The following is a 57671-nucleotide window of genomic DNA, read 5'->3' on the forward strand; positions in this document are numbered from 1 at the left end:
CATCGAGAGCTTTAAGAGCACGCTGGATGAAATCCGGGAAGCCGATTTGCTGCTGCACGTGGTGGATATCTCGCATCCCGGCTTCGAGGAGCAGATTCAGGTAGTGAACGACACGCTGGCCGACATCGGCGCGGCCGACAAGCCCACGCTGCTGGTATTCAACAAAATCGACCAGTATCGGCCCGACGATGCCGAACAGGACCCCTTCGGCGAAGTGCAGGAGGTGGAGGACGACGGCACCGCCCCGCGCCCGCCATTGGCGCAGCTGCAAGCCACCTACATGGCCAAGCTGCACGACCCGGTAGTGTTCGTGTCGGCCCAGGACCGTACTAACCTGGACGAGCTGCGCGAGCTGCTGGGCAAGCGCGTGGCGGCCCTGCACCAGCAGCGCTACCCCTACCAAGCCAACAACTGGGCCAGCGAATAGCACGACCAGTCCAGCGGCGTTATCAAATTGTTGCCGGGCCAGGCGGGCATGAACGTTACGTGAATATTATCGTAAGGGCGAAGGTCGGGCTTATCAGGCCCGGCCTTTTTCGTTATGAACCAGGTGCGTTTTCTTGGGTTGGGTGGTTTGCTGCTGCTAGGTTTGGGCCGGGCCGCCGCGCAGGATATTCCCGTGTACCCGCCGCCCGCGCCGCTCGATACGGCCGGCGTGCGCTCCGATGCCCAGACCTTTGCCAACTCGCAGGTGGTGGGCATGGGGCCAAGCAAGGGCCTGATTGTGAAATACGAGCGGATTCCAGGCAATTTCAGCCTGAAAAGCACGGCAGTGGGCGGAGGCGCTGATTACAACACGCAAGTCAGTAAAAACGCAAATCTTGTCATCAAGGCTTATGCGCCGCTGCTCAACCACCCGCACCTCAAGCTTATTCTGGGCCTGAATTACGACCGGCAGGAGTTCCAGTTCAGCACGCCCGCCACCACCGACCAGTACGGCCTTTACAGCAATATTGAGAACAAGGGCCTGAGCATTATCGGGGCGCAGCTGGCCGTGATTCGGCCCGTGGATGCGGTGCACTGGTACCTTTTCCGCACCAAAACCGAGCTCAACGGCGACTACAATTCCGACGAGCTCAGCGTGAGCGACTACCTCAAAGTCACTTCCGAATTTATTTACGGCTGGAAGCGCAGCCCCACCTTTGCCTGGGGCCTGGGGGTGCAGCTGGGCTACACGCTGGGCCGCCAAAGCATCTATCCTGTCCTGGTGTACAACCGCACGTTCAGCCCGCGCTGGGGCGTGGAGGCGCTGTTTCCGGCCCGGGTGCTGGTGCGGCGCAACCTCTCGCCCTCTTCGCTGCTGTTTGCCGGCTACGAGGTGGCCAGCAACAACTACAACCTCAAGCTGCGCACCCCTTTCCCAGCGCCCAACAACCCCAAGGTCACCTCGCTGGAGCTGCGCCAGATTGATTTGAAATTCCGCCTGCGCTACGAGCGGGAGCTATTGTCCTTCCTCTGGACGGGCATCGAGGCCGGCTACCGCTACAACTACCAGTTCAACGCTTTCGACCGCACCAATAACACCCGCGACCGCCTCATCGACAGTCAGCTCGGCGGCACGCCCTACGCCAGCCTCGACCTGTTCATCGTGCCGCCCCGGAAGCTGCTGCAGAAAGCCGAACGCAGCCGGAAATAAGGAAAAGGCCGCTTTTACTCTCCACCTGCACTAATTCTATTTCCTCTTACGCCTGGCTTTTGACGCGGTGTAAAGCCGTTTCACCCCTATCTGATAACACCTTCTTCCTCAACCACTCCCGCACGGGCTCGTCGTACAACTTCAGGCACGCATATGCCAGTGCCACAGCCGCCAGATAGACCAGTGCCGCTACGGGCAAGCCCGCACGCAAGGGCACTTTATGGGCGGCGACCCAGGCCGTGTAGGTGTAGATGAGCGGATAGTGCGTGATGTAAATCGGGTACGAAATATCGCCCAGGAAGCGGCACAGCCGCTGGGCCGCCCCCGGGAGCACCGCCCCGCTCGCCCCGAAGAAGATGATGCCGGGAAAGACGAAAATGATGCAGAGCGCATCGTAGAGCCCGTTTTGCCAGAGGTGCGCGGGGCTGCCGATGCGGGGCATGGCCAGCACCGCCACCACCGCCAGGCTGCACCACCAAAAGGCATGCCGTACCGCCCGCAGCCGCGCCAGCCGGAACAGCAGCAGCCCTGCAAAAAACGGGTACATCATGCGGGCGAAGCCGATGTGCAACTGCTCGGACTCCAGCGACCAGCCCCCGATGACGTCGCCCTGGGGACTAGTGAGGCCCAGGTGTAACAGCGCCCCCGCCGATAGCACCACCAAGATGCCCAACGCCACGGTGGAGAAACGGCGCACCACGGTTGCGTAGAGCACGTTAGCTACGTATTCGAAGAATAGCGACCAGCCCGGCCCGTTGAGCGGATAGGTTTCGTGCCAGCCTCGGACATCGAGGGACGGCGGCACCGGCACCATGAAACACCCAATAAGCATGACCAGCAGCATCTTCCATACCGGCGTCTGGCCGATGAGGGGGAACAGCGCCGATTCCTGGAAGTAGAAGAACCCCGCCCCAATCAGCATGCCCAGCACCACCATGGGTTGAAGCCGTACCAGCCGCCGCTTGAAAAAACTGCCCACCGTCATGTTGCCCCACCGGTCGTCGTAGGCGTAGCCAATCACGAACCCGGACAGCAGAAAAAAGAAATCCACCGCCAGGTAGCCGTGGTTAATCACCTGGTCGAAGTGGCTGGTGGCGTGGGCTTCGCACAGGTGGAAGGCTACCACCGTGAGCGCAGCCACGCCCCGCAGGCCGTCGAGAATGGGGTAATGGGGCTTGGTGGGTAGCGGGGCAGGCTGCATGCGGACGCGGGTTAGGCCGGAGGGGAGCACAAATCTATTGAAGATTTTAACTGATGCTCAGCAGGATATTCTCGACTAGGCATCGAATTACTCCCCGCTTTTCCACTGCCACCGCCGCTTATTTTTTGGCCAAGCGGCGCTTCTGGCCCTTCAGCCACGCATAGGTGGCCTCCTGAGCCCGCAGGGGCTTCTCGCCCTCCCCAGCGGGGATGAATGCATTCTCAAAGTCGCGGGCCTTCACGTTGTCGTGGCGCTGGAAATCGAGCAGCTGGCGCACTTCGGCGCGCAGCTCATCATTCAGAATGGGGAAGGCCACTTCCACGCGCCGGTCGAGGTTGCGGGTCATCCAGTCGGCGGAGGACACGTAGACTTTTTCCTCGCCGCCGTGGCCGAAAACATAGACGCGGCTGTGCTCCAGAAACCGGTCGACAATGCCGCGCTGGCTGATGTTTTCACTGAAGCCGGGCTGGCCCGGCACCAGCCGGCCAATGCCGCGCACGATGAGCTCGACGCGCACGCCGGCGTGGCTAGCCTCGTAGAGCCTGGCAATCATGGCCTCGTCCTCCACGGCATTCACTTTGAGAATGATGTAGGCGTCGTGGCCTTTCTTGGCCTGCTTGATTTCGTAGTCAATCAAGGCGTTGAGGCCGGGGCGCAAGCCGAAGGGCGCTACCAGCAACTGGTGCAGCTCGGGCACGGTGGTTTGGTCGCGCAGGTACTCAAACACGGCGGCCGACTCCTGGGTCAGCCGCTCATCGGCCGTGAACAGGCCGTGGTCGGTGTAGAGGTCGGCGGTGCTCTCGTTGAAGTTGCCGGTGCTGAAATAACCGTAGCGGCGCGTGGTTTCGTCGGCCTCGCGTCGGGTTATCAGCAGGAGCTTGCTGTGCACCTTGAACTCGGGCGGGGTGAAGATGACGTGCGCCCCGGCCCGCTTCAGCTTATCGGCCCAGAAGAGGTTGGATTCCTCATCAAACCGCGCTTTCAGCTCCACCACCACTGTCACTTGCTTGCCGTTTTTGGCGGCTTTCAGCAGGGCCTTTACCACGGCGCTTTTGCTGGCCACGCGGTAGAGCGTGATGCTGATGCCGGATACGCGCGGGTCGGCGGCGGCTTCGCGCAGCAGGCGCGTCACGTAGTCGAACGACTGGTAGGGCGGGTGCAACAGGTGGTCACGCTGGGCGATGGCCGCCAGCAGGCTGCCCGTGCGCGGCAGCGTGGGGTGCGGCAGCGCGGGCCGGGCCGGGTAGTGAAAATCGGCCTCGCCAAAATCGGGAAAGCCGAAGAAGTCGCGGAAGTTGTGGTAGCGGCTGCCCTCCACCAGTTCCTCATCGGTGATGCCGGTTTTCTGCTTGATGGCGCGCAGGACCTCCGCCGGCATGGTGGGGTCGAAGAGCATACGGGCCGGAAAGCCGGTGGCGCGCTTGGCTAGGCTGCTGCGGATTTTCTCCATCAGGTCGCCCGACACTTCTTCCTCGATGTCCAGCTCGGCATCGCGCGAGAGTTTCACGGCATTTACCTCCACCTGCTCATAAGCCGGAAACAAGCTGGCCGCGCCCACCCGGATTACGTCGTCCAGAAACAGCACGTACCGCTCCTCGCCTTCGTCGGGCAGGCGCACGAAGCGGCCGCCGTGGCGCTTGGTGGGCAGCTCCATTATCAGCACCCGCTCGTCGGCGTGCTTGCTTTTGGCTTTGCCGGTGGCAGCGGTTGGCTGGCTCAGGAAGAAGGTGAGGTAGACGGCCTGGTCCTTGAGAAAGAGGTGGTGCAGGGTGTCGTCAAGCGCCACGGGCGAGAGCAGGTCGCGCACGTTTTTTTCGAAGTAGCGGGCCGTCCACTCGCGCTGCTTATCGGAGAGTTCGGCCTCGCTCAGCAGGTGAATGTGGTGGCGGTTGAGCTCGGGCAGTAGCTGCCCGCGAAACGTGGCCCCAAACTCCTCCTGCTGCCGCGTCACTTCGGCCAGCACTGCCTTCAGCTGCCGCTTGGGGCTTTCACCCAGCCGGGCGCGGGTTTTCTTTTTCAGCTTGGTCAGTCGCCGCAGCGTAGCCACGCGCACCTTAAAAAACTCATCGAGGTTGCTGCTGAAAATGGCCAAGAACTTGAGGCGCTCCAGCAGCGGCACGGCATTACTCTGGGCTTCTTGCAGCACGCGGGCGTTGAAACGCAGCCAGCTCAGGTCGCGGGAAAGGGTTTTCATGGGTGGTTTTGTCATTGCGAGTTAAGCGCGGCGAAACGCGGCAATCCGTCCTGTCAATACAGACACTTCTTTTAGCGACCAGCTTACTTCGTTGAGTTTCGCCCTTTACGGCTGTCTTCACAAAAAGGCTTGTCGTGGAAGAAAATGCCTGGTGTTGACAGGACGGATTGCTTCGCCACGCTCGCAATGGAAGGCGGGCCCTGCCTACTCCGCGTTGCGCGGGTAGTCGTAGAAATAAAACTCGGCGTTCACCTTGCTTATTTCCGCCCACTGCTCGCACTCAAAGCGCAGGCACACCACGGCGGCGGTGGGCATCTCGTTGAGACTGGAGGGCGACAGCGCATTGGCGGTTTCGGTGATGGTGGGGTTGTGGCCCACCACCAGAGCCGAGGCCGCCGAATCGGGCAGGTCCTTGATGATGGCGAGAAAATCGTCCACATCGGCCCCGTAGATGCCGGATTCGACCACGATTTTATCGTGCGGGTATTGCATTTCGCGGGCCACCAGCACGGCCGTGCTCATGGCGCGCACGGCGGGCGAGCTCACAATCACGTCGGGGCAGATGCGGCGCTTAGCCAGGGCCTGGCCCATCAGGGGGGCATCGTCGCGGCCGCGGTCGTTGAGGGGGCGCTCCTGGTCGCTGAGCTCATCGAAGCTCCAGCTGGATTTGGCGTGGCGAAGGAGATAGAGGGTTTTCATGGGGGCGAAGCTAACGGGCTTTTGCTTACCCGGCAGGTTAGGAAAAGGTTATGCAGGTTGTTCAGGCAGCCGCAACCAAAAAGCCCCGCCACCAAACCGGCGACGGGGCTTTTTTCTGACTTTTCGATTATTCCACAATCAGCTTTTTCACCACCATTCCCATTTCCGTTGTCAGGCGCAGGGAGTAGATTCCGGGCGCCACGTTGGGCAGCGGCAAAACCTGAGCAGCCAAGCCGGCGGGCAGCACCCGCTGTTGCATCGTCCGGCCCAGAGCATCAACCAACGCGGCCGTTACCGGCTGGTGGCTCAGGCTGAGCGGCAGCTCGATGGCTACCTGATTTTTTGCCGGGTTGGGATACAACGCCACTTGCTGCGCCAGAGCCGCTGAGGCAACAGCCAGCGCCGACCGGGCCGCGAACACCAGCTCGAAGCGCGTGGTGTTGAGCGCGGCGGCATTAGTCACGGTGAATTGATAAATGGGTTGCTGCGTGAGGTCGGTGAGGGTGCCGAGCTGCACGTCGCGCAGGTACACGGCGGCGGTGCTCAGGTTCAGCAGCTGGGTGGCGGTGAGGGTGTAGGTGCCGGCCTGCGGCACGCCCACGGCCAGCGGCACCACGCGCTGAGCGGTGCCCAGAATGGGCTGTCCGTCGATGCTGAGGTTGTGGCCGGCCAGGCCAGTGGAGAGGTTGAGGCCGGAAGGGTTAGACAGCTTTCCAGCATCGTAAGCGGCATCGAAGCCGCTGGTGGCGCCGTTTTCGAAATACACGGTGGCCTCATCCACCAGCGGGCGGCCGACGCCTTGCAATGTGAGCTGCGCCAGAGGCCGAGTTTCGGCCGTGGCGCGCTGGAAGGTGGTGGCGCTGGGCGCAGTCAGGCGCTGGCCGTTGCGGAAGGTGAGGCTGGCCGACGACTGGCCGGCCGCCACGCGGGCAAAAAACGCCTGCCCCACCGGCAGCACCGGGTTGCCGATGTTATTGACGTAGCTGCGGTACTGCCCCGCGTACTGCGCGCTGCTACCAAACACGTAGATGGCATCTTCCAGGCCCGGGCGGTCGGCGGGTGCCACCCGCGAGTAGTCGAGCGGGGCCGGGTACGGGTTGCCCAGCAGCTGCCAGCCGCCGTCGGGGTAGCTGGTGCGGTTGCTGGGCAGGGCCAACTGCTGGTCGCCGCTGGTGAGCGTACCCTGGAAATCGACCGGTTCGCCGGCCCCAATATTCACGGTGTAGCCCCGGCCCACGGCCAGCGCATCGGTCAGCGCGGCCGGCGAGAACCAGCCTTTATCGAAGCTGCTCATGGTATTGGTGAGGGCCAGGCGGCTGTCGTCGTAGCCGAACACGGTTGGGAACGGCCGCACGCTGCCGGGCGCGGCGGCCGAGTTGTAAGCCGGGTTCACTACCGGCACAAAGCTGCCACCGCTGGCCGTGGTGGCCAGGTCGGCCACGGTGGTGTTGCTCACCGGCGCGGAATACTGGCGGTAGCCCAGCCCGGCATTGCCGCTCGGGTCGATGGCGCGCTGCACCGTGGCAGTGCCCAGCACCGCGCCGCCGCTGTTCACCACCAGCCCGTCGGTGGCCACGCCATTGCTCACGCTGGAAATCAGCGTCAGGGCCTGGCCGTTGGTGGTGAGGTTGCCTTGCAGCGTGAGCACGCCTCGAAAGCGGGCAGCGCTGCCCAGCGCGGCCCCGGCCGGCCCCACGCTTAGGTTCTGGACGGTGAGGACGCTACTGCCGCCCAGCGTCTGGCTGGCCGAGCCACTGGTGGCCAAGGTGCCGCCGGAGGCCGCAAAAGTGCCGTTGTTAATCAGGCTGCCCGTCAGGCTGAGCGTGCCGCCGCTCTGGCCGATGGTCGTTTCGGCGTTGATGGTGAGGTTGCGGGCCGTGGCCGTGCCGGTGCTCAGCAGCGGGTAGCGGCCGGTGGCGTTGGTTGGAATAAAAGCATCGGTGGTAGCCGTGGGCACGCCGCCGGTCCAGTTGGCGGCATCAAACCAATCAGTGCTTACCGCGCCGGTCCATAGCGTGGCAAACTCGTAGGCCCCCAGGTCGGGCGCGGCGCCGCTGTAGGGAAAGCCCACGTCGATGCCAGCGTCAATCAGGTCGCTGCCGGAGGCCAGGCGCAGCGTGGCGATGACCGGCAGGCTGCCGTCGGCCTGGCGCGGCGACCGCAGCAGGGTGGTGTCCAGGCTCACGAAGTCGCTGGGGTCCACCGTCACGGCGGGGTTCAGGAAGGTATTGTGGTCGGTAGTGTTGGCCCCGGGCGTGGCGTCGTAGTTGTTCAGGTCGCGGGTAGCGGCGTTGGTGGAGCGGGGCAGCAGGCTGATGTTGTTGCGCAGCGTGTGGTGGTAGCCGGGCACTTCGGTCTGGAAATCGGTGGCATTCCGGGCCTTGCGGTTCAGCATGTCGAAGTTCACGGCGTTGTTATAAGCCGTGTTGTTGAGCCAGGTGCTGCCCTCCAAATGGTGGTTGGAGTAGAAGCCGTTCGACTTGTTGCGCACCGACACGCAAAACCGGACGGTGTTGCTGGGCACCGGCGACGGAATGCCCGTCAGGGCCGTCGAGCCGTAGCCGCCCGCCTTGAAGCCGTTGCCATCGCCCCGGCTCACAAAGTTCTGGGTATAGCCGTTATAAAATGCCCAGCAGTTCTCAAACGTGGTGGCGGTGTAGGCCGAAATGCAGTCGTAGCCGTCGTCGCTGTTTTGCCAGGCGCGGCACCCGCGAAACACGTTGCCGGTGTAATCAATGCGGTTGGGGTGGCAGCCAAAGCCGTCCACGTTGCCGCCGTTGGCGGTGCCGGTCGAGTTGGGCACGTTGATGTTGTCGTTGTTGCGGTAGGCATCGCAGTTCAGAATGAGGTTGTTCGGGCCCCGGGTCAGGTAGAAGCCGATGGCCTGCCCGTCGTGCATGCTCAGCCGCTCATAAATGTTGTTGCCGCCCGCGCCGCTCTGCGAGAAGCAGATGGACAGCGTGTTGGTGGTGCTGGTAACCCGGGGCACCCGCACGCCCACCACTTCCAGCCCCCGCAGGTGGATGTACGAACCCGTCACCTCAAACGCGCTGACGCGGTACGGGGCCAGCACGTTGGTGGGGTTGGTGACGGTATTGGTGTTGGTGACGTTGGGGTCGACGCTGGCGTAGTTAAACACCGGCCGCTCGCCCGGATACGCCCAGTAGTTGATGCGGCCGGCCGTGGCCGAGCCACTTTTGCTCAGCAGCGTAATGTAGATGTAAGAACCGCTGGCAGCCGTGGAATGCCCCGAGATGTTCGCGTTACTCATCAGGTAAGTGCCGCCGCGCACCCACACCGTGTCGCCGGCCGACACCACCGTTTGGGCCTGCTGAATGGTGAGGAAGGGTTGTTGAATGGTGCCGCTGTTGGCGTCGTTGCCGGTGGGGGCCACGTAGTATTTAGCGGAAAATGCCGGGCCACAGCTCAGGGCCAGCAGGAGGGCAAGAAAGTAATGTTTGAACATAGAATTGGGATGGGAAGTGATGATGGGTTGAACTTACCGGCCTCCTTTGCCCATACTCTCCTGCACTGTTCTGACTGCCCATCAATCACTTCTGCGGCAGGGCCTGCAACCGAAGCAGGCGAAGCCCAGCGTACCTTTTACCGGCTCCTTTTCCAGCTTGCCCGTGCCTTCCCGGCCGGCTCCGGCCCGGCCGGGACCACTGCCTGATGCCTGGCACCCTGCCCTCACCTGCTTCCATACTTCCCTCCTACCTCCGCCGCTTCCAGAAGCTCCGCGTAGCCGCCAGCAAGGCGAAGTACCCTACAAGCCCGCACGGCTGCTAGCCGTGCTTGAAGGCATCGCCTACAGCTCCAATTTGGCCCAGGCGCAGGTCCAAATCACTGAGACGACGACGTATAATAGTGCCTTCACGGCGCGGCGGGCGGTACTGTAGCTGTCCGTAGTCAGAATCGTCATGCTGCCTGAAGCCGAAACATGACGTTCTTATAAACCCCAAACGCAAAAAAGCCCCGGCCAATTGGTCGGGGCTTCTTTGCGTTTGAAAGAATAGCTCAGAAAGGGTAAAACAGCTTATTGCAGCACCACTTTGCGGGTGAGCACCTCGCCCCCGGCCTGCACGCGTAGGGTGTAGAGGCCGGCGGCCAGGCCTGTGGTGGGCAGGGTTTGGGCGGGGGCAGCGGCTAGCGGCTGGCGCTGCACCACCTGGCCCAGGGCATTCAGCAATTCTACAGTGCCGAGGCCCAGCGGACGGGCCAGCTGCAGCGTGAGGCTGCCGGTGGCGCTTGGGTTCGGGAACACGGCCAGGGCGGTGCTGTTGGTCTGGGCGCGGGTGCCCAGCAGGGCCGTGGCCGCGATGGTGAAGCTGCCCGTGGCGTCGGCGCTGTTATAGCCGCTCACGGCCACGTAGTATCGCGTGCCCGCTACCAGGTTTGGCACCGCGATGGTCTGGGTGGTGCCAGCCCCGCCGCCCGCGCAAAACACTTCATTGAACGGCCCGGCCGAGCAACTGGCGCTGGTGAAGACGCGCAGGCCACCGGCCGCCGCACCCGCGAGAGTAATAGTGGTGCTGGTGCCGCTGGGCACGAAGGTGAACCAAACATCTTTGGGCAGTGGGCCACCCACGCAGCTGGGCGTGTTGATGCCGGTCTGGATGCTGGTGCTGGCTCCGCTGTTGGAAGCCGCGAGGGGGCTGGCGCTCAGGGCCAGGGCGGTGCAGGGCTCGTCGTTGGCGGGCGTGGGCTGGGTGAAGGTGATGGTTTGGGTGTTATTGGCGGCGTTGCCGTCGGGCTGGCCGTTGGGCAGGCTGCCGGTTACGGTGAGGGTATTGGTGCCGCTGGGGGCCACCACGCCCGTAGTAAAGGTGAGCTGACGGGTGGCGTTGGGGGCCACGCTCAGGCCGGTGAATGTCTGGCTGACGGGCGTGCCGCCGTTCAGGGCGTAGCTCAGCGTAACGCTGGCCAGCACCGACATGCCGCCGTTGCGGATGGTGACCGTGACGGGGTTGCTGGTGGGCAGGGCCGGCGAAGTTGGCGCGTCGATGCTCAGCACGGCCACATCGTTGGCCATCGGGGCAAACTCGTATGCGCCCGGGTCGGGCGGGCTGCTGCGCAGGGCGTTGGTGAAGTCGCGGGGCACGCGGGCCAGCGTGGTGCCGGCCCCGTCGAGGGCCACGGCGGTGGGCTGGAGGTTGCCGGCCGAGGCAGCCGTGAACTGCGGATTGGCCTGCACGCTGTTCTGGTCGTAAGCGGCGCTGTTGGCGGTGCGCCAGTCGGCCAGGGTGGCGTAGCCCACCGTGCCGAAGCGACCGGTGGAGTAGAGTGTTCCGGTGCCCACGTACAGGTCGTTGTAGTTCGAGACGATGGTGGAAGTCGTGGTCACGAAGTACAGGGCGTACTTGATGCCCGTGCCGCCGGTGCGCGTCACGCTCACGATGTTGTTGCGGAAATCGATGCCCGTGGCCAGTGTGGTCTGGTAGAAGCCGTAGGTGGTCTGCGTAGTACCCACGGCCGCCTGGTTGTCCAGCGAAACCGTGTTGTGGTAGTAGCGAGCGTAGTCCGAACTGGCGTTATAGAAGCCGTACTCCGTGCCCGCGCCGTTGAAGTTGTAGACGAGGTTGTTTACCACGTCGTTTTCGGTACCCGTGGTGCCGTCGCTGGACGTGAGGTAAATGCCATAGCTGGTGCCGGTATCGGCCGTATTGCCCGTGAAGCTGTCGTGCAGGCGGTTGCGCTCCACAGCCGTGCCCACCACGCCCACTAGGTACGCGCCGTAGTAGGAGCTCACATCGGAGCGGGTGGTGCGGTGAACGTTATTGGCCAGCAGGCGGGCGCCAGCGTGGCTTTCCACATCGAGGCCGTAGGTGTAGAAGTCCCGGATTTCGTTGTTGGTGATGCGCAGGCCGGTGTTGCGAGCTGTCGTGCTGGCGCCGGTCACAATCACGCCATAGTAGCCGCCGCTAATGGTGTTATTCTCGATGCGCAGGTTGTTGGCATTGCCCGCCGAGCTGGCCGAGGTCAGTGTGCCGCTGGCTGCGATGCCGGCGTTGGCCGTGCTGGACGTGGCCGTGCCTGAGGCCATCACCACGGAGTTACTCACGCGGTTGTTGTTGGCCTGCGCCACCAAGTGCACGCCAATGCCGTAGGTGGTGCCGCCCGACACGTCGATGGTCAGGTTGTTCAGCGTCACGTAGTCGGTGCCGTTCAGCAACACGGCCGCCGGCTGGGCGCTGGTGGCGGTGTAGCTCAGGGTTTGCTTGCTGCTGCCCCCGTCCACCACGATGGTGTCGGTGGCGCTTACGCCCGTCACGGCATTCAGGGCAAACTGTTCGTTGTATGGGCCATTTAGCACGTTGATGCGTACCGAACCCGTGATGCCGGCATTCAGCGCCAGCGCCGCATCGGTGAAGCTGGTGAAGTTGGTGCCGCCCGTGGGCAGGTTTTTGTTGATGGTGAACGTGCCGGCAATGGCCGTGTACAGCGTCACCGACTGGCTGTTGTTGCCGGGGTTGCTATCCGTCTGGCCGTTGGGCAGGCTGGCCGTCACGGCCAGGGCATTGGCACCTACTACTAGCGTGCCTTGGGTAGTAAAGCTCAGCGCCGTGGTCGCGCCCGAGGCCAGCGGGGTGGCCAGCGTGAAGGTTTGGCCCACGGCCGCCGCGCCGTTCAGCACGTACTCCAGCCGCACGGAAGTCAGCGGGTCCACACCGTTGTTGCGGATGGTAACCGTGACGGTGCGCGCGCCGGCCGTAACGGGCGCGGTGGGCGCGTCGATGCTCACCAGGGCCACATCGGCCGCCGGGGGCGTGAACTCAAATGCTCCCAAGTCGGGCGCGGTGGTGCTGCGCAGCGCCGTTGTAAAATCAGCCGGAACGCGGGTGAGCGGCGTGGCCGCGCCGTTGGGGGCGGCGGCTGTCGGACGCAGGTTGCCGGTAGTGGCGGCCACAAACTGCGGATTGGCCTGCACGCTGTTCTGGTCGTAGACGCCGCTGTTGGCGGTGCGCCAGTTGGCCAGCGTAACGTAGTCGATGCTGCTGAAACGGCCCGTAAAGTAAGTCGCGCCGGTGCCCACGTACAGGTCATTGTAGTTCGAAGTGATGGCCGAAGTGCCAGTGATGAAGTCCAGCGCGTATTTGAGGCCCGTGCCGCCGGTACGCGTCACACTCACGATGTTGTTGCGAAAATCGATGCCTATTGCCTGCGTGGTCTGGTAGAAGCCGTAGGTGTTTTGTGTGGCGCCCGTGGCCGCCTGGTTGTCCAGCGAAATCGTGTTGTAGTAGTAGCGGGCGTAGTCCGAACCGCTGTTGTAAATGCCGTACTCCGTGCCCGACCCGTTGAAATTGTAGATGAGGTTGTTTACCGCGTCGTTCTCATTGCCGGCCGTGGCGTCGTTGGTCGTGTAGTATAGGCCATAGGCGGCGGCGGTGCTGGCCGTGCTGCCCGTGAACGGGTCGTGAATGCGGTTGCGCTCCACGGCCGTGCTCACGTCGCCGGTCAGGTACACGCCATAAAACGTGCTCAGCGACACGGTGCGGGTGGTGCGGTGGATGTTGTTGCCGGTCAGTCGCGCGCCACTCGAGTTTTCTACATCCAGCCCGTAGAGGTAGAAATCGCGGATTTCGTTGTTGGTGATGCGGGTGCCCACGGCGCGGTTGGTGGTACTGGCCCCGGTCAGAATCACGCCGAAGTAGCCGCCGCTGAGCACGTTGTTTTCAATGCGCAGGTTGTTGGCATCGCCCACCGACGTGGCCGAGGTCAGTGTGCCGCTGGCCGCAATGGCCGCGTTGGCCGTGCTAGACGTGGCCGTGCCCGAGGCCATCACCACGGAGTTGCTCACGCGGTTGTTGTTGGCCTGCGCCACCAAGTGCACGCCAATGCCGTAGGTGGCGCCGCCCGACACGTCGATGGTCAGGTTGTTCAGCGTCACGTAGTCGGTGCCGTTCAGCAACACGGCCGCCGGCTGGGCGCTGGTGGCGGTGTAGCTCAGGGTTTGCTTGCTGCTGCCCCCGTCCACCACGATGGTGTCGGTGGCGCTTACGCCCGTCACGGCATTCAGGGCAAACTGTTCGTTGTATGGGCCATTTAGCACGTTGATGCGTACCGAGGCCGAAATGCCGGAGGTGTTCAGCGCTGTGGCAGCGTCCGTGAAGCTGGCGAAGTTAGTGCCCGCCGTGGGCAAGTTTTTATTGATGGTGTAGGTACCGGCCAGCTGTGCAAAAGCCGCGGGACCAGTCAGCAGCAATAGCAGCGCCGCCAGCCCACTGACCAGCCGCCGTCGGCGGCCCTGAGCAATCTGGGCCAAGTCCGGCAATAGAGTATTTGTGTTCATAAGCGAAAAGGGAAGAGTGTAAAAAGAGTTAATATGTTGATATGGAATTTTATGATTTCCACAAAACACGTTACCATAATTACAACCTTTTTATCAAATACGTAATTATCAGCACCTTTAATTCTATTTTAATATTTTTCCGGGTTGATTGTTTGTGACTACTTTTTTCAATTTCACATTGGTCAAAAAGAAACTTTCATGAATTTTTGATGAGTTTTCAATGAATGTGTTAATGGAAACAAAATTTGGTTGTCTCTGAAAAAGGTCCGTCTACCCGTGCCTGCCCATCGCCTCCACCTATTTTTGAGTCATCCGGGTGGCTGTATTTACCCCGCGCTACGGAGCGTACAAACCTGCCACCTCTTCGCGGCTACTCCGTAGCGTGGAGTGATTACGCTTGCTGGTCAACAGTTAAGTCGGGCCCTGAAAGCAAAAAAGCCCCGACCAACTGGCCGGGGCTTCTTGTTTTCAGTAGCTCGGAAAGGCTATTGCTATTCTTTCACGAAGCGCTGGTGCGAGGTCTTGCTGCCGTCGCTCACGCTCAGCGTGTAGATGCCGGTGCGCAGCGAGGCCACGTTCAACTGACCGTCTACGAAGGACAGACCTTTGATTTCGCTGCCGCGCACGTCGTACACGCGCACCGTGAAGGCCTGCTCGGGGTCCATGTTCAGCGGGCGGGCAATGGTCAGCACGCTGGTGGCCGGGTTGGGGTACAGCGTGTACTGGTCGGCCAGGCCGGTGGTGCCGCTGGTGCGGGCCGTAGTGCCGTCGAGGCGGGCGCCGCCGGTGATGCTCACGGTGTAGTCCTCGGTTTCGCCGTAGCTGTAGCTGCCGCAGCTGGTGGTGGCGCTGTTGTCGCTCAGCACCACGCGCATGCGGGTGTTGCCGCTCTTGGCCGTGGTGGGCACCGTGAAGGAGCCCGTGCGGGTGGCCGCGCTGGTGCTGGCGGCGGCATTCACCACCAGTTCACCGGCATCGGTGAACACGCCGTTCTGGTTGTAGTCGATGTACACTTTCACGTACTCCGAGTAGGCCGAGCCCGTGAAGCCCGCCGAGAAGCTGATGGTCTGGGCCGAACCGGCCGCGAGGCTGGTGCTGCTGGCCGTGCCGTTGTAGTAGCCGGCATCGGCGCCCGACGTGCGGCTAATGCTGCCCAGGGCTACGTAGTCGATGTACTCATACGAAACGCTGGTGCCTTTGCTGGCGCAGTAGGTAACGGTGGGAGGAGGCGTAGTGCCGCCCGAAGGAGCCACGCCGCCCTGCGAGGTGAGCAGGCCCACGCGGGCCCCGCCGGTGGCAAACAGCGCGTTCATGCGCTGGCTCTGGCCGGTCGAGAACATGAACATGGCCGCATCGTCCACGTAGTCCATGTAGTTCATGAACATGTCGCCGTTCGGGCCGTTCGAGCACGACACGTGCGGGAACACGGGCTTGCCGTAGTTTTCCGAAGCCTGGTTGGGCGTATCGGCCACATTGTCGGTGCCGGTGCAGGCGCCGTTGTCATCGCCCCAGATGTGGTTCAGGTTCAGCCAGTGGCCTACCTCGTGGCTGGCGGTGCGGCCCAGGTTGTAGGGCGAGGTCACGGTGCCGGTGCGGCCGAAATACACGGGCGAAATCACGACGCCGTCGGTAGCGGCCGCGCCGCCGGGAAACTGGGCGTAGCCCAGGATGCCGCCGCCAATGGTGCCCACCCACAGGTTGAGGTACTTGCTGGCGTCCCAGGCGTTGAGGCCGCCCGTGCTGGTGCTCTTGATTTTATCGGCAGTGCCCCAGCTGGTGGTGGTGCTGCTTTTGCGCTCGATGCCCGTGGTGGCGAGGCCCGCGGGGGTGCGCTTGGCCAGCACAAACTGGATGCCTACGTCGGCCACCTGGCCGGCAAAGGCGCTGGGGGTTTTGGTGTAGTCGGCGTTCAGCTTGTGGTAGTCCTCGTTCAGCACGTCAATCTGCGACTGAATCTGGGCATCGGAAATGTTCTCAGCAGTCGTGCTATACAGCACGTGCACCACCACCGGAATGGTCACCGTGACGGCAGCCGTGGCATTAGTCGCTTGGTTGCTTTTGGCAAACTGCACGGCTTGGTTGTTGATGGCGGCCATGCGCTGGGCCAGGCCGGGGTCGGCGGCCAGCTGCTGCTGGAGCACTTCAACCGAGGCACAGGTACGGTGGGGGGCGGGTGCCTGCGCACTGGCCGAATTAGAATTGAGCGCAAGACCCAAAAGGCTCAGCGCGGCAGCGTAAACATTTGCTTTCATTCAAATGGGGGTTTGGTGGTGAAAATGGTTTTTGGACCGGCAAGCTATTGAAAATATTGCAACGTTTTTACTCAAATACTGGATTTGATAACAATATTTTTAAGATTTTACACTTTTTGTATATTAATTTGATAATTATGATGAAAATTCTCTCATTTCTCTCCTGCCGCGCTTACTTTTTCTAACCGCAGCACTGATAGTCTGCTAATTGGGCAGACCGGCAAACGCCAAAAACAACGACGCCCTGCCCAAAGGGCAAGGCGTCGCGCATGCAAAAACCGGTAATGGCTACTCCTTCTCGAAGCGCTGGCGGCTTACCTCAGCTCCGGCACCGATAGTGACGTAGTACAAACCCTTGGGCAGGTCGCTCACGCGCACTTGGCCCCGACTATCGTAGCGTGCCTGGGTCATTTCATGGCCGGTGAAGTCGAATACGCGCACGACATACCGGGCAGCATCGGCACCCACAGGCAGGTCCAGCGTCAGCACGTCGGAAGCGGGGTTAGGATAGAAGGAAACGGGCGAAGACGTGGCCAGCGCGCGCGGCGCGGTGCCGCCCAGCGAAGTGAGCAAGCCCACGCGGGCGCCACCAGCGGCAAACAGCGCGTTCATGCGCTGGCTCTGGCCGGTCGAGAACATGTACATGCAGGCGTCGTCCACGTAGTCCATGTAGTTCATGCTCATGTCGCCCGAGTTAGAGCACGACACGTGCGGGAAGGCCGGGCAGCCGTAGTTTTCGGCGCCCTGGTTGGGGGTATCAGCCACTTGGTCGGAGCCGGTGCAGGCGCCCGAGTCATCGCCCCAGATGTGGCGCAGGTTTAGCCAGTGGCCTACTTCGTGGGTGGCGGTGCGGCCCAGGTCGTAGCTGCTGGTGTAGGTGCCGGCCGCGTACTTGGCGCGGCTGCCGAAGGCCGAGTACAGAATCACGACGCCATCGGTGCTGGCCGAGCCGCCGGGGAACTGGGCGTAGCCCAGCAGGCCCTGGCCCAGGTTGCAGGCCCACAGGTTGAGGTACTTGGTGGCATCCCAGGCATCATCGCCGCCGCGCTTGGAGTTTTTCACGGCATCGTTGGTGCTCCACGAGGCGGTTTTGGTGGCTTTGTGGATGATGCCCGTGGTAGCCGCGCCGGTGGGGGTACGCTTGGCCAGCACAAACTGCACGTTGGCATTGGCCACCAGGCCGGCGTAGATGCCGGGCGTTTTGGTGTAATCGGCGTTCAGCTTCTGGTAGTCTTCGTTCAGCACGTCAATCTGCGACTGCACCTGGGCGTCGGAGATGTTCTGGGCGGCCGTGTTGTAGAGCACGTGCACCACCACCGGGATGATGACCGTGCCGGCCGTGCTGCGCTGCAGGGCCGGGTTGGCCAGCAACTGCTGGGTCTGGGCTTCGATTTTGGCCATGCGCTGGGCCTGCGCGGGGTCGGCGGCGAGCTGGGCGGCCAGCACCTCCATGGTGCCGCAGGCGCGGCGCGTGATGGGGTTGGTAGTTTCCATGCCGGTAACCGGCGCGAGGCGCTGGGCATTCTGGGCCAGGGCGGGGGCGGCGCTGCCCAGAAGGGCCAGCGCAGAAAAGTAAAGTTTGTTCATGTAAGAGTTGGGCAATAGGGTAAGAAATGGTTGAACCGGGATACTAACTTATGAAAAAAAGGTTGCGTTTTCACACTTTTATTGTCAAATTATTTATCAATTAACCCAACCGTAATAAAAAATGGCAATGAAAACAGGAATCCTGTCTCCATTGCCATTTTGGTTATTTGCCGGATTTGTGAGGCCCGGTTCCTGCTTAAAAGAGGAAATCGAACCCAACGAACACCAGCTTCTCCTCCCCCACCGAATAGGTGGCGTTGATGATGGCGGCCTTGAGAATGTCGACGTAAACGCCGCCACCAAAACCGCTGTGAAAAGCATTGAGGCCGGTGTAGGTGCCAGTGTCGTTGTCGGAATACACCCGGCCGATGTCGGCCAGACCCATCACGCCAAACTTGCCGGGGAATAGGTAGGCGTTGAAGGAAAACAGCTCCAGGCGTGGCTCGAAGTTGGCGTAGATGGCCGTGCGGCCCGCGAAGCGCGTGCGGCGGTAGCCGCGCAGGTTGGTGGTGCCGCCCAGCGTGTTGGCCTGGTAGAAGCGGTAGTCGCCGTAGTTGTGCTGGTAACCGATGCGGCCGGCATACGTCAGGTGGAAAGGGAAATTGGGCGTGAGGTAGGCCCGCACCTCCGAGCTGAAGCGCCCGAAGCTCAGGCTTTCCTGGTTTAGCTGCCAGTTGTACTGGTACTCGTTGTACCAGCGCAGGCCGATGCGGGGGTTTTTGGCCGACGAGCTGGCGTCGAGGTTCAGGTATACCAAGCCGCCGAGGTACTGGTTGGTCTGAAAATCGGAGGAACGCACGCCGAAGCGACGGTTCTCGTAGGTAGTGACGCCGTTTTTGTTGGTCAGGCTGTCTTTGATGACGGAGCCAATGGGGTCCTTCTCGATGCGGAACTGGTCGTACTGCGGCCCGATGCCGAATTTGAGGAAGCTGAACAGCCGGCGCTCGAAGGTGGGCGCGATGGTGAAGCGGTCGAAGCGCACGCGGTAGGCGCTGTTCACGGTGCGGTTAGTGACCACGCCGCGGGTTTCGTCCTCGGTGGCCAGGTTGGCCGTGTTATTGCCAATGCCGAAGAAGTTGTACAGCAGTTGCGGGCCGTAGAACTGGGCCGCGATGTGCAAATCGGTCTTTTTGAAAATGCGGGTGAAATGGCCCGTGTACCGAATGTTATAAGCATCGCGGGCGGGCGCGAAATTGGCCGCGATGGTCTGCTCCCAGGAGTACGGCTCGCGGCGGAAGCCGTAGTGGCGGTAGGTGACGCCGCCGCCCAGCAGAATGCCGTCGTCGATGTTGTAGCCAAAATACAGGGCCGGCCCCACGTAGTCGAGGCGGTAGTCTTTCAGGTCGAAGCGGTGCGGGTAGTCGTAGCGGCTTACCTCGTAGCCGGGCTCCAGGCGCTTACGGGCTTCGGAGCTGGCGTTGATGACGTTGCCGGTGTCGGCGTCGTAAATCTGGGTTTTGTGGAGCAGGCCGCCCACGTGGTCGCGGGTGGTGATGGAGTCGCGGCCCGTGCCGGCTATGATGCGCAGCTTCACGCCGCGGTTCACGTCGCCCTTCACGTCGTACACGTCCTTGCCGCTGATGCCGTAGAGGCGCACCTCGTCGGTCACGGCATCATCAAAGGTGCGGTCGTAGAGGATTTTGGTCAGCTTGCCGTCCTTGTTAATCTTCTGCATCACCACGTGGGTTTTGCGATTATCCAAGCGCTCTACGGTGAACTTCTCGTTCTTTTTCGAGCCGCGCACTTCCACTATTTCGGCCAGCACGTCGGCGTAGTCGCCCGCCAGCTTGGGCAGCAGGTCGCGGCGGCTTTTCAGCTTGGCGATGATTTCCTTGCCGTGCAGGTCATAAATCTGCTTGGGCCACTTCTCCAGAAATGCCTTCTCAATCACCTCGTCGGTGAGGTGGGTTTTCATGTACTCGGCTTCCTTTATCCAGTCCTCGCGGGTCACGGCGCTCATAAACACCCGGTCGTTGCTCATGCCGGTCTGGTTCAGGCCCCGGAAGTCGGCGTAGTCGTAGCCGAAGTTCTGGAAGTTGCGGATGGCGAACTTGCGCGAAATCAGGTAGGGCAGCACGCCATCGCCCTTGAAGAAGGCAATGTCGCGGTCCTCGGGCACGGCCGTGAAGGTGCGGTCGCCTTCCTTGTCTTTGGTTTCGCTCCAGCGCCATTGGTCCTCGTGGCGGTCCCAGTCGCCAATCCACATATCGAAGAGGCGCGAGCGGGCGAAGGCTTTTTGGTTTACCTGGTTATCGTTGTCGTCGAGCAGGCGGCTGAGCATCTTTTCGGTGCCCACCAGGTTTTTGGCGAAGCCAAGGCTGGCCACGTTGTCCTGGTTGTCTTTGGAGTCTTCTTCCAGGGCAGCGGGCAGGTTGGCAAACTGCGCGTAGTACTGTCCCAGCAGCGGGTCCTGCGGAATGTAAACGGGCGTGGGATTGGTGTGCAGAATGCCGGCCGCGGTGCCCAACGGCGGCAGCACAAACGACGCATACGGGTGCTGAGCCGAAATCTGGTCCTGCAGTACGGCCTTGGCCAAGCCGGTGCGCAGCTGCTCGGGCAGCACGGCGGCGGGGTCTTTGTCGATGCCGCGCAGGGTGAAGTTGTGGCCTTCCTCGTTGCGCACCTTCAGCGAAGCGGTTTGCTTGCCGCCGCCGGTTTTGTAGGGCATCAGGCCGCCCTTGTCGTTGGCCAGGTCCAGGGTGCGAAATTTCACGGGCGTGGCCCACTCCTTGCGGTAATGTTCGCCCAGCAGCCAGTTGTGGAAGCCGCCGTGCTTGTTGTAGTTCGGGTTGATGGCCACCGTCACCGAGCTGTCGCGGAAATCGGGGCGCTTGGTCGGAATCGGGGCTTTGGCAATGGCGGCGGCCTCTTTTTCCTTCTTCTTTTCCTTGTCCTTTTTCTTTTGCTTGATGGCGTCCTCGGTCTGGGGCAGCTTCTTGCCGGTGGGCAGGCCGTTGGTGGTAGTCAGGGCCGTTTCGGAGATGGGCTGAGCGGGCGCGGTGGCAATGGCCCCGGTGGTTTTGGCATACATCGGCGTGCGGAACACGCGGCGGGCCGTCTGGCCGTTGCCTTCCGGAATGAAGTATTCGGTCCACACCTGGCCGTCGTCGTAGTAGTTCACCACGGCAAAGCCCTTCTCCTTGTCCGAGAAAATGGCCCCGCCGCCGTCGCCGGGCTTCACGTGCTGGGTTTTGCAGCCCGAGCCGCTAACGATGAAGTGCGTGCTGCCTTCGGTGTAGTACTGCAGGTTGTGCTCGTGCCCGGCGGCGTACACCACGTTGGGGTATTTGGCAAAAATATCGAGCAGGCCCTTGCGGTAAGCCTGGTACATGGGGTGCGGAATGTCCTGGCTGATGCCGCCGTACTTGCGCGCAAAGGGATAAATGGAGCCAATGATGGGCAGCGGCACAAACGCGTATTTGAGCACGATGCTGAGCGGGAAAATGTGGTCGGCCAGCGTGAAATAGCCGCCGTGAATGCCGTCAGAGAACAGCGGGTGGTGGGCAAACACCATGATGTGCTTGTCCTTGTTGCGGGCGATGATTTCCTCCAGCGCCGCAAATACATCGTCGTTGTTATCGGCGCCGCAGCTGCCGTTCAGGCCAAAGGGGCGGTTGGTGGGCGGGGTCAGAAACCACTGCGAATTGAGGGCAAGGAGCACCAGGTCGTCCTGCACGCGCACCTCAAACGGACCGGGGCAGCCGTCGCGCGGCAAAAAGAAATCGCCGGTGTAGGCAAACGCTGTCGAATCCTTGCGCATGTACTGCTCCACGAAGGCCTGCTCGCGGTTCACTTGGGCCAAGCCTCCAGCGGCGCCCTGAATCCAATCGTGGTTGCCGGGCGTCATGTACTTCTCGCCGGTGTAGCCCCGGAAAATGTCGAGCTGAGCGGTGAGGCGCTCTTCGGCATTTTTGCGGTCGTAGGCGCCTTCTTCGGGCATACCGAAGTTGTACACGTTGTCGCCCAGGAAGATGGTGGTGCTGTTTTTGCCGGCCTGCATGATGCGCTGGCGCAGGTAGTTCAGGCTGGGCTCGCCGCCCTTGGCCTTCGGAATGGGGTTGCCCACGTCGCCAATCAGGAACACGCGGTAGCGGATGCGGCTGGAATCGGGCGGAATGTTCTTCTGCCAGTTCACGCCGGCACGGCGGTAGTTGGGCCGGCTGACGTGCGGATTCTGGTCCGACTCGCCGGGCGAAGGCATCTCCCGTTGGGTCCCGCGGGGCTCCTTCGGCTCTTTGGGAGTTTTGAGCGCGGCTTGTTGCGCGGTGGCGACCAGCGGCAGGCAGCAGGCAAGCAGAAAAGTGAGGCGGCGAAGTAAGTGCATGAAATGAATTTACGAGGCGAAAAATGGGGTACGCCACCGGACCCAAACAAATACAGGAATAACGCGCCCGCCCGGCTGAGGGCCGGCGCTGTAGCGCCCGTTACGCAAAGCACGGCGGTGCGGTTTGGCCCAGTTTTTAACTTCCGGCCCGCGCTTCGCGTTGAAAGCCGGCGGACCCGCCCAATGCGCCGGCCGTAGCTTCGCGTACCATGAAAGAAATTACCCCCGAAACCGCTGAATCATCGGCCGCGCCCGCGCCAACGGCGCAGGTAGAAAAGCCGGTTCCGGCTGCCCCGCCCGCCCCCGCCACCGAGCTGCCGCTGGAGGCCGAGGCCGACAAAGCGCCCAAAGCCAAAGCTTCGGCTCTGGTGAAAGAAGCGCAGGCCTACATCACCGACCTGTTTGGCAAAGAGCTGCCGGCCAAGCTCACGTACCACACCCTGGGCCACACCGAGGCCGTGGTGAAGGAGTGCCGCGCCCTGGCCCCTGCCGCCCAGCTCAGCGAAGAGGACACCGAGAACTTGCTGCTGGCCGCCTGGTTTCACGACGCCGGCTACATTGATGTGTACGACGGCCACGAGTTCCGCAGCATGGAGCGCGCCGGGGCCTGGCTCGCCGAGCACGGCCTGCCCAAGGCCCGCATCGAGCTAATTCAGGAGCTGATAAAAACCACGCACCGCGACTCGCCGCCCGAAACCGAGCTGCAAAAGCTGCTCTCCGATGCCGACATGAGCAACCTGGCGCGCGACGACTACCGCTCGCGCGCCGAGCTGCTGCGCACCGAGTGGGAACTGGTGTTAGATAAAACCTACTCCACCCCGGAGTGGACCGAGTTGCAGCTCAACTTCATGCTGGCCCATAAGTACCTTTCCGAAGCCGGCAAGGAGCGCTACAAAAAGGCGCTGAAAAAGAACATCGAGGACCAGCGCGACCACCTCAAAAAGAAGGAGAAGAAGGACAAGAAAAAGACCAAGGAAAAGTCCGACACCTTCGCCGAGCCCAAGCGGGGCATCGAAACCATGTTCCGCACCATGTACTCAAACCACATGAAGCTGAGCGACATGGCCGACAAGAAGGCCAGCATGATGATTCAGCTCAACGCCGTGCTCATGTCGGTCATCATCACCTACCTGGGCGCCAAAATGGGCAAAGCCGGCGCCCTGGGCCCCATGATGAGCGGCAACCCCGTGCTGGCCATTCCGATGAGTATTCTGCTGGTTACGGCCCTGGGCTCGGTTATCACGGCCATCCTCTCGGCCCAGCCCGACGTGACGAGCTTTGCCTGGCTCAAGAAAAGCCCCGAAATCGCCACCAACCGCCGCGTCAATCTCCTGTTCTTCGGCCAGTTCACCAAGCTCAACCTCGACAATTTCCAGGGCGGCATGCGCGAGCTGATGCGCACCAAGGACATGCTCTACACCAACATGGTGACGGATATTTACTACCTGGGCGAGGTGCTGACGCGCAAGTACCGCCTGCTGCGCACCAGCTACACCATTTTCATGGTGGGGCTGATTCTGACGGCGCTTTCCTTCGGCATCGCGCTGCTGTATAAGATGTAGGGCTGGGGCGTCTGTTCTTATCTTTGTGCCACGGCTGCGTAGTTCAACGGATAGAATAGGCGTTTCCTAAACGCTTGATATGAGTTCGATTCTCGTCGCGGCTACTAAGCAGATTGCTTGCAGCACCCGTTCGGCCCTATGGCCGGGCGGGTGTTCTGGTTTTATTACCTTACCGGTCAACTAATGCTAAGGATGGTAAATTAGCCTTTCTCATACTCGCAATCCGTTGTCTATGAAACCGCTCATCACTGCCGAGGAATTGTATGGCTTGGGTCCCACCAAATCATTGGTCCTGATTGATGCCCGCTCCGGCCGTGAAGCCTACACGCAATACCAGGCCCAGCACCTGCGCGAGGCGCGCCACGTCGATTTAGACCAAGACCTGGCGGCGCCTGTGGCTAACGCCGCCCACGGTGGTCGCCACCCGCTGCCCACGGTGCAAAGCTTTGCCGAAGTCCTCGGCCGGCTGGGTATCGGCCCGGAATCACGCGTAGTTGTTTACGACGACAAGGCGGGTGCCAATGCCGCGGCGCGCTTCTGGTGGATGCTCACGGCCGTAGGCCACCGAGCGGTGCAGGTACTTGATGGCGGGCTGGCGGCAGCCCTCGCCTCGGGCTATCCAACGAGTGCCGGCCCTGAAGCACCGGATGCCAGCCCGGCTTACGCGGCCATGTCCTGGCAGCTGCCCACCGTAACCATTGAGGAAGTGGAGCGTGCCACGCAAACAGGCTCGCACCTCATCATCGATGTGCGCGAAGGTGCCCGCTACCGCGGCGAAATCGAACCCATCGACTTGGTGGCTGGGCATATTCCCACGGCCGTTAACATTCCTTTTAGCAGCAACCTGGCGGCCGATGGCAGCTACTTGGCGCCCGAACTACTGCGCGAGAAATACGCGCAGGCCATGGGCAGCCGCGAATCGGCGGAGGTGATAGTACACTGTGGCTCAGGTGTGACGGCCTGCCACACGCTGCTGGCGATGGCGCATGCCGGCCTTCCGGTTCCAAACCTGTACGTAGGCTCTTGGAGCGAATGGTCGCGCACGGAGCGGCCCATTGCAATTGGGCTGGCTTAGAAGCGCAGCATTCTACCTCTTGCCAAATACATCCCGCGCATAATCAGGAAAGAATCTCCCTTTGCCTAGAAGCAGGCAAAGCGGCGCTTAAATTGCCGCATGAAGAAACTCCTGCTGCTTCTTGCCGTTTCCATCTCCTCTCAGGCTCAAAAAGCTCCCAACGTTCCCGAAAACCTCGTGCAATACGTCCACCCTATCGTGGGCACGCAGAAGATGGGGCACACCTACCCCGGCGCCACGGTGCCCTTCGGCATGGTGCAGCTCTCGCCCGATACCGACACGCTGAGCTACGAGCAGAACGGCAAGTACAACCCCGACATCTACAAGTACTGCGCGGGCTACAACTACGATGATAAAACCATCGTGGGCTTCAGCCACACCCATTTCAGCGGCACGGGGCACTCCGATTTGGGCGACTTCCTGCTCATGCCCACCACCGGCCCGCTGCAGCTTAACCCCGGCACCGCCGACCGGCCCCAGAGCGGCTACCGCTCCGCCTTCTCGCACCAGAACGAGGTGGCCGAGCCGGCTTACTACAAGGTGAAGCTCGACGACCACAACATCGTGGCCGAGCTTACGGCCACTACCCGCGTGGGCTTCCACCAGTACACCTTTCCGGGCACTGAGCCGGCCCACGTCATCCTGGACATGATGGCCGGCATCTACAACTACCCCGACAAGAACGTGTGGAGCTACGTGCGCGTGGTGAACGACTCGCTGGTGACCGGCTACCGCCAAACTACCGGCTGGGGCCGCACTCGCACCGAATACTTTGCGATGCAGTTCTCGAAGCCCTTCCGGAGCTACGGCGCCCGCAAGTACGACGCCAAGGAAACCTACCGCGGCTTCTGGGGCCGCTTCGACCAAAGCAAGAACTGGCCCGAGCAGGCCGGCCGCCAGTTGCGCCTCTACTTCGACTTCGCCACCGTGGCGGGCGAGAAAATCAAAGTCAAATTCACCCTCTCGCCCGTGAGCATGGAGGGTGCCTTAGCGAACATGCGCGCCGAGCTGCCCGGCTGGAACTTCGACCAGACCCGCCGCGCCAGCCAGCAGCTCTGGCAGCAGGAGCTGCAGAAAGTGGCCATCCAAACGCCCAACCGGGCCGATAAGGAGAACTTCTACACCGCCCTCTACCACGCCTACCTCAGCCCCACCGTGTACCAGGACGCCGACGGCCAGTACCGCGGCCTTGACCAGCAAACCCACCGCGCCGAGGGCTTCACCAACTACACCACCTTCTCGCTCTGGGACACCTTCCGGGCTCTGCACCCGCTCTTCAACCTCCTGCAGCCCCAGCGCAACGCCGACATGGTGCAATCCATGCTGGCCCACTACGACCAGAGCCCCGAGCACATGCTGCCCGTGTGGAGCCACCATGCCAACGAAAACTGGTGCATGAGCGGCTACCACAGTGTATCCGTCGTGGCCGATGCCGTGCTGAATGGCACCGTGCCGCCCGCCCAGGCCGAGCGCGCCCTCGCCGCCTGCGTAGCCACCGCCCGCCACGGCTGGTACGACGGCCTCGGCGAATACGTAGCCCGCGGCTACGTGCCCAGCGAGCGCAGCGGCACCTCCGTCTCCAACACCCTCGAATTTGCCTACGACGACTGGTGCATTGCCCAACTGGCCCAAAAGCTCGGCCACCAAGACATCTACCAGGAGTTCAGCAAGCGCGCCGGCAACTGGCAAAACGTGTTCGACCCGCGCGTGAACGCCATGCGCCCGCGCCTGGCCGACGGCAGCTTCCGCCCCAAGTTCGACGTGCTGAGCACCAATGGCCAAGGCTTCATCGAGGGCAACGCCTGGAACTACACCCTAGCCGTGCCCCACGACCCCGCTGGCCTGATAGCCAAGCTGGGCGGCAACCGCCGCTTCGTGCCCCACCTCGATTCGCTCTTCACCATGAACCTGCCCGACTCGTTCTTCGCCGAAACCGAGGACATCACCCGCGAGGGCATCATCGGGGGCTACGTGCACGGCAACGAGCCCGCCCACCACGCCGCCTACCTCTACAACTACACCGACCAGCCCTGGAAAACCCAGGCCCAGGTCCGCAACATCCTTGCCCGCCAGTACCATCCCACCCCCGACGGCCTCGGCGGCAACGACGACTGCGGCCAGATGAGCGCCTGGTACCTCTTCTCGTCCCTGGGCTTCTACCCGGTGGCCCCGTCGTCGGGCCAGTACGCGCTGGGCAGCCCCCTCGTGCACGGCGCCGTCCTGCACCTCGAAAACGGCAAGGAGTTCACCATCCAGGTCAAAAACCAAAGCCCCAAAAACGTTTACGTGCAGTCGGCCACCCTCAACGGCCAGCGGCTGGCGCTGCCGTTTCTGGCGCAGCAGGACGTGATGAAGGGCGGTACGCTGGTGTTTGTGATGGGGGCGCGACCGGCGCGGAAATAGTATAGCAATAGATTAGAAAAACAGTTCGTTCTGTATTTATTCTGAGCGCAATCAAAAAATGTGATGCTCTTAAAATTTGCACCTATGACTTTTACCAAGCTGCTACTAGCAAGTGCACTCTTCAATTCAGGCACTTTGAATACTTCAAGCTACATAGGAGTTAAATCAATTCAAGGGTTACAGCAGAGTGACGATAGGGCGCTACGAAACGCTTGGACTTTATTCGCAAAAGCTGTAATAGCTGGCGATATGAAGATGGTAAAACAGCTGTCCGCCAGTTGCGTGCTTTGCAACGAAAGTGAATATATTGAATCTGCAAGTAATGCTCCTTACGTTAGCATAGACAGATTCATTGTTAAACTCAGCCCAAGAATCTTTGATACAAATACAAAAGCCAGATTGTTGAACTCGAAAAAGCTAGCGTTCAATTACGACAATAATCAGAACAAACGCTTGTACAGGTATTCTTGTGTAGCTAGCATATCAGAATTCAAATCCGCAACCATTCCCGAAGTACTTGTAGAAACAGTTGAGGAGTCCAGTCGGTCCGGAGGGATGCAGAAAGCCTTTGCATTTATCAAAACGAAGAATGGCTACAAGTTTTGCGGCTACTCAACAATTCCGTAATTCCACTAGGCAGCGGCTGGCGCAGCCGTTTCTGGCGCAGCCGTTTCTGGCGCAGCCGTTTCTGGCGCAGCCGTTTCTGGCGCAGCCGTTTCTGGCGCAGCAAGACGTGGCGAAGGTCGGGACGTTGGTGTTTGTGATGGGGGCGAAGCAGGCGCGGAAGTAGCAGCTATTCAGCGTAGGCCTCTGGTGGCAGACTTTGAAAATCGTCTATTCGCCGCTTACGCAAGAACCGTCTATACTCTTTCGTGTAAAATTTACCATCATCCTTTGCTTCCGGGTAAATCAATGGTTCCGCAGGCACTTGCTCATCGGTTGGTGCAGGTACAGTGAGTGGTTTAATCGATGCCTCATCCAGTGTTTTTCCGTTTAGGTGCTCGCTGTAGGTACGCAGGATGATACCAGACATGTCGTCTGGGCGATGTACTCCCAACCCCTCGAAATACTGCTGTAGCCTGGACCCGCCCCATAGCTGCCAACTGTTACGCATCCAAAGCCCAAGATTGAAGTGAAATTCTGCTAGGCCATATTCAGGGTCAGGATGCCTAAGCTTTTGTTTCAGTGTATCCGAAAGCATCTCATCAAGGCGCCTGAAACTGTCTTTTAGGTTTTGGGGGATATACACCCCATTTATAGAATCTGCTAGGATGTTGCGTTGCTTTCTACGCTCATCTACCTGTGTAACAGAATCTGCTTTAGCATTTATTCTACTGGTTTCTTTAGCTAAATCGAACGGCTGATTATTAAGATGGCGTAGATATGACAGGTAAATCAGATGATTGCGCACCTGCCAATCTAAATACCCCCAAGTATGTTGCTTTGGATTCATATATCGGCTTAAGAAAGCCACGAACCTGCTACCCTCGCCATCCCACTCTCCAACAACGAATATCCCACTCACATTCGCTAGGTCGCTTTCATTTAGAGCCTTAAACTTAGCCCTTGCCTTTGCGGTAAGCGTTCTATCTAATTGCTCATTAGCCTCAGCTAAATTCTGAGGTATATAAAACCTGTGCTTATTAAAAGCCACAGATTGCCCCAACGCTCCAAAAGCCTGCAGGAAGACGCAAAGACTCAAGACTATTCTTAGCATGTAACTACTCATTACGGTTTAATAGCTTGCGAACGCCAGAGTTGCATTACTACGATTCTAACAACAAAAAACCGCCCGCTAGCGGGCGACTTCATAACCCGACCGAAACTTACGCCGCGGCCAGTCTCTCCTTGCCGCCCCCGCTTATGAATGCCTTTTGTGAACAGCTCGGCCTTGCCTATCCCATCATTCAGGCGCCGATGGCGGGCGTATCGACGGTGGCGCTGGCGGCGGCCGTATCGGAGGCCGGGGCGCTGGGGTCGTTTGCCACTGGTGCCATTCCCGCCGCCGAAACGGTGGCGCAGCAACTGGCCGAATTGCGGGCGGCCACCAGCCGGCCGGTCAACGTCAACGTGTTTTGCCACCAGCCCGCCCCGCCCAATCCGGCGCACGATGCCCAATGGCTGGCCTACCTGCAGCCTTTCTTTGCCGCGCTGCACAGCACCCCGCCGCCCAGCCTGGAAGAGCTTTACCCCAGCTTTTTGACCAACGACGCCTTACTGGCCGTACTGGTGCAGGACCGGCCCCGGGTGGTGAGCTTCCATTTCGGCCTGCCCACCACCGCCCAGTTGGCCGCGTTGCGCCAGGCTGGCTGCCTCCTGCTGGCCTGCGTGACCTCCCCCGCCGAAGCCCGTGCCGCCGAAATTGCCGGTGTGGATATGCTGCTGGCCCAGGGCATAGAAGCCGGCGGGCACCGCGGCACCTTCAACCAGGAAATTGAACCCGGCATTTCAGCCTTGGACCTGACTCGCTACCTAGTGCGGCACTCGCGTCTGCCCGTGGTGGCCGCGGGTGGCATTATGGACGGGGCCGATATCGCGGCGGCCTTGCAGGCCGGAGCCGTGGCCGCCCAGCTTGGCACGGCCTTCGTGGCCTGCCCCGAATCCAGTGCCTCGGCGGCGTATCGGGAGGCACTGCTGCACCAACCGCCCCTGCTCACGGCCCTCACCGCCGTTATTTCAGGCCGACCGGCGCGGGGCCTGGTCAACCGCTTCGTGCGGGACGTAGACCAGCCCGGCAGGCCGCCCGTGGCCGCCTACTCGCGAGCGTATGCCGCTGGCAAAGCCCTGGTAGCCGCTGCCCAGCAAGCCAACGAGCCGGGCTTTGCCGTGCAATGGGCGGGCACCGGTGCCGGCCGGGCGCGGGCCTTGCCAGCCGCCGAGTTGGTACGCACCCTGGCCACTGAGCTTCAGTTGGCCTTGACTAATCCCAACACTTCCGGCCAATTATCAGAGCCCGGACCGATTAATCATAAACCGCCCGCTCCCCAACCGGAAGCGGGCGGTTTCATTTCCCGTACCCAAAGCGACTAAAGCCGCGGCATTGCCTGGTTTTCAGACTGCGCTTTTCAGAACATTTCAGAATGGCACACACCATCCTAATAGTAGCCTTACTACCAAGCCCGGCAATTGCCAATATTAATTAATTGACTAATTGCTATAAGAAAAAATGAAAGCAGTATTCTTTAAAACTTTTGCAGTGATAGTAATTATCACATCAATCCAATGTGCTGAATTATGTAGTATGTTAGCCCGCCCATATAACTAAGTTTATTAACGCCGCCACCCAATGAGTCCATCTAATACCTCTATTCTCGAACGCAGCAACGTTACCATTTCCGGCGCTTCCGGCCCTGGCACCCGAGCCATCGTGTTTCTACATGGCCTCGGTGGCGACCAGCACGACTGGCGCCTCGTAGCCCCCGCTTTTGAGGACCAGTACCAGGTTATCCTGCTCGACCTGATTGGGGCCGGACGGTCCGACCTCAATGCCTACCAGCCCGCTACGACTCACAGCACCTTAGAGGGCCATGCCAATGACCTGCTAGGTGTGCTCAGCGCCCTGGCCCTGCACGATGTGGTGTTTGTGGGCCATTCGGTGGCTGCCATGATTGGCGTAATTGCCGCCGTGCGCCAACCCCAGCGCTTTTCCAAAATGGTGCTCATTGCGCCCTCGCCCCGCTTCATTAACGAGGCGGGCTACGCCGGCGGCTTCGAGCAGAAGGATATCAACGAGCTGCTGGCGGCCATGGAGGCCGACTACCACGGCTGGTCGCACGGCATCTCGCCGGTGATGATGGGCCAGCAAGACAACCCCGAGCTGGTGCTGGAACTCACCAACAGCTTTGTGCGCACCAACCCCGAAATTGCCAAGCATTTCGCCCGCGTCACCTTTTTCTCCGACACCCGCGCCGAGCTGGGTTTCCTCACCATTCCCACGCTCATCATCCAGTCGGCCCACGACGTCATTGCGCCGCTGGCCGTGGGCCACTACATCAACGAGCAGCTGGCCGACAGCCGCATGGTCGTTATCGAAACCAACGGCCACCTCCCCCACCTTAGCGCCCCACAGCAAACGCTCTCTGCCATGGACCACTTCCTGCACCACGAAACGGTGATATAGGGAAGCGGGAGCGGGTTGTTTTTCCCGTTTGTCATGCTGAACGCAGTGAAGCACCTTATCACGTTGGAACGAATTGTTCAGGCGTGATAAGGTGCTTCACTGCGTGTACGCCAGATGAGCATGACAACTTTCTCTTGTTTGCTCTTCTTATCACAGCCGAATGCTGAAGGCCAGCGGCTCCACCGTCCAGGTCCCTACCGCGCCCCGGTACACCGCCCGCACACCCGCCTCGATGGGCGTGCGCAGCCGCAGAACGTTGAAGAGCACCAGCAAATCGGCCCCCACATTGCGGTAGTTGAGTTGCGCGGCCGTGCCCCGGACATCATTGCCCTGCGCAAAATCGCCGAACACGGTGGCCCGCAGGCGCTGCACGTACAACAGGCGGCCCAGCTCCCAGTGCGTGTAGCCCAGCGGCAGGAAATAGTCCACGCTGCTCACCCCGAGGCGGTCGAAGCTGGTATAGCCCTCGCCGCGGGGGAATGATACGGCGGGCGCAAACTGGTACTGCATCTGGTCCTGCCACTGGTAACCGGCCCGCACCCGGATGGCGTGGTGCCGCCAAAGTCCCGGCAGAAACACGCTGCCTTGCGCTCCCAATTGCCGCGCCTCCAGCCCGGTGCCAAATGGCGTGGTACGCCACGTGCCCAGAAAGGTGTAGCCCAGCGTGGGCGCGATGCCCCGCGCCGGGGCCTTGCGCTGCTTCACATAGCTGAGGGTGGTTTGCAGGGCATTGAGGGGCGCATTGGGGCTGACTTCGGAGAGCTTGCGGGCGGGCAGGTCGTAGCCATACACCTGCTCGTGCAGGAAATAGGTACCCAGCGACAGGGCCTCCAGGAACTTGGAATGCGTGAGGTTGAGCGGCAGCCGCAGCCCGGCCGTGAGGCGGGCGTACTGCCACTGGTCGCGGTAGACAGCGCCCCGGTAGAGGATGGCCGCATCGCGCCCGCCATACGTCACGTCGGCATCCAGCACCGGAAAGCGGCCCTGGTAACTCAGTGCGCCGGTCACGTTGAAGGTGCGCTCTACCTGGTCGTAGCCCAGCCCGGCGAAGGCCTGCGTGGTATTCAGCAAGTCCTGCGAGCGCAGGCCCACGCTCACGGTGTTGCCGCTCGGGCTCTGCACCACGCCGTAGCTGAACAGGTTGAAGGCATGCGCCAGCGGCCGGTACCGCCGCACCCCGTAGCGCGGGGCCGCCGAATCGGGCCGCGCGGCCAGCAGGCGCGGCACCAGTTTGCCGGCCGGCTCCTGCGCCGTGAGGGCCGCCGCGTAGGGCCCCGGAATATCGGCGGTGGCGGTGGGCACGGGTACCCAGGCCGTGGTATCGAGCGGCATTTCGACCACCCGCGCCCCGGTGGCCCGGTAGTCGTGGAAGGCCAGCGTGCGCCCATCGGGCGACACGGCCGCCTGGTACGCGCCAAAAGGCCGGTTCGTGACGCGGTAGGTTTGGCCGGTGCGGGTACTCACAGCGTAAATGTTGTCGATGCCCGACTGGGCCGAGTTGTAGAGCACAAAATCGCGCCAGGGCTGCGGATTGGCCAAGTTGAGGTTGGCCACGGGCAGCAGGGCTTTTGACGTGCCGACACTTGGGTCGAGCACGGTAATGGTTTTGCCGGCGGGGCTCAGCGTCACGGCCACCAGGCGGCGGCCGTCGGGGTGCCAGCGGGGCTGAATATATAAGTCGTTGGCGGGGTTGGGCAGCGCCTGGATTTCGGCCCCGGTCTGCGCATCCAGCATAACGAGCGTGTGGTGATAGTCGGCCCCCTCTCGCACCGCCACCAGCCGCAACCCATCGGGCGAAAGCGCCGCTGCCGAGTAGCGCTGACCCTTACCGATGCGCGTGAGCCGGCCGGTTTTCACATCCAGCATCTTCAGTTCGGAGGCGATGCGCTGGCCCCAGCGAGCATTTTGCTGAAACTCGGGCCACACGGCCCGCCCGCCACTTGCCGACAGCATTTCGGGAATATTCAGCTGGCCCGGTGTGAATACGGTTTGTTCGGCTCCGTGCCGGCTCAGCAGCACAAAGCGCGGAATGATGGCGAGGCCGGTTTTCAGGGCCAGCACCGTGCTGTCGTTCACGTACTGCGGGTACTGGTATTGGGTGAAAATCTTCCCAACCCCAGTCTGCTTCAGCTCCCGCACCGCCGTGGTGGTGGGCTGCTCCCGCTGCTGCACCCACCACAGCGAGTCGACTTCGGCCATGCTGCGCTCGTATACCTGCTCTACCCGCAGGCCCGTGGTGCGCCGGATGCCGTTGGAAAAGGAGAATGGGTAAAACGGAAACCGGTAATACTTATCCAGCACTTTGGCCCACACATCGGGGCCGTAGTGGGTTTTCAGGTACGACGTCATGAAGTAGCCCAGCACGTACCAGTCGGGCACATTGTCCACCAGCGAGCCGTTCACGGCCTTTTGGTAGCTGTAGTTGAAGCCGCTGTGCAGGTTGGCGCGCAGGCCTACGTTAAAGTTGGGAATGCGTCCGCGTCCGCTGCGCGTCAGGGCCGTTTCGGTGCCCACGGCGTCGCCCTCAAAAAACCACTGCGGCACGCCCACCGCCGCAATGCCCAGCGCCCCATCGCCAAACAGCGGCCCCAGCACGCGCCCCACGCCCTGCCGGGCCTTCTCAAACTGCCCCACGTGCCGGAACTCGTGCACCACCAGCCCATCGAGCCAATCCACGGTGCCCAGCCCGAAGCCCTGCTGCGGCGTGGTAAAAAACTCGGCGTGCCGCGGCAAAAACGTCACGAAGCCGTTGCTGACGGTGGTCTGGTTCTGCATCACCACCGCAATGGGGCGCGGGTTCACGCCTAGCGTGGCCACATCGGGCCCGTGCAGCTGCTCCAGCCGGGCCGCCGTGCGCTGCGCCGCCGAGTCAATCCCGCCCGCGTAGAGCACCCGAAAATGCGGCGTGCGCACCTCGCGCCAGCGCAATTCGGGTGGGTTTTGGGGAAGCACGGGCAGGCTTTGGGCGCGGGCCGGCGCGGCGAAAAACAGGCTCAGCAGCCCCGGCAGCAACAAACGACGCATAGAATGATGGGGATTCGGGAAACGAGGCCTAAAGAACGTCATGCCAGGCCGTCGCCACCGCATCGGCCTTGGCCAACCCATCAAAATCAGTAGTTTAACTACCTTGCATCTCTCGGTCACCCAACCTGTTTGAACTTTTGGGCACGGGAATCGTTAGGCTAAAAAAAAATCAATGTATCGACATCAAATGTAGCAACATTGATTATCTTTGTAATCTCAATTCACCTTTTCAACCCCCAAACGCCATGTCTGATACCGCAACCGCCGCCACTGCCACCAAATGGACGCTCGACCCTACCCACTCGGAAATCCAGTTTAAAATCAAGCACCTGGTGATTTCTACCGTCACCGGCTCGTTCAAGTCGTTCCAGGGCTCGATGCAGAGCGCAAGCGACGACAACTTTGAAAATGCCCAGGTTGAGTTTTCGCTCAACGTTGACAGCATCGACACCAACCAGGAAATGCGCGACGGCCACCTCAAAGGCGAAGAATTCTTCGACGCGGCCAAGTACCCGACCATCAAGTTTGAGTCGACTTCGTTTGTGAAAGACGGCGACGGCTACAAAGTGACCGGCAACCTCACGATGAAAGACGTGACCAAGCCCGTGACCCTGGAAGCCGAATACGGCGGCTCGGCCGTCGATTTCTACGGCAACCACAAGGCTGGTTTTGAGGTAACCGGCAAAATCAACCGCAAAGAGTTCGGCCTCACCTGGGGCGGCATCACCGAAGCCGGGGCCATCGTGCTGGGCGACGACGTGAAGCTGATTGCCAACGTGCAGTTTGCCAAGCAGGCTTAATTGCCGCCTTTCGCAGCTTATTCAAGCGGCGGCTTCTTCGGAAGCCGCCGCTTTTTTTGTGGGTAATGCAACGCTGCGCGGCAGCCGGCGGTCAGGGCGGTAATTCCGGTTCTTTCACTTTTCCAGCCCTGCTTATGCTTCGCTCACTTTCCTCTCTCTGCCTGGCCGCGCTCACGGCCGGCTCGCTCCTCGGCTGCAAAAAAGACTGCGCCACGCCCCAACCCAGCTGCTACAGCGGCACGGTGGTAGCCACCACCTGCATGCTGGGCGTTTTGGTCGATGTCGACCCGGCTTATCGCATCGGCGCGCGGGCGGTGTCGATAGTAGGCAACCGCTTTTTGGGCGACAACGTGGTGGCTGTGGTCAATTCGACCAGCTTGGGCAACCTGGGCCAGGTGGGCCAACAACTGCACTTCACCTACACCAAAACCCCGGCCCCGACTACTCCGACCATGACGTGCCTGGCGGCCGATGGCACGACTACCCCGGTGCCGTTCGTGACGCTCAGCAACCTCTCCACGGTGTCCTGCGACTCGGTTCGCGCGAAATAAGCGCCGGTCCGGATTTCGATTTTTGACCACAAAAAAGGCGGCCCGTTGGGGCCGCCTTTTTTGTTTATTCCGCGCCTAGCATTAGGCCGACAGCAGTTCCTTGTCCGGCACGCTCTGGTCTTTGAGAGTGGCGGTGCCGCGCTCCTTGCGCATGATGCGCGAGTAAAGGCTGATTTCCTGGTCGAACAGAAATTTAAAGAAGAGCTTGGTGTAGCTGGTGTGGGCCAGCAGCGGCTCGTAGAACTCGGGGGCCACGGTTTTGAGCTTGGGCAGGTTGTTCCACGGAATGCTGGGCATGTCGTGGTGCTCGTTGTGGAAGCCCACGTTGAGGTTGATGCCGTTGAGGCGGCCGTAGTAGGAATAAGTCTCCTGCTCGGGGCTGAGGGTGAGGTAGTGCTCCTGAATCCAGCGGGCGCCCAGCGGGTGCAGGCCCACCGAAAACCAGAAGCTGAGAAACAAATACAGCAGCGCCGTCCAACCGAAGAAGTAAACGATGGCCACGTCGAAGGCAATCTGGGCCACAATGTTAGCCGCCACGTACTTATCAATAGTGGCCACCTCGCGGCAGCGCGCCGTGCGAATCACCTGAAACAGCGGGAAGAAAAACAGCCAGATTGCCTTGCCAATGCTGTAGTTATGAATCAGTTTGGCTTCGTACCAGTCGGGCAGGTCGGCATCCAGTTCGTGCACGCCCTGAAACACGTGGTGCTTGATGTGAAAATTCTTGAAGCTGATGGCTGTGGGGAACACCGACGGAAAATTGGCCAGAATGCCAGTGGCCACGTTCTGCCATATCTTCCGGAACACCAGGTTGTGGGCCGCTTCGTGAATGACCACAAACAGGGTGTGCGAGAAAAACGCCCCCACCAGGTAAGCGGCCGGAATGGTCCAGTACCAGGCCTTGTCCCGCAGGAAATACGCAATGGCCACCTGGGCCAGCACGCAGCCCAGCCCGATGAGGAAGGTGGTGGGGTTGCGCGTCATCAGCTGCTTCACCTCGGGGTGGGCCTTGATGATTTGGCGGGTGCGGATGCGGTGCGGCTCGGGGGCCGTGGCCACGGTGAAAGCGGTAGGTGCTGATGCCATAAGAAGCAGAAAACGGGCACCGTGAATAGCAACGCGCCCGGCCTTTCAGACAAAAATACGGCAAATAGGTTCAGCGCGGGTCGCGCGCCTAGGGCAGGCTGCGCAGCCAGTCTTCGGCATCCTCCAGGCGGTCAAACATTTTTATCTCGAACTGGTCGCTGATGCGCTGGTGCAGGTCCTTCATCGAGAGCTGCCCGAACACGCCGGGGGCCAGCACCTGGGCAAAGTAGCGCAGGCCGGCCTGCATGATGCGCGGCGTCCAGACCTGAGCTACCCACTCGTTGGCATCCACGAAGCGCCCCACCAGCTCGCGGTGGTCGTTGAGCAGCTTGGCGCAGGGCTCGGCGTTGAGCATGTCGATGTACGCCATGCCGCCGGTTTGGATGGTGGCCAGGGTTTGCACGCCCGACCACTCCGCGTGAATCCAATTATTGACCCGGTCGCGGGTAGCGGTGAGGTACACGTGGCCATCGGGCCGGCGAAAAGTGAAGGTTTCAACAGGTTCCACGGGAGAGGCAGCGAAGGAGGACGATGTAAATCCCAAACCTACTGCAAAATTCCAGCAGCTACACCTGCGCCAGCCAGGCTTTGGCGGTGTCGATGTCGTCGAAGGTGGCAACTACCGGCTGGCCGCCCGTGAACTGCAGGGTGAGGTCGGTGGAGAGGCGGCTGTAGAGATTGGGCGAATATATCCAGGCGAAGTATTGCAGGCCGGCGGCCGTCATGGCCGGAAACCAGTCTTTGCCGGCCCATTCGGCGGCTTCGCTCCACATGCTGGTTACGCGGGTGTTGTCGTTCAGCACTTTGTGGCAGCGCTGCAGCTGCAATAGCCGCAGCATTTCCTCGCCGCCGTGCTGCACACTGGCCAGGTCCTGGTTGCCGTGCCAGTCAACCAGAAGCCACTCATTCAGATGGTCGTAGGAAATGGTGATGTGGGGTGCTTCAAGTAAAATTTGAGAGGACATAACGACAGTTTGGACAGCAATAGCGCCTGCTACGTGAAGTACGTAGCAAAAGATACGCATCCTGAACACACTCAGACTTTTTACACAATCCGAACACGCTCATGCCCTATAAACCCGCCAGCCTTCGATATAAATACGGATACGCTAATTCCACGAGTTCATAAATACAAGGCGCTATGGCCCGCAAAGTCGCAACCCAGGCCTCTGTGGCACGGCTCCATTCGCCAGCCCGGCTCATGTGCCGCCAAACCTCGCCAACCCGGACCGCGCCCGGGGCCGTACGTGGTACTCAAGGATAGTGGCGCAGGCTGTAAGGCTGGTGCCATGGCGGCGTCTACCAGCGCAACAAGTCCTTTTTGGCATTTCTTTCTCCGTCTTCTTCTCATGAAAAACCAGTTGAAATCCCTGCTTGGCATTGGCCTGCTGGCCTTCACGTTTGCCTGCGGCTCGCAGCAGCCCGCCGATGCCCAGAACCCGCCGCGCTCCACGACCGGCTTTGCACCCACCAACCTGACGGGGCTGGCCGTGGCCACCTTTGCGGGCGGCTGCTTCTGGGCCCAGGAGGAGGCATTTGAGCAAATAAAGGGAGTGAAGCAGGTGGTAAGCGGCTACGCCGGCGGCACCAAGGCCAACCCCACCTACGAGGAAGTGGCCGATAAAACCACCGGCCACACCGAAACGGTGCAGATTTACTACGACCCCAAAGTCATCAGCTACCAGAAGTTGGCCGACATTTTCTTTACCGCCTCGCACGACCCCACGCAGCTCAACCGGCAGGGACCGGACGCCGGCCCCGAGTACCGCTCGGCCGCGTTCTACCGCACCCCCGAGGAAAAGAAAATTCTGGAAACGACCATTGCCCGCGTCAACGCTTCGAAGGAATACGACAGCAAGATTGTGACCCAGGTGGTGCCGTTTCAGAAGTTCTGGCCCGCCGAGGACTACCACCAGGGCTACTACCGCCTGCACCCCGAAAACCCCTACATCGCCCACGTATCGGCGCACAAGGTAGAGCACGTGCAAAAGCTATTTCCGAAAGACCTGAAAAACCCGCTGTAAAAATCCGTTACAGCGGCCAGCTGTTCAGTTGGCGCGCTGCCCCAAAAGCCCTGGTCCGCAACGACCGGGGCTTTTTGGTAGCTGCGGCTCACCGGCTGCCAGCAGCCTATCTTTGAGAGCAGAAACGGCCCGTTAGGGGTTGGTTTCGGTTGCCTGCCCCGTCCGTTTATGTCTGTTGCTACCCCGACCGCGCTGGATTTTGAGCTGCTGTTTTCGCTGCTGCCCGCGCCCCACGGCGTGCTGGCGCCCAATGGCACGGTGCTGCACCTGAACGCGGCCATGGCCGCCCTGCTGCCGGCTGGCACCGCGCCCGGTGCGCTGATTGGCCAGCCGCTGGCAGCCCTGCATACCGCCATTGAAACGGGCGGAAGCCTGCTGGCGGCCCCTGCCACCTGGGGTCCGGCCCTGGCCGCCGCGCTGGCTGGCAGCCCGCAGGTATTGATGCCTGAGCTGGCGAATGCCGCCCCACCGCACGGCTACTGGGAGGCCACGCTCCAGCCCATTGCGCAGCAGCAGGCCCAGCACGTACTGCTGCGCCTGCTGGATGTGACGCCGCAGCTGCAAAGCCAACAAGCGGCAGCGCAGGAGCAGGAACGGTTTCGTTTTCTGGCCGAAAGCCTGCCTCAGCTCATCTGGGCCACCAATGCGCAAGGCGAGGCCGACTACACCAATCAGCGCTTCATTGCTTACACCGGCCACGACGTGCTGCAAATGGCCCCGGCCGAAAAAGCGGCGCTGTGGCAACAGATAATCCATCCCGATGACCTGGCCGGAATGTATGCCCAATGGGGCGCGGCCCTGCAAAGCACCCAGCCCTTCGAGCTGGAATTCCGGATGCGCGGCGTGGACGGTGAATACCGCTGGTTTCTCTCGCAGGTGGTAGCGCAGCGCGATGCCGATGGACAGGTGCAGCGCTGGTTTGGGCTGTGCACCGACGTGGACGCCCGGCAGCGTGCGCAATTGCAGGTAGGTGCCCAGCAGCGCCATATGCAGCGCATTCTCGACCAGCTGCCGCTCACCATTACTTCCATGGAAGCGCCCGATTTCCGGTTTACCTTTCTCTCGGCCCGTGCTCGTGAAATGATGGGTTCCCGGGTTAAAATCGGCGCATCGGTGGCGGAGAGCTTGCCCGAAATTGCCGACCAGGGCTACCTGAAGCTTTTGCAGCAGGTGGTGGCCACGGGCCAGCCCGTGCTGGGCCACGAAGAGTATTCGCTGCTGACCGACCCTGCCTCCGGCGAGCCCCGGGAGCACTACAACAACTTTGGCTACCTGCCGCTGGCCGGCGAACCCGGCGCCGCCCCCGGCGTGCTGGCCTACAGCCTCGACGTGACCGAGCAGGTGCAGGCCCGCCAGCGCAACGAAGCCCTGCAAGCCGAAGCCCGCGCCGCCGACCAGCGCCTGCGCCGCGTGACGGAAAGCCTGCCTTCCATCACCTTCATCAGCGACCAGGCCGGGGAGGTGCTCTACCTCAGCCCGCAGTGGTACGCCTACACCGGCACCCGGCCCACCGACGACTTGGCCGAGGTATGGGCCGCCTGCCTGCACCCCGACGATACCGCCCGCGTGGCCACGGCCTACAGCGCCGCGCTGGCCGCCGGTACGCCGTGGCGCTACGAGCTGCGCCTGCGCCGCCACGACGGCGAATACCGCTGGTTTATGAGCCAGGGCGTGCCCGAACCGTTGGCCGATGCCGTGGGCCGCTCCCGCCAGTGGTTTGGCTCCGACCTCGACATTCACGAACTGCACGAGGCCCGGCAGCGCCTTGAAATCAAGGACCAGCAGCTGAGCCAGATTCTGGCCCAGGCCCCGGCGTTCATTGCTACGTTTGAAGGCCCCGACCACCGCTATTCGTTCTTTAATGCCAGCTACAATCAGCTGATGAACCCGCGCCCCCGCCTGGGCCAGCCGGTGGCCGAGGTGCAGCCCGAAGTAGCGAAGCAGGGCTTCCTGCAGCTGCTTGACCGCGTGTACCAGACCGGCGAGCCATTTATGGGGCACGAAATGCTCATCCGGTTGCCCGGCCACCAGCCCGACGCCCCCAGTACCGAGCAGTATTTCGACCTGAGCCTGGTGCCCCTGCGCGACGACCAGAACCAGGTGTACGGCGTGCTGAATTTTGCCCTGGAAGTGACCGAGCGCGTGCACGCACGCCAGCACGCTGAGGCCTTGGCGGCCGAAATGAACCGCCGCAATGAGCAGGTGAATGCCATTACGGCTTCGGTACCGGTGTTCATCTTCAACTTCGCCCCCAGCGGCTCCATCACCTACACCAACCCGTACTTCTACGAGTACACCGGCCTGAGCCCGGCCGACGCCCCCGATTCGGCCTGGGAAGCCCTCCCACCCGACGACCGTGCCGCCGTGAGCGCCGTGGGTCAGGCCGCCATGGCCGCCGGCCAGGCCTGGGAGGCCACCTTCCGCTGCCGCCGCCGCGATGGCGAGCTGCGCTGGTTCCAGACCAAAGCCCAGCCCTACACCGATGCCGCCGGGCAGCTGGCCGGCTTCAGCGCGGCCACCGTGGAAATTCACGACCTGCACGAGCGCACCGAGGAGCTTACCCGCAGCCGCACCGACTTTGCCGCGCTGGCCGATAAAATGTCGCAACTGGCTTGGATGGCCGATGCCACGGGCCATGTTTTCTGGTACAACCAGCGCTGGTATGACTTTACGGGCACTACGCTGGAAACCATGCAGGACGCGGGCTGGCAGGCCGTGCACGACCCTGAGCTGGTGGAAGGCGTGACTGCCCGCTACCTGGCGGCCATCCGGGCCGGGCAGCCCTGGGAAGACACCTTCCCGCTGCGCCGCCACGACGGCGAGTACCACTGGTTTCTGAGCCGCGCCCGGCCCATTCGCGACGCGGCCACCGGCGCAGTGGTGCGCTGGTTCGGCACCAACACCGACGTGACCGAGCTACGCCGCCTGCAAACCCAACTGGCCGCGAGCGAAGAAGAACAACGCATTCAGGCCGAAAGTATTCCGCAGCAGGTGTGGACGGCCCAGCCCGATGGCACCGTGGACTTCTACAACCACCGCACGGCCGCCTACCTGGGCGAAGCCATGGAGAAAAACGGCGCGGCGCACTGGCTCAGCTTTGTGCACCCCGACGACCGCGTCCACATGCAGGAGCGGTGGCAGGCAGCCATTGCCAGCCAGCGCTACTACGAGGCCGAATTCCGCCTGCGCCGCTACGACGGGCAGTACCGCTGGTTTCTGGGCCAGGCCCAGGCCCGACGCGCGCCTGGCGGCGGCATCCTGAAATGGTACGGCACCAACACCGATGTGCACCAGCAGCGCCTGTTGCAGGAGCAGGTGCTGGCCAGCCAAAACCGTTTCAAGCAACTGCTCGAAGCCCTGCCCCAAATGGCCTGGACCTCGCGCCCCGACGGCAGCGTGAACTACTACAACCAGCGCTGGTACGACTTCACGGGCAGCACCTTCGAAACCATGCGCGACTGGGGCTGGGAGCGGTTTATTCATCCCGATGACCTGGCGGCCACCATGGCCCGCTGGAAGCACAGCGTAGCCACGGGCACCGACTTTGAGGCCGAGCACCGCTGGCGCGACCAGACGGGCCACTACCGCTGGTTTCTGGCCCGTGCCGAAGCCATCCGCGACAAGGACGGTGCCGTGGCCCTGTGGGTGGGCGCCAACACCGACGTGCACGACTTCAAGCAGGTACAGCAGCAGCTCGAACACCAGAACGCCCGCCTGACGCGCACCAACGAGGACCTCGACAACTTCGTGTACACGGCCTCGCACGACCTCAAGCAGCCCATCAACAACATGGCGGGCATCTTCGAGGAGCTGACCCGCACGGCCTACTTCCGCGACCCCGACGCCATCAAGCTCATCGGCTACTTCGAGCGCGCCCTGGCCCGGATTTATGCCACCATCGACGACCTCAGCGCCATTGTGCAGGTGCAGCGCCAGCAGCAGGAGATGCCCGTCGAAGCCGTGGACCTGGCCCAGCTGACGGGCGAGATAATGGCCAGCCTGCACGACCAGATTGAGCAGACCGCAGCCACTTTCGAACTGGACTTCGCCACTTTCCCGGTGGTTGATTTCGTGCGGCCCAACCTGCAAAGCGTCCTGTTTAACCTCATCAGCAATTCGCTGAAGTATGCCGCCCCCGGCCGGCCGCCACGCATCCGCCTCAGCAGCACCCCCGATGCGCTCACCGGCCGCCCCACTCTCACGGTGCAGGACAACGGCCTGGGCATCGACCTCGACCGCTTCGGCCCGCAGCTCTTCCAGTTGTTTCGCCGCTTCCACGCCCACGTCGACGGCACTGGCATGGGCCTCTACCTCGTCAACCGCATTGTGCAGAACCACGGCGGCCGGCTCGAAGTGAGCAGCGTGGTGGATGAGGGCACTACGTTTCACATTTATTTGTGAGGATTAATTTCTTTGTCATCCTGAGCGCAGCGAAGGACCTTATCACGGCTGAATAATTTGCAGTAATTCAATCAGCTTTAACGTGACAAGGTCCTCCGCTGCGCTCAGGATGACAAACGATTTTTGACTTTACCTACCAGCAATCCACCACTCCTTCCTCCCCTACCGTGCTCCAGTCCAAGCTCCCCGACGTTGGCGTCAGCATTTTCACCCAAATGACCCTGCTGGCCCAGGAAACCGGGGCCATCAACCTTGCCCAGGGCTTCCCCGACTATGACCCGCCGCGGGAGCTTCTGGAGGCGCTGGCCCGCCACGCCCTCACCCCCGGCCACCACCAGTACGCGCCCATGCCCGGCCTGCCCCGGCTGCGCGAGGCCATTGCCGCCCAGGTGGCCCGCCTCCACGCCGACGCGCCCGCCCCCGACCCGGCCACCGAAATCACCATCACGGCCGGCGCCACCGAGGCCCTGTATGCCGTGCTTTCCGCCGTGGTGCGCCCCGGCGATGAAGTGCTGGTGTTTGAGCCGGCCTACGATTTGTACGGGCCAGCCATCCGACTGCAGGGCGGCGTGCCGCGCTACGTGCGCCTGCCCGCCCCGCACTTCCGGCCCGACTGGGACGCCGTGCGCCGCGTGGTGTCGCCCCGCACCCGCCTTGTATTGGTGAATACACCCCACAACCCCAGCGGCGCGGTGTTCACCGCCGACGACTGGCACGAGCTGGCCCGCCTGCTGGATGGCACCGATGCGCTGGTGCTCAGCGACGAAGTGTACGAGCACCTCGTGTTCGACGGCACGCCGCGCATGAGCGCCCGCCAGCACCCGGCCTTGCGCGAGCGCAGCTTCGTGCTCTCGTCCTTCGGCAAAAGCTACCACGCCACCGGCTGGAAAGTAGGCTACTGCATTGCCCCACCCGCCCTCACTACGGAGGTGCGCCGCGTGCACCAGTTCCTCACCTTCGCCGTGAGCACGCCCACCCAGCACGCCCTCGCCGACGCCCTCCAGGGCGATGCCTCCGATGCCCACGCCCGCGGCTTGGCCGGCTTTTACCAGCAAAAGCGCGACGAGTTCCGCGCCCTGCTCGCCGGGGCCGGCTGGGACCTGCTGCCCGTGCCCGGCGGCTACTTTCAACTGGCCCGCTACGAGGCCCTGTCGCCCGCCAGCGACCTGGCCTTCGCCCAGTTTCTGGCCCGCGACAAGGGCGTGGCGGTGGTACCCGTCTCGGCCTTCTACCACGATGGGTTCGATGACGGCCTTATCCGGTTCTGCTTCGCTAAGGAATCGGCCACGCTGCAAGCGGCCGCGGCGCGGCTCCGCCAGTAGCCGGCCAGGGCTTCATTGCCGCGCTGCTGCGCTCGCAAAATTTTTACTGCCCGCTTTTTTCAGGAAAGGCGGGCAGTTTTATTTTTTTGGATTCCCGCCCACGAAAGCAGAAACGGCGAAAGCCCCTAAACTCCTTACCGGTAATGCTCTGGCACTAGCAAAAACCAGCGGGCTGCGTTGCAAAGCTCTGATAAACAAAAAAGCCTCATTTGTGCCGCTCTACCCCCTTCCGCGGCAACGGGATTGTAAGAAATAAGCAGAACTATTTGCTTACTCTCCTTACTTCACAAAGGGCCACAGCAAACTTTCATCAAATATAGATTCTTAGAAAAACCTATTTTTTATCCTTTCGCAATACTGCTGAGCTCATCATGTTGGCCCAAAGTATGCACTTACATCATGGCATGCACCTAAACACCTGATATCATATTCCAGAGAGTTTATTCGTCTACTGCCGCTTTCCGTTCGGCGATTATTTCCTGCCACTCGTCCCATTAATAGCTCGACGGCATTCACTATTTATTCCAAATTCCTATCTTTCGAATTATTCGAAGCTGGACCATAATCTGTTTCGGCTTTTTTCTATTCTCCTAACACTTCCCACCCGTGTCATTTGAACTAGAAATGGCGACCCGCCTCGCGGCTGGCGCCCCCGGCATTTCGCCAGCCCCATCCCGCGTTTCCTACGACCATGTGGTGCTGCCCGGCGACTTCCCCGACCCCACCGTCACTAAAATCGGCGATACGTACTGGGCTAGCGCCACCTCGGCCGAGTGGGGCGCGGTGTTCCCGCTTTTCACTTCTAAAAATTTACTTGATTGGGAGTTGGTGGGCCACGTTTTCCCCGAAAAGCTGCCCGACTGGGCCGGCTCCAATTTCTGGGCACCCGAACTCTATTACGAAAACGGCCGCACCTACATGTACTACACCGCCCGCAAAAAGGGCGGCATGCTGTGCGTGGCCGTGGCCAGCGCCGACCATCCTGCCGGCCCCTACACCGACCACGGCATCTTGGTGGGCCAGGAGGCCGGCTCCATCGACGGCTTCGCCATGCCCGACGAGCACGGCGACCTCTACCTCATCTGGAAGGAAGACGGCAACTCCTGCCACCAGGACACGCCCATCTGGGCGCAGCGCCTGAACGATGAGCGCACCGCCCTCATCGGCGAAGCCACCGAGCTGTTTGGCAACGACGCGAAGTGGGAAGGCCCGCTGGTGGAAGGCTCGGCCCTGGTGCGGCACAACGGCTGGTTTTATATGTTCTATGCCGGCAACAGTTGCTGCGGCAAGGGCTGCAACTACGCCACCGGCGTGGCCCGCTCTCGCAACCTACTGGGTCCTTGGGAAAAGCATGAGCAAAACCCCATCCTCGACCGCAACACCACCTGGAAGTGCCCCGGCCACGGCACCGTGGCCGAGCTGGACGGCCGCTGGTTCCTGCTGCACCATGCCTACGCGGCCGAGAGCCACGAGTTTGTAGGCCGCCAGGGCCTCCTCAGCGAGTTTACCTGGAATGAGCAGGAGTGGCCCGAGTTTGTGCACCGCAGCCCCCAGGCGCCGGCCCTCACCGACATGGGCCGCTTCAACGTGGCCGATGAGTTCGGAGGCGACTGCCTGGGCCTAGAGTGGCAGTGGCCCATTGGCCAGCAGCCCGCTACTGCCGTGCGCCACGGCCAGTTGCATCTCGCCGCGCACGACTCGCGCCTCGGGGCTCTGGTAGCGCGCCGCACCCATGCCGCCACCTACAAGGCGGCTACCACCATCGACTTCGCCAACCTGCCCGTCGACACTTTCGCCGGCCTGGCCGCCGTGGGCGACCCTTACAATGCCCTGGCCCTGATGGCAGGCAACGGCCAGCTCCAAATCTGGCACCTGAAAAGCGGCAAGCAGCAGTGCTTGGTTAATATTTTCATTGATGCCTGCCCCACTCTCACGCTGCGCCTCGAAGTGTGGGGCGGCCAGCGCTACCGCTTCGCCTACAGCACCGACGGGGCCACCTGGCAGCCCCTCCCCACCGAAAACTTCACCCTGAACGGCACCTACCTCCCGCCCTGGGACCGGGGCGTGCGCGTGGCGCTGGTGGCCCAGGGCACGGCCGGCAGCACGGCCACGTTCAACAACTTCATTATCCGCAACAAGCGGTAGGAATTTAAACCGTTCGAGCCCGAAACAACAACGCCCGACACTGCTGTGCCGGGCGTTGTTGTTTTCACTGCGTCGAAGCGGCCGTATTAGCGGCGGTGCTTGGTCTTGCTCTTCGTTTTGGAAGGCGTGGATTTCTTGGTGCTTTTGTGGGCCGTGCTTTTTTTAGCGCTGCTTTTCTTGGCTTTCGAAGAAGAGCTGTGCGAGGTTTTGCTCTTGGCTTTGCTGCTCTTGCTTTTCGAGGTGCTTTTGCTGCTGTGTGCGGACGACTTGCTCTTGCTTTTCGACTTACTCGACTTGCTTTTGCTGCTGCTGTGCGACGTGGCTTTGTGGGCCTTCGATTTGCTGCTGCGGCTGCTGTGGCGGGCGGCGCGGCGGGCTTCGGCGCGGGCCTCGGCGCGCGCTTCCGCTCTGGCTTCGGCCCGGGCTTCTTCGCGGCGGGCGGCGGCCCGGCGGGCGGCGGCGCGGGCTTCGGCGTGGCTGGCTTCGTAGCTGCGGGCGGTGCGGGCCGCGGTGTTCACGGCTTCGTCGGTGGCCTCGGCGTAGTGGGCGGTGGCGTCGGTTTCGGGGGCGGCGGTGTTGTCTTCGGTGCTGGCTTTTGGGGCTTCGGCTACAATTTTCTTGCGGCGCACCGGCATCAGAAAATCGCGCTCGGCGCGCTCGCGGAGGCTAAGGTTTTCCTCTCCCGGCAGCTTCGTGACGGGGGTCTGTTTCTCGGTTTGGGCTTGGGCACTGCCCCAGGTGAGCAGCAGCGCAAGGAAGACAAATAGGTGCTTCATAGACGGATAACGGAATAACAACGGAAGACAAAGCTACATCTTACCCCGGTTAAATGCAAGGACAGAGTGGCTTTAAACGCTGCCGGGGCCGTTTCTGCCGCTCAGGGGCCTATTTTACCCCACGAGCGGCTATGGGGCCACTTGCAGCCGCACGCCGGCCGACTGCGCGCCAAATTCGGGAGCGTACAGGCATTGCACCTGGCTTAGGCCGCCCGAAAAATCGCCGGCCTGGCTGGCCCGCAGCCGGTACTCAAACACGTGCGTGCCGCGCGGCACTTCGCTCAGGAAAAAGTTGGTAGCCGCGTCACGCGGCGACTCATAATAGCCCAGGCCATTCTGGTAGCGGTAGCCGCTGAGCTGGCCGATGGGCTCGAGGCCGGCAGCGCGCTGGTCCTTGAGGTGCACGTATTCGAGGGCGCGGTCGGTGCGCAGCACGAGGCGCACCACCAGCGCATCGCCGATTCTCAGGGGCGAGGCGGGCGTGAGCTTTTCCAGCACCGGGCCGGCGGCGGTGTGGGTTTCGCGGTAGAGCTGACGCTCCAGGCTGAGCGGCGTGGCGGCAGGCGTCACCTTGTCGATGTCCTCGAAATACTGCCAATAGAGTGCACCCCAGGCCACGCCCGCGTCGGACTTAGTGAGGGTGACTTTGCCTTGCGCGGGCTGCACCTCGGCGCCGGGCCAGCTGGTTTTGAAATAGCCGGTGCCGGCCTGCGCGGCTTCGGGCTTCACGGCCTGGCCGCCCACAGTCATTTGCAGGGGCTGGGCAGGCGTTAGCCAGTCGGTGCCGCGCAGCAGCAGGGCGTAGCAGGCATCGGCGGTGGCGCGGGTGCTTTCCCAGCTGTGGGTCTGCTTCTGTTTCAGCAGCCAGAGCTTCATTTCATCCACCGATTTCTGGTCGTTTTTGACTTCATCGAAGGCTTCGATGAACGTGGCCTGGGTTTCGGTGGGGGCTTCGCGCCAGTAGTAGCCGCCGCGCACTTCCTTCCAGTACATGCCCAGCTCGGGCGAGTGCAGGGCATTTTCCGAAAGGGCCCGCAGGATTTCAGCGGCGGCCGGGGCTTTCGCATCCTGGCGGAACAGGGCCAGCGCCAGTTGCGCTTGCAGGTAGCGCGTCTGGGCGGGCCAGAATTTGGCGGCCTGCTCACGGTAGTAGGCGAAGGCCGTTTTTGAGGCGGTTTCGGCGGACTGGGGCCAGAAGCTGCGGGCGTAGAGGGCCTGGATTTGCAGGTTGTTGAGGTGGTTTTCGGCCAGTTTCACGTTTTTCTGGCGGCGCAGGTCGGCGTAGTCTTTGGCCAGGCTGGCGTCAAGGTAGCGCAGGGCGTTTTGCAGGATGTCGCGGCCCACGGCATCCTTCCCGGCATCGAACGCCCCCAGTTTCTTCAGCTTGCCGAAACCGGCCACGATGAGCTGGGTGATGTACCGGTCCTCCGGCATTTTCTCAAACCACGGGAAGGCCCCGCCGGGCAGCTGCATGCGCTGGAGCTTGAGCAGGGCGCGGCTGGTTTCGCCCTGCAGGCGGGTTTCGTCGAACAGCTCGGTGAGGCGGGCCAGGCGGGCGGTTTCGCTCTGCGCGTCGCGTACCCAAGGCGTTTCCTGGAGCAGCAGGTTTTTCAGTTCCTGGTTTTGGGCCAGCTTGCTTTCGAGGGCGTTTTTCTGAGCGGCGGTGCCATTCTGTGCCTGCCGCGTCCACTCGGCTAGAATGGTTTTGAAGCGCGGGTTCGATTTGAGAATCTGAGCCGCGATGAGGTTGGCGTAGAGGCGGCTGAATACCTGCTCCGAGCACTCGTAGGGGTACTCCATGAGGTAGGGCAAGCTCTGCACGGCGTACCAGGTGGGGTTGGCCGTCATTTCCAGCGTGAGCGAGTAGTTGCGCCGCGTGGGGCTGCTGGTGCTGGTGAGCTTGCTCAGCTCAAATGTGCGGCTGCCGGGGCCGACGATGGGCAGCGGCAGGCTCTCGGTGATGAGAATGCGGTTCGGCAGTACGGGTAGCGTGTTTTCCTCCCCATCGGAGAAAGTGGTAGCAGGCTGCTTGCGCTTGCCTTTTTTGCCTTTTACCTCATCCTGACCACTGGCCTGCGCCACCACCCGGTACGTCACGGCGGCCGGCGCGAAATCACTCGGCAAACTGATTTCCCAGCCCAGCGCGGCGCTCTGGTGCGCGGCGGCCGACACGGCTTGCTGCGCCGGGCCTTTTAGCAGCTGGCTGGTGATATCCTGGCCTGTGGCCGCATCGAGTAGGAACAGCTGCGCGGTGCCGCTGGTGGCGTAGTCGGTTAGGTTCGAGAACTTGGCGGGGAAGGTGAAAGTGTCGCCTTGCCGCAGGAAGCGCGGCGCATTGGGCGTCAGTTGGATTTCCTTCTGCGTCACGAGCTGGCGGGCAAGTTGGCCGCTGTGCAGGGCTTTGTCGTGGGACAGGGCCAGCAGCTGCCAGCGCGTCACGGCCTCGGGCATTTGGAATTCGAGCACTACGTCGCCGTTTTTATCGGTGCGCAGGGCCGGCTGCCAGAAAGCCGTTTCGCGGAAATCGGTGCGAGTTGGGACGGTGGTGAGGTCAGGGGTGGCTGGCTTTGACTTTGGTACGCCAACGCCAGCAACTACTACTTCATTGAGTTGCTTGCCATCAGCAGCCATTGCGGCTGAGGCCATTGGCGCGGGTGCTGCTGATGGCATCCTGAACTTATAGTTTTTAATCATCGGCCCTTTTGAGGCTTCAATTCTCATTTTGCGGTAAAAATCATGGCTCGTTAATTCCCAGCCATTCAATTTGGGATAATCTGTATCGAATAGCTTCTCTGAGCTACTTGACTGGTAAAAAGAGTTAGACCTGAACTCCCCAAAATCCCCCATCCACCCAAACCGCGCCGGATAATATCCCGCGCCCAATTCCAACCCCATGAAGCTGTGCGGCCGGAAAATATCCAGGCTCTGGTCGTAGAGCGTGGCCAATAGCTCGGCATCGGCGGCTTTGCCGTTGGCCTGGTGGATGGTGACGCGCCAGGTTTCGCGCTGGCCAGGCTGCAGTCGGTCACGGAACGTAGCAATGGACAGCTGAAGTGGCTGCGGCTTTTCGGCCACCTGCACGGTGGCATCGTGGCGGTAGAGGCGGTTGTCGCGCACCTGCGTGGTGTGGATGTAGAGCGGGCCAACGGCCGTGGCCGCGCCGCTTTCGATGCTGAGGCGGCGCTGCTCGTTGGCATTTAACGTGAGCCATTCCTGGCGTAGCAGCTTGCCCTCGCGCTCCACTTCCAGCAGGATGCGCGCGCCGGCTTCGCTGCTGCCCAGCAGAACTTCGGTGCGCTGGCCGGGGGCCACGGTATCGGCCAGGGGCACGAACCAATCGGGCGTGACATAGGGCACTGCTGCGGCCTGCGAGTCGTAGAGCGTGAAATCGAGCTTAGCCCGGGCCGAATCGGCTCCGGCGGCGAGGGCTTCGAGGCGGTAGCGGCCGGTGGGCAGCTGGGTGAGGGCGGCTTTCAGGTCCAGCGTGGCGCTGGTTTTGGTGTCGAAGGGCTGCGTTTTCACCAGCTCGGCGGGGGCTTCGTTCGCTTCCGTTTCGGGAGCCGGGCCGGGCACGCCGGCCGGGTTGGGCCGGTAGCGGCGGGCCAGCAGGCGCAACGTACCGGTGGCGGGCAGCGGTTCGCCGGTGGCGTTGGTGCTGAGCAGCTTAATGATAGGCAGATGCTGCTTGTCCACCTCGCTGGGGCCGGTGAGCTGCAGGCTGAGCGGGTTGCGGCCGATGGGCAGGCTGCGGGTGCCGGTGCGGGTTTCGCCGGCCGCGTCGGTCACATCGGCGGTTATCTCGAAGAGGTAGCCCGGCTCCCAGCGGCGGCCAGCCTGCTTGGGCACCAGCGGCGGGGTGAAGGTGATGCTAAACCGGCCCTCGGCATCGGTGGCGGTGGTGCCGTGGGCAATTTCCTGGATGCCCTGCCCCCGGCCCGGCCCGTAGATGCCGCGCCCGCCAAAGCCGTAATCAAACAGCGGAAACAGCTCGCGGCGCGTCACGCGGTAGTTCACCGTGGCCCCGTCGGTGGCCTGCCCGGCGTAGGCACGGGCGCGGCCGTTGATGGTGAGCGGCTGGCCCAGCTGCGGCCGGCCCGGCACCGAGTCGATGCTGACCAGGAAAGTGGGCCGCTTGTAGTCCTCCACCGCGAAATAAAGGCTGCCGTGGTCGGTCTGCAGGCTCATTTGGCCATTCAACAGGCCGGTGGGCAGCACCACTGAGCCGTGAAAGCTGCCGAAATCGGAAGTGGTGAAGGGCAGCGTCTGTACGGTCTGGCCGTTCACGTCCACGAGGCGCACGCTCACTGGCTGGCCCACCAAAGGAAGGCTGATTTCGCGGATGGTTTCGGTGTAAATACCCTTGAAATACACCGTCTGGCCCGGTCGATAAATGGCACGGTCAGTAAACAGAAAGTTCTTGCGGTCAGGTTGCCCGGCGGGGAACTGGTCCGGACGGTAATAGCCAGTTAAATTACTCAGTCGCAATGTGTCGGCCCCACTTTGCAGTGTTGCTGCGGTTAACCGCTCGTCGGCCCGCGTTATTTCCAAAGCGGCTTCGCCATTCGCGGCCGTGCGTTGAACGGCACTCAGGCGGGTGGTGGCTTTGCTGGTTTTGTAATCGTAGCTGTTGTAAATGCCCTGTACTGCTACTCCCGGCAGCGGGGCACCAGTCTTTCTATTCAGCACTAACACGACCGTACCAGCCCGACCAGCGTCCCCCCGACTCACCCCACTCAACTCACTAGCCCCCAAAAACCCATAACTAGTCACCGCGCCTGGCCGTTGCTCTATCGGCCTATCCGCTTGGTTACTAATAATTACCAAGTAATACCCGATAGGCAGCGCCGCTCCCGCCGCCCCGAACTTCTGCTCCTTGTAATCCTGTGGATGCGCAGGCACCGGCACCGCCCAGGCAGCGGCCGGCCCCGCTTTTAAGGCCCGGGCGTAGCGCTGGACCACGCTGCGGTTCCGGGCATCGTACTGACCCGACAGCTCCCACTCCTTCAGCGAAATCCGGTAGGCCCAGGCGTGCAGCTCGGTCACGTTGCAGGCCGTCACATCCAGCCGCCAGGGCTGGTTGGGAATCACAATATCGGCCGCCGAAAAGGTTAATTCGGGTTGTTCAATCTGCGCCCGCAGCTGCCGCGCCCGCGCCGCGCCGCGCGACTTCGGAAACCGAGCCTCGGCCTCCCGCGCCAGGCGTACAGCAGCCACGTTATTGCCAGCCTCACGCGCCGCTTCGGCCCGCCGGGCCATAAACTCCGTGCTGATGGGCAGCATCTTGTACGCCTCGGCCATCCGCACCAGCGCCGGCTCGTACTGCGCGGCCAGGTCGGTGTTCTGCGTGAGTGAATGCAGATAATCAATCCGGCTCAGGTCCACGTCGGCCAGCGCGGACACGTTCTGCGGAGCCAGCTGCTGACGCGAGGCCGTGAGGCGCTGCAACAGGTGCAGCGCGTGTAGCTGGCCGTTCAGCGAGTCGGCCTCCGGGGCCAGCAGGCGCAGCGCGGCAAAATCCTGCGCCGTCCCAAACAGCTTGGGCTCTGTGAGCTGGAACTGCTGCTCGGGCCGGGTCACGTACAGTTCCTGGTTTTTCAGGCCCTCAATGGCGCGCTGGGCCAGCAGGTCGTACAGCGTAGGGCGCAGGGCGCGGCCTTCGGCGTCGCCGCCGGTGGCCAGGTCGCCGAGGTCGGCCAGGGTGGTTTTCAGCTGCTTTTGCGGCTCGTCTTCTACCGACTGGTAGTAGTGCCGCACGATGGCTGCGCCAAGCCGGCCTATGTCCCAGGTGGCGAGGCCGGTGCCGCCGTCGGCGGTTTTCTGGCCGTCGGTGGTCGGCGCAGCCCCGGCTGTGCGCTGGTATATGCGGTAGCGGTTCTGGTTGAGGTAGTTGGTGTACTGCTCGGCCAGCAGCGAATGCAGGATGGCACGGGCCGGAAAGGCGGCCGTTTTCACATCGGCTTCCAGCAGCGCAATGGCCTTTTCGTCAGCGTCTTCTTCTTTGGCTTGCAGCAGGCGGATTTTGTAGAGCAGCGCCCGCACGTAAGCCGCGCTGTTGTTCTCCTTTTTAGCCTGCTGGTAAATGGCTTCCACCAGCGGCGCGGCCGTGGCGGTCTGGTCCTTTTTCAGCAATGCGTCAATCTTCTTCCAGCGGGCGGCGTAGGGGCCGGGCGGCGGGCCGGGAGCGGCAGAGTCGGCACTGAAAATCATGGTCAGCAGCAGGCAGGCAAATAGGAACAAGCGCATAGGCGGGGCGGGCACAGGCAAAGGTTGGAGCCATAAAGATGCCCGGTCCGGCTTTATTGCACAGAGCGGGCCATTTTAGCTCACTTCCCGTCCATAACCGGTGCCGCGTTGGCATTGGCAACCCTTCAAGCCTTGAAATCCTGCCGATTGTCGTGCGTAATCAACGCATCCCTATAACAAGAAAAGCGCCGGGCTTCCCGGCGCTTTGGCAGTTTCTCTCAAAACCTCGTCAAAATCTGCAGGTGGCAAAGCCGCTCCTCAAGCCACCGAAGCGCTGGCCCCCACCGCATTGCCAGCCAGCACGGCCTCGGCCTGGGCAATGTGACGCTGCATGTGCACCACCAGGAATTCAAGCTGGTCGGTAAGCCGTAGCAAAATCAACGGGAATAAGGCGTTGGGAATCCGAATGGCGTTGGCATTCACCTGCCGGGCCAGTAGGGTGAGGCGCAATAGCTCATCCACCTGCCGGCTGAAAACCTCCGTGACCGTGCGCGGCAAGCGGGTGCCCGTGGGCGCATAGCGCTGGGGCGAAGTGTAGGTTTTGACGCTCGCCGGCGTGCGCATGGCATCGATGAATTTCTTGCCCAGATAGCCTTGCTTGGCCACGGCGGCCGGTTTCGAGCCCCGCTCCTGGGCGCGCTTGATGCGGGCCGCGATGCTGGGCAAGTAGTAACCCCCCACAATGTTGAGGTGCTCCAGGCACTGGCCGGCGCTCCAGCGGCTGGGGCTGGGGCGGCGGTTCAGCTCTTCGGCGCTCAGGGGGCGGAAACGCTGCTGCGCCGTCACCCGCAGCACCAACAGGTCATTGGTGAGCTGGTCAAAGAAATCAGAAGTGGCACGAGCGGCAACGGGCATAAAAGCAGAGGCTAACGAGTCGTAAACATACAATTTAGCAGCGGATTCCGAATAATTCACGGTGGATTTCCGCCTTGCCAAGCTCAACATTTGGGTTCGGGCTGGTATCTTGGCTGCATGGTAAAACAATGTTTTTGGTATTGTAGTGCATTGATTGCCTTGGCAACTGCTTTGCACGATGAAGTTCGGGCCCAAGCCGTACCCAATGCCGGCGAACGGGTGGAAAGCCTCGTCACCTTCGGCGCGCAGTCGGACAAGATGTGGGGCGACGATGATTTCACCCAAACCTTCTTCTTCCTCATCCCCGAAAAACAGCGCACGCCAGTCTACATCCGCGTTTTTGACCCCGACTGCGGCGGCAAAAACGATGACCTGAAAGGCGCCGCTAATACCACCACGTCGTTTAGCCTCTACGGCGGCCCGGGCACCTTCAGCGGCCCTCAGGCCCGCGACCCGCGCCCCACCAACCCCACGCCCACTGGCCGCCTGCTCAAGAGCCAGACCTTCGGCAACGAGCCGAAATACGACGGCAAGTGGTACACTTTCGGCCCGCTCAACCCGCTGGAAGGCGAGATGGTGGACGAGTTCAAAGGACACGTTTTCAAGCTGGTGGCCCGCGGCCTGACCGGCAACGACGGCAATCTGTACCGCTACTTTTTCAGTACCAGCCCCACCGAGAACGTGTCGGTGGAAGGCGGCAACGCCTTCACCTACGAGTATTGCTTCCGCCTGCCGGCCACGGCCAGCAAAACCACTGTGCACCTCTACCCCTTCGTGAACGACAAGGTGGTGAGCATCAAGCAAAGCAATTTCGACGCCGACAACGCGGCCACGCTCAACGTGTTCAGCATTGCCAAAAACGGCCAGCCCGGCACCATGAGCGGCGACGGCACCTGGAGCAGCAGCGTCTTCCAGGTTTCGCCCAAGGAGCACGGCCTCAGTCTCGATTTCCGCCTCACCTCCACCAAGCCCGCGCCCAACGACATGGTGTTCTACGTGACCGACCAATACGAAACCGCCATGCCGTTTTTTGCTATTCCGCTGGGCGGCCCGCCCCGTTACCAGTACGACATCAACGTGAAAGTGCACCGGTAAGCAGTTCGCTTTCGCAGAAATTCAGTGCATAAAAAAGGCCCGTCGATTAACCGACGGGCCTTTTTTATGCACTGAATTTTAGCTCATTGCTTTATTCATCGGCCTCTCCATTGCGGCCGGCGTTGCGTCTCGGGGCGCCGTGGTCAGCGCTGTCCTCGTCGCCGGTTCGGTTTTCCTGACGGGCCGCCGAGCCGTAGTTGTGAGCGGTGTCTTCGGCGCGTTGCTCCCCCTTGGCGGGCGAGCCAGCGGTGCTGCCGGCTTTGCTGTCGTCGTAGGCATCATTATAGGAGCCGCCGCGCGAGCCAATGCCCTGGCCAGCGTCGCCCTTATTGGCTTCGGGTTGCGTGTAGCCGTTGCGCTCGCTGCCGGTGTTGTTGTCAGGCACGCTGTTGGGTTGGTTGCGGCCCCGGTCGCCGTAGCCCTGACCGCGCTGGTTGGCCATCTCGGGCTGATTGGTGGAATAGGTGCCGGAATCGTGGCGGCCTTCCTTCTCGTTGGCACCACCCTCGGCAGGCATATAATCTGTTGTCTCGTTGCGGTGTTCGCCTTCGGCAACATTTCCGGTGCGCTGGCCAGAGGCATCGCCGGAGCGGAGCGACGTGTGGCCGTAATCAGCCGCAAAACCAGAGTCGACGCTTTTGGGTGAGCCATTATCGTTGAATCGCGGGTTACTACCATTACCCATCGAGTTTGTCGTGGTGCCGGCTTCGAAACCGTATTCGGTGCGGCGGTCGGGGCGGGCGTCGCGGCCGTCGTAGCTGCGGTAGGCGTTGTCCTGCTCGCCGGGGCGGCCGGGGCCGCCGTAGTAGTTGTCCTCGGCGGTGTTGTTGGGCTCGTAATCGGCCAGGCGGTTCTGGTTACCAAAGCCGCCGTGGGTAGTGCCGCCCAGGTCCTGCGCGCCAAACTCGCCCCGGTTGGGGTCGCTGTCTTGGTTTTCGCGGCGGTCCTGGTCGTGGTAGCTGCCCTGGGTGCTGTTGCCAAAGTTGCCGCCGTAGGAGCCTTCCGGCACCAGGTGGGCGGGGTCGGCGGCTTTGTTTTCCTGGGGCTGGCCGTCGGTGTCCACCGCGCCTTGCGCCATGCTGGTTTCGGCGTCTGCTAGCGCTTCGCTTGTCACCGGGACTGGGGTAGCGTGGCTGGTGGGTGGGCCACCGGGCTGGCCCACGCCTTCGCCGGGCCGGGTGTGCTTGGTGGCCGTGTTGCCCACCGGCCCGTCGATGCGGTTGCCGGCGATGTCGTTGGGCTCGGTATTCAGGTTTTCTTCGGCGTTGGTCATGGCGGTGGGCTGATGAGTGAGCGTTGGGGAAAGCATTAGCCAAGGGCTGCTCACCTATACGCACCACTGAACCCGTTGTTTTCAACGCCCTTCAGGCACCGGGCGGGGTGGGGTTTTCGGCAGTGCCATTTTACCTTTGCCCGGCAGCGGCCCGCCGCGCACCAATTCCTGGCCCATTGCCAGCCGGCTGCAGCGCAGCAAAACCCGATTCATTTTACCCTTACCTCACGCTCTATGCTTACCGGCACCGTTAAGTTTTACAACGACACCAAAGGCTTCGGCTTCATCATTGCCGACGACAATCAGGAAGAAATCTTCGTGCACCAAACCGGCCTCATCCACGAAATCCAAGAAGGTGACCGGGTGCAGTTCAATATCAAAGCCGGCAAGAAAGGCCCTAACGCCGTGGACGTTACCCGCGTGCAATAACATTGAAGCGCTGGTATCAGGCAGTTTGTAATTAGACCGCCAACGCAGCGTTATCTATTCAGAAAGCAAAAGGCCGGCCCCACATCATGCGGGGCCGGCCTTTTGCTTTTCGGGCACTTTTAAACCAACTATTTCTTTGCCACATGCTTAGCCACCCGCACCCCCACGGCCATGAGGCCGGGTAGCTGGTCTTGGCGCATGTACTGCTCCAGGGTCAGGGTGTAGTTGCCGGGCTTGGCAAAGTGCTGGTTGGGCAGCGCCAGGGCTTGCAGGTCGTAGATGTCGCCAGTGCCGCTGCCTTTGG

Annotated in this window: 34 protein-coding genes, 1 tRNA gene and 1 pseudogene (2 of these 36 running past the window's edge); 18 read left to right on the forward strand and 18 right to left on the reverse strand. The window is 61.8% G+C overall.

What is annotated here, in order from left to right; all coding sequences use genetic code 11:
- Together hflX and I7X13_RS14550 are read left to right on the forward strand one after the other, a co-directional pair.
- Positions 1-427, forward strand: partial view of a GTPase HflX gene (gene hflX / locus I7X13_RS14545; RefSeq protein ID WP_198069195.1) — the final stretch only. It extends 905 nt beyond the left edge of the window; the window shows 427 of its 1332 coding nt (coding positions 906-1332); its start codon lies off the left edge, out of view; the stop codon is at positions 425-427.
- A 114-nt stretch (positions 428-541) separates the two neighbouring features.
- The gene (locus I7X13_RS14550; protein WP_198076045.1) at positions 542-1636 is read left to right on the forward strand and encodes a hypothetical protein; all 1095 of its coding nucleotides are present in this window, start codon (positions 542-544) and stop codon (positions 1634-1636) included.
- A gap of 46 nt (positions 1637-1682) precedes the next feature.
- On the opposite strand, the gene I7X13_RS14555 is transcribed toward I7X13_RS14550, so the two are convergent.
- The 4 genes from I7X13_RS14555 to I7X13_RS14570 form a co-directional block, all read right to left on the reverse strand.
- Positions 1683-2837 (reverse strand): acyltransferase family protein, encoded by a 1155-nt coding sequence (locus I7X13_RS14555; RefSeq protein ID WP_198076046.1) that lies wholly within the window; start codon positions 2835-2837, stop codon positions 1683-1685.
- A 118-nt stretch (positions 2838-2955) separates the two neighbouring features.
- Positions 2956-5031 carry a polyphosphate kinase 1 gene (gene ppk1 / locus I7X13_RS14560; RefSeq protein WP_233454794.1) on the reverse strand — a complete coding sequence of 692 codons (2076 nt, stop codon included), beginning with the start codon at positions 5029-5031 and terminating at the stop codon, positions 2956-2958.
- A gap of 204 nt (positions 5032-5235) precedes the next feature.
- On the reverse strand, positions 5236-5730 hold the full coding sequence (locus tag I7X13_RS14565) for a SixA phosphatase family protein (RefSeq protein WP_198069199.1): 495 nt from the start codon (positions 5728-5730) through the stop codon (positions 5236-5238).
- A 127-nt stretch (positions 5731-5857) separates the two neighbouring features.
- Complete coding sequence (locus I7X13_RS14570; protein WP_198076048.1) at positions 5858-9196, reverse strand: right-handed parallel beta-helix repeat-containing protein; 3339 nt, start codon at positions 9194-9196, stop codon at positions 5858-5860.
- A 157-nt stretch (positions 9197-9353) separates the two neighbouring features.
- Here I7X13_RS14570 and I7X13_RS14575 point away from each other — a divergent pair, with 157 nt between their 5' ends.
- The gene (locus tag I7X13_RS14575; RefSeq protein ID WP_198076049.1) at positions 9354-9629 is read left to right on the forward strand and encodes a hypothetical protein; all 276 of its coding nucleotides are present in this window, start codon (positions 9354-9356) and stop codon (positions 9627-9629) included.
- 137 nt (positions 9630-9766) lie between these two features.
- Here the strand turns inward: I7X13_RS14575 and I7X13_RS21765 are convergent, their stop codons facing one another.
- From I7X13_RS21765 to I7X13_RS21530, 4 genes are all read right to left on the reverse strand, one after another.
- Positions 9767-14020 carry a beta strand repeat-containing protein gene (locus I7X13_RS21765; RefSeq protein WP_198076050.1) on the reverse strand — a complete coding sequence of 1418 codons (4254 nt, stop codon included), beginning with the start codon at positions 14018-14020 and terminating at the stop codon, positions 9767-9769.
- Positions 14021-14511: 491 nt separating this feature from the next.
- The gene (locus I7X13_RS14585) at positions 14512-16272 is read right to left on the reverse strand and encodes a GEVED domain-containing protein (protein ID WP_198076051.1); all 1761 of its coding nucleotides are present in this window, start codon (positions 16270-16272) and stop codon (positions 14512-14514) included.
- Positions 16273-16560: 288 nt separating this feature from the next.
- A complete protein-coding gene (locus tag I7X13_RS14590) occupies positions 16561-17859 on the reverse strand; it encodes a M43 family zinc metalloprotease (RefSeq protein WP_198076052.1) in 1299 nt (432 codons plus the stop codon).
- Positions 17860-18055: 196 nt separating this feature from the next.
- A complete protein-coding gene (locus I7X13_RS21530; protein ID WP_233454795.1) occupies positions 18056-22183 on the reverse strand; it encodes a metallophosphoesterase in 4128 nt (1375 codons plus the stop codon).
- 209 nt (positions 22184-22392) lie between these two features.
- Here I7X13_RS21530 and I7X13_RS14600 point away from each other — a divergent pair, with 209 nt between their 5' ends.
- The 5 genes and pseudogenes from I7X13_RS14600 to I7X13_RS14620 all read left to right on the forward strand — a co-directional run bounded on the left by I7X13_RS14600 (position 22393) and on the right by I7X13_RS14620 (position 28013).
- On the forward strand, positions 22393-23745 hold the full coding sequence (locus tag I7X13_RS14600; RefSeq protein ID WP_198076053.1) for a Pycsar system effector family protein: 1353 nt from the start codon (positions 22393-22395) through the stop codon (positions 23743-23745).
- A 32-nt stretch (positions 23746-23777) separates the two neighbouring features.
- Positions 23778-23849: transfer RNA gene (locus I7X13_RS14605), tRNA-Arg, on the forward strand.
- Between the two features lie 128 nt (positions 23850-23977).
- Positions 23978-24820 carry a sulfurtransferase gene (locus I7X13_RS14610; RefSeq protein ID WP_198076054.1) on the forward strand — a complete coding sequence of 281 codons (843 nt, stop codon included), beginning with the start codon at positions 23978-23980 and terminating at the stop codon, positions 24818-24820.
- 96 nt (positions 24821-24916) lie between these two features.
- A pseudogene (locus tag I7X13_RS14615) lies at positions 24917-27223 on the forward strand (GH92 family glycosyl hydrolase); the annotation flags it as partial.
- A 589-nt stretch (positions 27224-27812) separates the two neighbouring features.
- Positions 27813-28013 carry a hypothetical protein gene (locus I7X13_RS14620; RefSeq protein WP_198076056.1) on the forward strand — a complete coding sequence of 67 codons (201 nt, stop codon included), beginning with the start codon at positions 27813-27815 and terminating at the stop codon, positions 28011-28013.
- A 3-nt stretch (positions 28014-28016) separates the two neighbouring features.
- Here I7X13_RS14620 and I7X13_RS14625 read toward each other — a convergent pair whose 3' ends face one another.
- Positions 28017-28952: a DUF6794 domain-containing protein gene (locus I7X13_RS14625; protein ID WP_198076057.1), complete on the reverse strand. Its 936-nt coding sequence runs from the start codon at positions 28950-28952 to the stop codon at positions 28017-28019.
- 134 nt (positions 28953-29086) lie between these two features.
- Between I7X13_RS14625 and I7X13_RS14630 the strand changes: the two genes are divergently transcribed.
- Together I7X13_RS14630 and I7X13_RS14635 are read left to right on the forward strand one after the other, a co-directional pair.
- Entirely contained in the window at positions 29087-30253 is a 1167-nt protein-coding gene (locus tag I7X13_RS14630; protein WP_198076058.1) for an NAD(P)H-dependent flavin oxidoreductase, read from the forward strand.
- 256 nt (positions 30254-30509) lie between these two features.
- Positions 30510-31343 carry an alpha/beta fold hydrolase gene (locus tag I7X13_RS14635; protein ID WP_198076059.1) on the forward strand — a complete coding sequence of 278 codons (834 nt, stop codon included), beginning with the start codon at positions 30510-30512 and terminating at the stop codon, positions 31341-31343.
- Positions 31344-31493: 150 nt separating this feature from the next.
- On the opposite strand, the gene I7X13_RS14640 is transcribed toward I7X13_RS14635, so the two are convergent.
- The gene (locus tag I7X13_RS14640) at positions 31494-34367 is read right to left on the reverse strand and encodes a TolB family protein (RefSeq protein ID WP_233454796.1); all 2874 of its coding nucleotides are present in this window, start codon (positions 34365-34367) and stop codon (positions 31494-31496) included.
- 245 nt (positions 34368-34612) lie between these two features.
- On the opposite strand from I7X13_RS14640, the gene I7X13_RS14645 reads away from it, so the two are divergent.
- Positions 34613-35167: a YceI family protein gene (locus tag I7X13_RS14645; protein WP_198069217.1), complete on the forward strand. Its 555-nt coding sequence runs from the start codon at positions 34613-34615 to the stop codon at positions 35165-35167.
- A gap of 134 nt (positions 35168-35301) precedes the next feature.
- The gene (locus I7X13_RS14650; RefSeq protein ID WP_198076061.1) at positions 35302-35718 is read left to right on the forward strand and encodes a hypothetical protein; all 417 of its coding nucleotides are present in this window, start codon (positions 35302-35304) and stop codon (positions 35716-35718) included.
- An 81-nt stretch (positions 35719-35799) separates the two neighbouring features.
- Here I7X13_RS14650 and I7X13_RS14655 read toward each other — a convergent pair whose 3' ends face one another.
- The 3 genes from I7X13_RS14655 to I7X13_RS14665 form a co-directional block, all read right to left on the reverse strand.
- Positions 35800-36804: a fatty acid desaturase gene (locus I7X13_RS14655; protein WP_198069219.1), complete on the reverse strand. Its 1005-nt coding sequence runs from the start codon at positions 36802-36804 to the stop codon at positions 35800-35802.
- An 88-nt stretch (positions 36805-36892) separates the two neighbouring features.
- Positions 36893-37312, reverse strand: coding sequence for a hypothetical protein (locus tag I7X13_RS14660; protein ID WP_198076062.1), 420 nt, complete (start codon positions 37310-37312; stop codon positions 36893-36895).
- Positions 37313-37370: 58 nt separating this feature from the next.
- Positions 37371-37769 (reverse strand): hypothetical protein, encoded by a 399-nt coding sequence (locus I7X13_RS14665; RefSeq protein ID WP_198069221.1) that lies wholly within the window; start codon positions 37767-37769, stop codon positions 37371-37373.
- 384 nt (positions 37770-38153) lie between these two features.
- Between I7X13_RS14665 and msrA the strand changes: the two genes are divergently transcribed.
- From msrA to I7X13_RS14685, 4 genes are all read left to right on the forward strand, one after another.
- Positions 38154-38828, forward strand: coding sequence for a peptide-methionine (S)-S-oxide reductase MsrA (gene msrA, locus I7X13_RS14670; protein ID WP_198076063.1), 675 nt, complete (start codon positions 38154-38156; stop codon positions 38826-38828).
- 168 nt (positions 38829-38996) lie between these two features.
- Positions 38997-43229: a PAS domain-containing sensor histidine kinase gene (locus I7X13_RS14675; protein WP_198076064.1), complete on the forward strand. Its 4233-nt coding sequence runs from the start codon at positions 38997-38999 to the stop codon at positions 43227-43229.
- A gap of 167 nt (positions 43230-43396) precedes the next feature.
- Complete coding sequence (locus tag I7X13_RS14680; RefSeq protein ID WP_317191579.1) at positions 43397-44551, forward strand: methionine aminotransferase; 1155 nt, start codon at positions 43397-43399, stop codon at positions 44549-44551.
- 606 nt (positions 44552-45157) lie between these two features.
- On the forward strand, positions 45158-46696 hold the full coding sequence (locus tag I7X13_RS14685; RefSeq protein ID WP_317191580.1) for a family 43 glycosylhydrolase: 1539 nt from the start codon (positions 45158-45160) through the stop codon (positions 46694-46696).
- An 86-nt stretch (positions 46697-46782) separates the two neighbouring features.
- Here the strand turns inward: I7X13_RS14685 and I7X13_RS14690 are convergent, their stop codons facing one another.
- From I7X13_RS14690 to I7X13_RS14700, 3 genes are all read right to left on the reverse strand, one after another.
- The gene (locus I7X13_RS14690; RefSeq protein WP_198076065.1) at positions 46783-47472 is read right to left on the reverse strand and encodes a hypothetical protein; all 690 of its coding nucleotides are present in this window, start codon (positions 47470-47472) and stop codon (positions 46783-46785) included.
- A 129-nt stretch (positions 47473-47601) separates the two neighbouring features.
- The gene (locus tag I7X13_RS14695) at positions 47602-53715 is read right to left on the reverse strand and encodes an alpha-2-macroglobulin family protein (protein WP_198076066.1); all 6114 of its coding nucleotides are present in this window, start codon (positions 53713-53715) and stop codon (positions 47602-47604) included.
- A 258-nt stretch (positions 53716-53973) separates the two neighbouring features.
- On the reverse strand, positions 53974-54570 hold the full coding sequence (locus tag I7X13_RS14700) for a DinB family protein (RefSeq protein WP_198069226.1): 597 nt from the start codon (positions 54568-54570) through the stop codon (positions 53974-53976).
- 159 nt (positions 54571-54729) lie between these two features.
- Here I7X13_RS14700 and I7X13_RS14705 point away from each other — a divergent pair, with 159 nt between their 5' ends.
- Positions 54730-55665, forward strand: coding sequence for a hypothetical protein (locus tag I7X13_RS14705; protein ID WP_198069227.1), 936 nt, complete (start codon positions 54730-54732; stop codon positions 55663-55665).
- 91 nt (positions 55666-55756) lie between these two features.
- On the opposite strand, the gene I7X13_RS14710 is transcribed toward I7X13_RS14705, so the two are convergent.
- Positions 55757-56938, reverse strand: a complete 1182-nt coding sequence (locus I7X13_RS14710; RefSeq protein WP_198076067.1) for a hypothetical protein — start codon at positions 56936-56938, stop codon at positions 55757-55759.
- Positions 56939-57172: 234 nt separating this feature from the next.
- On the opposite strand from I7X13_RS14710, the gene I7X13_RS14715 reads away from it, so the two are divergent.
- Positions 57173-57367: a cold-shock protein gene (locus I7X13_RS14715; RefSeq protein WP_198069229.1), complete on the forward strand. Its 195-nt coding sequence runs from the start codon at positions 57173-57175 to the stop codon at positions 57365-57367.
- Between the two features lie 128 nt (positions 57368-57495).
- Here the strand turns inward: I7X13_RS14715 and I7X13_RS14720 are convergent, their stop codons facing one another.
- Positions 57496-57671 carry the end of a gliding motility lipoprotein GldH gene (locus I7X13_RS14720; RefSeq protein ID WP_233454797.1) on the reverse strand. Its footprint extends 316 nt past the window's final position, so 176 of the gene's 492 nt are visible here — the last part of the coding sequence; the start codon falls outside the window, past its right edge; it ends in the stop codon at positions 57496-57498.

It is taken from the genome of Hymenobacter negativus, assembly GCF_016056375.1.
GTDB lineage: Bacteria > Bacteroidota > Bacteroidia > Cytophagales > Hymenobacteraceae > Hymenobacter > Hymenobacter negativus_A.

Excerpts from the sequence above, each read along its gene's own strand:
- I7X13_RS14650 (WP_198076061.1), top strand. The coding sequence starts at position 35,302 with ATGCTTCGCTCACTTTCCTCTCTCTGCCTGGCCGCGCTCACGGCCGGC.
- I7X13_RS14645 (WP_198069217.1), top strand. The coding sequence starts at position 34,613 with ATGTCTGATACCGCAACCGCCGCCACTGCCACCAAATGGACGCTCGAC.
- I7X13_RS14710 (WP_198076067.1), bottom strand. The coding sequence starts at position 56,938 with ATGACCAACGCCGAAGAAAACCTGAATACCGAGCCCAACGACATCGCC.
- I7X13_RS14555 (WP_198076046.1), bottom strand. The coding sequence starts at position 2,837 with ATGCAGCCTGCCCCGCTACCCACCAAGCCCCATTACCCCATTCTCGAC.
- I7X13_RS14655 (WP_198069219.1), bottom strand. The coding sequence starts at position 36,804 with ATGGCATCAGCACCTACCGCTTTCACCGTGGCCACGGCCCCCGAGCCG.
- I7X13_RS14695 (WP_198076066.1), bottom strand. The coding sequence starts at position 53,715 with ATGCGCTTGTTCCTATTTGCCTGCCTGCTGCTGACCATGATTTTCAGT.
- I7X13_RS14590 (WP_198076052.1), bottom strand. The coding sequence starts at position 17,859 with ATGAACAAACTTTACTTTTCTGCGCTGGCCCTTCTGGGCAGCGCCGCC.
- I7X13_RS14620 (WP_198076056.1), top strand. The coding sequence starts at position 27,813 with ATGGCTACAAGTTTTGCGGCTACTCAACAATTCCGTAATTCCACTAGG.
- I7X13_RS21530 (WP_233454795.1), bottom strand. The coding sequence starts at position 22,183 with ATGCACTTACTTCGCCGCCTCACTTTTCTGCTTGCCTGCTGCCTGCCG.
- I7X13_RS14635 (WP_198076059.1), top strand. The coding sequence starts at position 30,510 with ATGAGTCCATCTAATACCTCTATTCTCGAACGCAGCAACGTTACCATT.
- I7X13_RS14665 (WP_198069221.1), bottom strand. The coding sequence starts at position 37,769 with ATGTCCTCTCAAATTTTACTTGAAGCACCCCACATCACCATTTCCTAC.
- I7X13_RS14585 (WP_198076051.1), bottom strand. The coding sequence starts at position 16,272 with ATGAAAGCAAATGTTTACGCTGCCGCGCTGAGCCTTTTGGGTCTTGCG.
- I7X13_RS14570 (WP_198076048.1), bottom strand. The coding sequence starts at position 9,196 with ATGTTCAAACATTACTTTCTTGCCCTCCTGCTGGCCCTGAGCTGTGGC.
- I7X13_RS14565 (WP_198069199.1), bottom strand. The coding sequence starts at position 5,730 with ATGAAAACCCTCTATCTCCTTCGCCACGCCAAATCCAGCTGGAGCTTC.
- I7X13_RS21765 (WP_198076050.1), bottom strand. The coding sequence starts at position 14,020 with ATGAACACAAATACTCTATTGCCGGACTTGGCCCAGATTGCTCAGGGC.
- I7X13_RS14640 (WP_233454796.1), bottom strand. The coding sequence starts at position 34,367 with ATGCGTCGTTTGTTGCTGCCGGGGCTGCTGAGCCTGTTTTTCGCCGCG.
- msrA (WP_198076063.1), top strand. The coding sequence starts at position 38,154 with ATGAAAAACCAGTTGAAATCCCTGCTTGGCATTGGCCTGCTGGCCTTC.
- I7X13_RS14715 (WP_198069229.1), top strand. The coding sequence starts at position 57,173 with ATGCTTACCGGCACCGTTAAGTTTTACAACGACACCAAAGGCTTCGGC.
- I7X13_RS14630 (WP_198076058.1), top strand. The coding sequence starts at position 29,087 with ATGAATGCCTTTTGTGAACAGCTCGGCCTTGCCTATCCCATCATTCAG.
- I7X13_RS14610 (WP_198076054.1), top strand. The coding sequence starts at position 23,978 with ATGAAACCGCTCATCACTGCCGAGGAATTGTATGGCTTGGGTCCCACC.
- I7X13_RS14700 (WP_198069226.1), bottom strand. The coding sequence starts at position 54,570 with ATGCCCGTTGCCGCTCGTGCCACTTCTGATTTCTTTGACCAGCTCACC.
- ppk1 (WP_233454794.1), bottom strand. The coding sequence starts at position 5,031 with ATGAAAACCCTTTCCCGCGACCTGAGCTGGCTGCGTTTCAACGCCCGC.
- I7X13_RS14550 (WP_198076045.1), top strand. The coding sequence starts at position 542 with ATGAACCAGGTGCGTTTTCTTGGGTTGGGTGGTTTGCTGCTGCTAGGT.
- I7X13_RS14600 (WP_198076053.1), top strand. The coding sequence starts at position 22,393 with ATGAAAGAAATTACCCCCGAAACCGCTGAATCATCGGCCGCGCCCGCG.
- I7X13_RS14690 (WP_198076065.1), bottom strand. The coding sequence starts at position 47,472 with ATGAAGCACCTATTTGTCTTCCTTGCGCTGCTGCTCACCTGGGGCAGT.
- I7X13_RS14675 (WP_198076064.1), top strand. The coding sequence starts at position 38,997 with ATGTCTGTTGCTACCCCGACCGCGCTGGATTTTGAGCTGCTGTTTTCG.
- I7X13_RS14625 (WP_198076057.1), bottom strand. The coding sequence starts at position 28,952 with ATGAGTAGTTACATGCTAAGAATAGTCTTGAGTCTTTGCGTCTTCCTG.